Below are 55,736 nucleotides of genomic sequence, written 5' to 3'. Positions count from 1 at the left end.
TTCGGTGGAAACCGACAAGGCGGCGGACGTGCGTACCGTTGGTGAGTTTTACAACCACGTCAGCAAGGGCATGCAGGTCAACAACATTCGTGACCTGAACATGCGCGACGCTCTGCAGGTCAAGGTGGAGAACAATGAGTTTCTGGTCCACCTCAAATATGAAAAACGCGAGCCACTGATCGAGAACCTCGACCTGGTGGTGAATTTCGACAAAGAATTTCGTGTACGGATGCCGTGACTGCCAATCTGTCCCGCCTCGAGCGCAAGCTCGGCTATAGCTTCAAGGACCAGGATCTGATGGTCCTGGCTCTGACCCATCGCAGTTTCGCCGGCCGCAACAATGAGCGGCTGGAATTTCTCGGTGATGCCATCCTCAACTTCGTAGCCGGTGAGGCGCTGTTCGAGCGCTTCCCGCAGGCCCGTGAAGGCCAGTTGTCGCGCCTGCGCGCACGCCTGGTCAAGGGCGAGACGCTGGCCGTTCTGGCGCGCGGTTTCGAGCTGGGCGAATACCTGCGCCTGGGCTCCGGTGAACTGAAAAGCGGCGGTTTTCGTCGCGAGTCGATCCTGGCCGATGCGCTCGAAGCGCTGATCGGCGCCATCTATCTGGATGCCGGTATGGATGCCGCGCGCGAGCGTGTGCTGGACTGGTTGACCGGCGAGCTGAATGGCCTGACCCTGGTCGACACCAACAAGGATCCGAAAACGCGTCTGCAGGAGTTTCTCCAGTCGCGTGCCTGCGAGCTGCCTCGTTACGAGGTGGTGGACGTTCAGGGCGACCCGCACTGCCGAACCTTCATGGTCGAGTGCCAGGTGTCCCTGCTCAATGAAAAGACCCTGGGCCAGGGCGGCAGCCGGCGTATCGCCGAGCAGGTCGCTGCGGCTGCGGCACTGATCGCCCTTGGGGTGGAGAATGGCAATGACTGATGCACCTGTGACCCGTTGCGGCTACGTCGCCATCGTCGGCCGGCCCAACGTGGGCAAGTCGACGCTGCTCAACCACATCCTCGGGCAGAAGCTGGCGATTACCTCGCGCAAGCCACAGACCACCCGCCACAACATGCTTGGGATCAAGACCGAGGGCGAGATCCAGGCCGTCTACGTCGATACGCCCGGTCTGCACAAGCACAATGACAAGGCGCTCAACCGCTACATGAACCGCAGCGCCACCACGGCGCTGAAGGACGTCGATGTCGTGGTGTTCGTGGTCGACCGCATGCGCTGGACCGATGAGGATCAGCTGGTGCTGGAGAAGGTGCAGCACGTCAAGTGCCCGATTCTGCTGGCGGTGAACAAGGCGGATCGCCTGGAAGACAAGAGCGAGCTGCTGCCGCACCTGAACTGGCTGGCCGAGCAACTGCCGCAGGCCGAGATCGTGCCGATCTCCGCGTTGCAGGGGCAGAACCTCGATACCCTGGAGAAACTGGTGGGTGAGCACCTGCCGGAGTCCGAGCATTTCTATCCGGAAGATCAGATCACCGACCGCTCCAGCCGCTTCCTGGCTGCCGAGCTGATTCGCGAAAAGATCATGCGCCAGCTCGGTGCCGAGTTGCCGTACCAGATCACCGTGGAGATCGAGGAATTCAAGCAGGAAGGTCGCATCCTGCACATCCACGGCCTGATCCTGGTGGAGCGCGACGGGCAGAAGAAGATCATCATCGGCGACAAGGGCGAGCGCATCAAACGCATCGGCCAGGACGCGCGCAAGGACATGGAGACCATGTTCGACTCCAAGGTGATGCTCAACCTCTGGGTCAAGGTCAAAGGCGGCTGGTCCGATGACGAGCGCGCCCTGCGTTCACTGGGTTATCTGGATCTGTAGGGTTCGCTTCGCGCACCTTCTCATGACCTTATCCAGGCGGTTGCCATCTTCATGACTCACGCCGCCTACGTACTGCATAGCCGCCCCTACAAGGAAAGCAGCGCCCTGGTGGACTTCTTCACCACGCAGGGGCGTTTGCGCGCGGTGCTGCGCGCCGCGCGCGGCAAGGTCGGCAGTATTGCCCGGCCATTCGCGCCGCTTGAACTGGAACTGCGCGGGCGTGGTGAACTGAAGACCGTCGGCCGTCTGGAAAGCGCCGGTATCCCGCTACTGCTGAGTGGTGAGGCGCTGTTTTCCGGACTCTATCTCAATGAACTGCTGATCCGCCTGCTGCCGGTCGAGGATCCCCATCCGCTGATGCTCGAGCACTATGGCCTGACCTTGCAGGCGCTGGCCGCTGGTCGGCCACTGGAGCCATTGCTGCGTGCATTCGAATGGCGCCTGCTGGGCGAGCTGGGCTATGGTTTCGCCCTGGATCGTGACCAGCATGATCAGCCCATCGACCCAACGGCACTGTATCGCTGGCAGCAGGACATCGGCCTGGTGCCGGTGATACAACTGCAGCCCGGAGTTTTCCAAGGCCGGGAACTGCTGGCCATGGCCGAAGCCGACTGGCAGACGCCGGGCGCGCTGGCTGCGGCCAAGCGCCTGATGCGTCAGGCACTGGCACCCCATCTCGGCGGCAGACCCTTGGTCAGCCGCGAACTTTTCATGACGCTCAAGGAGTCCAAGCGTGACTGAGGCCAATCGTATTCTGCTCGGCGTGAACATCGACCACGTCGCCACCCTGCGCCAGGCTCGCGGCACGCGCTACCCGGACCCGGTCAAGGCTGCGCTGGACGCCGAAGAGGCCGGCGCAGATGGCATCACCGTGCACCTGCGCGAAGACCGCCGGCACATTCAGGATCGCGATGTGCGCGTGCTGGCCGACGTACTGCAGACGCGTATGAACTTCGAGATGGGCGTGACCGATTTCATGCTCGGTTTCGCCGAGCAGATTCGTCCTGCGCATGTCTGCCTGGTGCCGGAAACCCGCCAGGAGCTGACCACCGAAGGTGGCCTGGACGTGGCCGGGCAGGAGGCGCGCATTGCCGCGGCGGTGGAGCGTCTGTCACTGGCCGGTTGCGAAGTTTCCCTGTTCATCGACGCCGAGGAGCGCCAGATCGAGGCGGCCATGCGTGTCGGCGCCCCTGCCATCGAACTGCACACCGGGCGCTACGCCGATGCTCATACGGCAGAGGAGGCGGCGCAGGAGCTGGCGCGCATTCGTGATGGCGTCATCTGCGGTCTGAACCATGGCCTGATCGTCAATGCCGGCCATGGCCTGCACTACCACAATGTCGAGGCAGTGGCGGCGATCATGGGGATCAACGAGCTGAACATTGGTCATGCGCTGGTTTCCCACGCCTTGTTCGTTGGCTTCAAGCAGGCGGTGGCGGAGATGAAGGCGCTGATCGTCGCAGCGGCCGAACGCGGCTAATGGCAGGCGCGCACTGCCTCGCATAACGTATGTCGCCGATCAACTCTCGCTCGGACGCTGACTTCTCGTAGGGCGTGCTGCGCGCACCAAGCAGGCACCGCGGTATTCCCGGTGCGCACGGCGCACCCACTTAGTCTTGCGCGAAGGCCTGGATCATCTGCGTGGCGAGCGCCGTGATGGCATCGTTGCTCGAGTGACCGCGAATCAGCTTGATATGGTAATTGCCCAGTGGCGGCAGGCCGTGCTCAGCACTCAGGCGGCGTAGCGGTGGTTTGACCAGGCTACGCGGGAAGGGGGCGATGGCCAGGTCTGCGGTCATCGCCGCTTCCTGGCCGGCACACTGTTCGCAGGAATAGGCGATACGGTAGTTCATGCCTTGCCGATCCAGTGCATCGAGTGCCGTTCGCCGCCAGGGGCAACCAGGGCTGGCCAGGGCCAGTGGCAAGGGCGAACGCTGTATGGCCAGGCCTCCTTCACGTCCAGCCCAGACCAGTTCCTCGGTATAGATGATTTCGCCGCGCGAGTCGTCCAGACCATCGTTGCCGGCGTTGATCAAGGTCAGATCCAGCTCGCCGGCATCCAGCTTGGCCACCAGCTCCACGCTGCGTCCGACGTTAACCTCGACCTCCACGGCCGGATGGCTGCGGGCGAACAGGGTCAATACGCCGGGCAGCACGCGGTCGCCGATATCGTTCGGTGTACCAAAGCGCACGCGGCCGGTCAGTGCCGGGGTCAGAAAGCGGGATACCGCTTCTTCGTTGAGCTTGAGCAGGCGCCTGGCGTAACCCAGCAGCATCTCGCCCTCTGAGGTCAGTTGCACACGCCTGGCTTCACGGGTGAACAGGCGCTGGCCGAGGGTTTCCTCCAGGCGCTTGATCTGCAGGCTGATGGCCGCCGTGCTGCGAAACACCTGTGCAGCCGTGCGAGTAAAGCTGCCGCTGTCGGCGATGGCGACGAAGGTGCGCAGTACATCGCTTTCGAGAAGCGGCAAGACGGAGGGAGCTGGCGCGTTCATAATCGTTAAATATTTCTTAACTCATTGTTTGGTATTTGTCGTTTGATTGAACGATAGGCGCGTTTCATTCTGAGCGCAAGCCCGGTACGGACCGGCAGTGCAGAGGGAGGAAAAGCCATGAAAAGTTCGAATCATCACGACAAGACGCGTCCAGTCATGCCCGCGTTCTACATGCCGGCCATGTGGCCGCTGGATCTGCAGAACGCCATCGTCGACTGGATCGGCGCCTGGTTCTGGCGCCGCCGCATGCGCCGCCTGCTGGCACAGGACATCGAGGGCCGAATTCGCCTGGGCGGCGCCCGTGGCGTGGTCGCGCAGGGGGCGGGTGAACCGCTGCGCTCGATCGCGCAGCGGCGGGCACGTTGGCTGCGACCGCAGGGCGGGTGCAACCGGCCGCAATGAAGGTTACGGCTTGCGCGCCACCAGCACGGCGCGGGTCGGTGCCGGCAGGCCTTCGATGGTGCGGCTATGGTCCGCCGGATCGAGGAACTCCGGCAGCGACTGGAAGCGCATCCACTCGGTGGCGCGTTGCTCCTCCACCGAGGTGGCGCTGACGTCGACGCAGCGCACGTCCTCGAAACCGGCGCGGCGCAGCCAGCGCTCCAGCGCCGGTACCGAGGGCAGGAACCAGACGTTGCGCATCTGCGCGTAACGGTCTTCCGGCACCAGCACCTGTTCGGCATCGCCTTCGACCACCAGGGTTTCCAGCACCAGTTCGCCACCCTTGACCAGGGCATCCTTGAGGTCGAGCAGGTGGTCGATGGGTGAGCGACGGTGGTACAGCACGCCCATGGAAAACACCGTGTCGAAGCCCTGCAACTTGGCTGGCAGTTCCTCGAAGGCCAGTGGCAGGTGCCACACCGGTTGCTCCGGCAGGTAGCGCTTCATGGCCAGGAACTGGCAGAGGAACAGCCAGTTGGGGTCGATGCCGACCACGCTATCTGCGCCTGCGCCAAGCATGCGCCACATGTAGTAGCCGTTGCCGCAACCGACATCGAGAATGCGCTTGCCGGTCAGGTCCAGGTGCGGGGCGACGCGTTGCCATTTCCAGTCCGAGCGCCATTCGGTGTCGATGTGCACGCCGAACAGCTCGAACGGGCCCTTGCGCCAGGGGATCAGGCCTTGCAGGGCGGTTTTCACCTGGGCGCGAGTAGCCTCGTCGCAGGCGCCGCCAAAGGCGAAGCGCTGAGCCAGTTGCACCTCGCTCACCGGCAGCTCTGGCAGTGCCTGGACGGCGCCGTACCAGCGCGCCAGATCGCCGTGACCGATGGCCAGCTTGGCATCGAGTTGTCCGGGCAGCTCGCATGTCCAGTCCTGCAGCGGGGTACCGGCCAGTTGCGCCTGCAGGGCGTCGAGGTCCAGATCGCGCATCATGGCAGGGCCACCAGCGAGGCGAAGTTCAGGCACTGGAACCAGGGCAGCACTTTGCTGAAGCCGGCCGCCAGCAGGCGCTCGCGGTGCTGCTGGAGGCTGTCGGGCAGCATCACTTTCTCGATGGCACTGCGTTTCTGCGCGATTTCCAGTTCGCTGTAGCCATTGGCGCGCTTGAAGGCGACATGCAACTCGGTGAGCAATTCGTGCTCGGCGGCGTCCTCGAAGCGCAGCTTCTCCGAGAGAATCAGCGCGCCACCGGGCAGCAGAGCCTGGCGAATGCGCGTGAGCAGCTCCAGGCGCCGCTCCGGCGGAATGAATTGCAGGGTGAAGTTGAGGGTCACCAGTGAGGTGGGCTGCAGGTCGAGGGTGAGAATGTCGGCCTCGATCACCTGCACCGGCAGCAGCTCCTGGAACATGGCGTCCTGGGCATGCAGGTATTCGCTGCAGCGGGCGACCATGGCCGGCGAGTTGTCCACGGCGATCACCTTGCAGCCATCGACGCGTACGTGGCGGCGCAGCGCCTGGGTCACTGCACCGAGCGAGGCGCCGAGATCGTACAGGGTGGTCTGCGGCTGGGCGAACTGGCCGGCGAGCACGCCGATGTTCTCGACGATGGTCGGGTAGCCGGGCACCGAGCGCTTGATCATGTCGGGGAACACCCGTACCACGTCCTCGTTGAAGACGAAGTCGGGCACCTCGGGCAGAGGCTGGGCGAATAGGCGATCGGGTTCTTGGCTCACGGCGTTCGCAACAGGTAGCGGAAAAGGCCGGCATTTTAGCCAAGTGCGACGCAACAGTCAGGCGCTGTTGCTACGTTCGAAGGCCGAGGCAGCGATGCCCCACTGGCCGAGCCAGTAGGTGAGGATGATGGCGTAGGGCGCGGCGTCGAAGCTGGCGACGAAGCGGTCGATGCCAATCAGGCTGTCGGAGAGCACGAACAGTGCCGCGCCAACAGCGGCGAGCCAGGTGGATCGGGGCTGCAGATGCGGGTGGCCGATGCGGGCCAGGGCGCGCCAGAGCATCAGGCAGATCGCCGTCGCGTAGCAGGCCACCGGAATCAGCAGCTCGCCCAGGCCACTGCTGGCCAGTATGGCGAACATCGCGCCGCCGGCGATCAGCGCCAGCAGCAGGGCGGGCAGGGCTGGTTGCCGGCTGTCGGAGATGTAGGCGCGCAGGTAGGCCAGATGGCCGAGCAGGAAGGCGCCGAGGCCAAACACGAACAGGTCTTGCGGCCAGTCCAGCAGAATGTCGCCGGCCAGGGAAAACACCAGGCCGATGCCGATCCAGTGACGGTAGGTGCCGGCCGGTGCCTGGCGCAGCCAGAGCAAGAGGGCGATCACCGGGATGCCCTTGGTCAGCAGGCTGAGCTGCGCATCGCCGGTGATCCGGCCGTAGAGAAATAGCGCAGCACCCGCCAGGCCGAGCAGCAACCAACGCATGACAAGATTCCCTTCGTTATTGGAATGGCGCGACTATGCCCAGTGAGTGCACGGCTGCCAATGCGAGGGGTGCCAAATCGAGTGACGGATTGTGCCGCCACTCGACGCCTTCGGTCGTATTGGGCAACTTAGGCGTTCGTCGAGGAGAAGCGCATGTCGATATCGCCACCTGTCACCGATCTGATCGAGCGGCTGTACCGCGAAGAGTCGCGCCGGGTGCTGGCCACCCTGATTCGCCTGCTCGGCGATTTCGACCTGGCCGAGGAGGCACTGCACGAGGCGTTTCGCAGCGCGGTCGAGCAGTGGCCGCGCGAGGGCGTGCCGGACAACCCGCGTGCCTGGCTGGTGTCTGCCGGGCGTTTTCGCGCCATCGACAGTCTGCGCCGGCAGCGTCGCCTGCAGCCGCTGGATGAGCTGGCCGAGTGGCCGGACGAGCGCAGCATCGAAGACGGCGAGCTGCTCGAGGACGACCGTCTGCGCCTGATTTTCACCTGCTGTCACCCGGCGCTGGCCAGCGATGCTCAGGTGGCGTTGACCTTGCGTGAGGTCTGCGACCTGACCACCGAGGAGATCGCCCGGGCCTTCCTCTCCAGTCCCTCGACCCTGGCCCAGCGTATCGTGCGCGCCAAGGCGAAGATTCGCGATGCGCGCATTCCTTACGAGGTGCCAGGGCGCAGCGAGCTGCCGGAGCGCCTGGAGGCGGTGTTGCGGGTTGTGTATCTGGTGTTCAACGAAGGCTATTTCGCCAGCTCCGGCGATTCACTGACGCGCAGTCAGCTGTCCGATGAAGCCATTCGTCTCGGCCGCTTGTTGCTGGAGTTGCTGCCCGAGCCGGAGGTGCAGGGGCTATTGGCGCTGATGCTGCTGCACGAGTCGCGTCGTGCGGCGCGCAGCGCAGCCGATGGCGAAGTGATTTTGCTGGAGGCTCAGGATCGCCGCCTGTGGAGCCGTGAGCTGATCGCCGAGGGCGAGGCCCTGGTATTGCAGGCGCTGCATTCGCGGCGTTTTGGCCCCTACAGCCTGCAGGCAGCGATTGCCGCCGTGCATGCCGAAGCCGCCAGTCTGGAACAAACCGATTGGGCGCAGATCGTCGGCCTGTATGACGAACTGCTGCGTCTGAATCCATCACCTGTGATCGAACTCAACCGCGCCGTGGCCCTGGCCATGCACGAGGGCGAGGAGGTCGGGCTGAGGGAGATCGAGCGCCTGCTGGCCAGCGGCGAGCTGGACGCTTACCACCTGCTGCATGCTGCACGGGCCGACCTGTTGCGGCGGCTGGGGCGCAACGATCAGGCGATTGCAGCCTATCGCCAGGCCCTGGCATTGGCGCAGCAGGGAGCAGATCGGCAGTTTCTGCAGCGGCGACTGGAGGAGTTGGGTAGCCCGTAGCAGGCACCGCGCTGTGCACCAAGGGTGCGCAGCGCGGTGCGCCTTACGAACGCTGAGGCTATGTCAGCCCGCCACCAGGATGCGGATCGCTTCCAGGCGCAGAGCGGCCTTGTCGAACATCGCCAGGCTCTGCTCGCGTTGCTCGCGCAGGGCCTCGATCTCGCTGTCACGCACGCTCGGGTTGACCGCGCGCAAGGCGACCAGGCGCGCCAGTTCCTCGTCCAGTTCGGCGATCAGGCGGCGCTTGGCCTGACTCACGCGCTCGACATGGCGCGGCAGGATCTTGGTTTCGGCATCGTTGATCTGCTTGGCCAGCACGTCGCGCTGGGCCTGGACGAACTTGTTGGCGCTGGCGCGCGGCACGCTTTCGAGCTGGTCGTTGAGCGTCTCGAAGCCGACCTTCGCCGCCAGGTCGTTGCCGTTGGCATCGAGCAGGCAGCGCAGCGCCGCCGGCGGCAGGAAGCGGCCCAGCTGCAGCTTGCGCGGGCCGACCACTTCACTGACGTAGAGCAGTTCGAGCAGCACGGTGCCGGGCTTGAGCGCCTTGTTCTTGATCAGCGCCACGGCGGTGTTGCCCATCGAGCCGGACAGCACCAGATCCATGCCGCCCTGCACCATGGGGTGCTCCCAGGTGAGGAACTGCATGTCCTCGCGGGCCAGGGCCTGGTCGCGGTCGTAGGTGACGGTGACCGCCTCGTCGTCGCCCAGGGGGAAGCTGGCGTCCAGCATCTTCTCGCTGGGGCGCAGGATCAGGGCGTTGTCGGAGTGGTCTTCGCTGTCGATGCCGAAGGCGTTGAACAGCTCTTCCATGTAGATCGGCAGGGTGAACTGGTCGTCCTGTTCGAGGATCGCCTCGACCAGCGCCTCGCCTTCGCCGGCGCCGCCAGAGTTCAGTTCCAGCAGACGGTCACGGCCGCTGTGCAGCTCGCCTTCCAGGCGGATGCGCTCGGCGGTGGCCTCGTCGACCAGTTGCTGCCACTCGCCGTCGTCGGCGTTCTCCAGCATCGGCAACAGGCGCGGGCCAAACTGGTGCTGCAGGGCGTTGCCGGTCGGGCAGGTGGCGAGGAAGGCATTCAGCGCCTGGTGGTACCACTGGAACAGGCGCTCTTGCGGGCTGTTCTCCAGGTACGGCACGTGCAGCTGGATGCGGTGTTTCTGGCCGATACGGTCGAGACGACCGATGCGCTGCTCGAGCAGGTCCGGGTGGGCCGGCAGGTCGAACAGCACCAGATGATGGGCGAACTGGAAGTTGCGACCTTCGGAACCGATCTCGGAGCAGATCAACACCTGCGCGCCGAATTCCTCGTCGGCGAAGTAGGCCGCGGCGCGATCACGCTCGAGGATGCTCATGCCCTCGTGGAACACCGTGGCCGGGATGCCGGAGCGCACGCGCAGGGCATCTTCCAGGTCCAGCGCGGTCTCGGCGTGGGCGCAGATCACCAGCACCTTGAACTTCTTGAGCATCTTCAGGGTGTCGATCAGCCATTCGACGCGCGGGTCGATGCGCCACCAGCGTTGTTCGTCGTCGATGTCTTCCTGCGCCTGATAGCTGACTTCCGGGTACAGCTCGGCGTGTTCGCCCAGCGGTAGCTCCAGGTATTCATCGGGGCTCGGCAGCGGGTAGGGGTGCAGCTCGCGCTCGGGGAAGCCCTGCACCGCAGCGCGGGTGTTGCGGAACAGCAGGCGGCCGGTGCCGTGGCGGTCGAGCAGTTCGCGCACCAGGCGCGCGCGCGCGTCTTCGTCACCGCCATCGATGGCATCGAGCAGTTCGCGACCTTCATCACCGAGGAAACCACCTATGGCATCGCGCGCCTGGGCGCTGAGCTTGCCCTGGTCGAGCAGCTCCTGCACCGCTTCGGCGACCGGACGGTACTGGCTGCTTTCGGCGCGGAAGGCTTGCAGGTCGTGGAAACGGTTGGGGTCGAGCAGGCGCAGACGGGCGAAGTGGCTGTCCTGGCCGAGCTGTTCGGGGGTGGCGGTGAGCAGCAGTACGCCGGGGATGACTTCGGCCAGTTGCTCGACCAGGCGGTACTCGCGGCTGGCCTGTTCCGGGTGCCACACCAGGTGGTGCGCTTCGTCGACCACCAGCAGGTCCCAGCCGGCGGCGAACAGTGCGTCCTGGGCCTTCTCGTCGTCCTTCAGCCACTCCAGGGCGACCAGCGCCAGCTGGCAGTCCTCGAAGGGGTTGCTGGCGTCGCTTTCCATGAAGCGTTCGGCGTCGAACAGGGCCACGTCGAGGTTGAAGCGCCGGCGCATTTCCACCAGCCACTGGTGCTGCAGGTTTTCCGGTACCAGGATCAGCACGCGGCTGGCGCGACCGGAGAGCAGCTGGCGATGGATCACCAGGCCGGCTTCGATGGTCTTTCCCAGGCCCACTTCGTCGGCCAGCAGTACGCGCGGGGCGATGCGGTCAGCCACTTCGCGGGCGATATGCAACTGGTGGGCGATCGGTTGGGCACGTACACCGCCAAGGCCCCAGAGCGAGGACTGCAGCAGGCGACTGTTGTGTTCCAGGCTGTGGTAGCGCAGGGCGAACCAAGCCAGCGGATCGATCTGGCCGGCGAACAGGCGGTCGCTGGCCAGGCGGAACTGGATGAAGTTCGACAGCTGGGTTTCCGGCATGGTCACCGGCTGATGCTGGGCATTGAGGCCGTGGTAGACCATCAGGCCGTCGATGTCCTCGACCTCCTGCACGGTGAGCTTCCAGCCCTCGAAATGGGTGATCTCGTCACCCGGGGCGAAGCGCACGCGGGTCAGGGGGGCATTGCGCGTGGCGTACTGACGGGTTTCGCCGGTGGCCGGGTAGAGCACGGTGAGCAGGCGGCCATCCTCGGCGAGGATAGTTCCCAGACCCAATTCCGCTTCGCTGTCACTGATCCAGCGTTGCCCCGGTTGATACTGCGCCATGCCTGTCTCCCGCGTGAAAAAGCCGGCTATGGTAACGGATGCCGAGCCGCCACCAAAGCGCTCGTGGCACTATCGGTGTGTCCGTCAGTCGAAAGTGTAGCGAGCGCGCCCTCAAGTCGCGTTTCGCGGGGCCGACAGCCTGACCAAAGGAGGTGCTGTTCATGCTGCCACCGATCCCCCATAGCCTGGTGCCGGTCACGGCCACGCAGGACGTGGTCAAGCCCAAGCCCGAGATTCCGCCGGTGACGCCTGCCGAGGGCAGTGCCAAGGAAAGTGCGCTGAGCCTGGACAAACGTCACCCGCAGGAAACCGAGGAGCTGCTGCGCGAAGAACAGCGCCGCCGCCAGCGGCGCGGCTATACCCCCGAGCAACTGGCCGAGGCCGAGCCGGAGGAGATGCAGGAAGCGCTGGGTGACCTGCCGAGACAGGGGCTTTGGGTGGATGTGGAAGTCTGAGACACTCCTTTCATTCTCTTTCTCGTAGATCGTCATGCTGTTCGCCGACCCCTTGCCCACACTCGCCGATGCCGAGCTGGATTACCTGCCCAGCTGGGTCGAGCCCGCGTGCGCCGACAGCTGGCTGCAGGCGCTGGTCGAGCAGACGCCCTGGCAGCAGCCGCAGCTGTTCATCCATGGCCGCTATCACCGAACCCCTCGGCTGACCGCCTGGTACGGCGATGCAGAGGCCCGCTATCGCTATTCGGGCAAGGTGCATCAGCCGCTGCCGTGGACGCCGCTGCTCGACGAGATTCGTCAGCGGGTCATCGCCGAGGTGGGGCAGCCGCTCAACGCCGTGCTGCTCAACTATTACCGCGACGGTCAGGACTCCATGGGCTGGCACAGCGATGCCGAGCCGGAGTTGGGGCCTGATCCGCTGATCGCCTCGCTCAACCTGGGCGGCAGCCGGCGTTTCGATTTGCGCCGCGTGGGCAGCACGCGCATCGGGCACTCGCTGACGCTCGAGCATGGCTCGCTACTGGTCATGCGCGGGCCGACCCAGCATCATTGGCAACATCAAGTGGCGAAGACGCGCCAAGCCTGCGCGCCGCGCCTGAATCTGACCTTTCGCCTGATCCGGTTTCCGCTATGAGCAATGACGACAAGCTGATCGACTTCGCCGCCGAGCGCGACAAGCGCATCCACGACCTCAACGACAAGCGCCTCAACGAGATGCGCCAGGTCTTCGAGCAGGTGTTGCCGCTGGGCAAGGCCAAGAAGAAGTCCAAGAGCAAGCCCAAGAAGCGCTGAGCGCGCCTGCATTCCCCCGCTGCAGCGGTCGTTCGGCCGCGCCTCCAGCTTCGTACCCCCTCGATTTCTTGACCTGGATCAGTATTGCTCCTGACCCGGTCGCGCCTGCTCGCCGACCATTGATCCAGATCAATTTTCCCGCCGCCCGCGCTGATAACGTGAAGCCATCCCAGACAGACAGGCACAACAGGAGGCAGCCATGTTCGTCGATACAGTGGTTCTCGCCGGAGTCGGCACCGTTCTTCTGATGGTCGCGTTCTTCGGGGGCGTTGGTTACTTCATCTGGAAGGATGCTCACAAGCGCAAGCAGAGCTGACCCTTCCAGTTAACTGGGCACGCAAGGCAATTCGGGCGACTTCGGTCGCCCTTTTTTTGCCCGAAATCGATGACGGCAACCCGTTGGGCCGTCGCGTGTAGCTGATCTGGGCGGATCGACCCTCTGGACATATATAGTTAGCTAGCTAATAATTCGTTTTCCGCATGGAGGCGGAACCCAATCGCTAAAGCTATGTTCAGAGCTGAGATTCTTTCAGGTAGCCACCGTGCGTGATTCCTTGCTGGCGTTTCTCGCGCCGAGCTCGCAAGCCGTTCAATTCGCGATCAAGACCCTGCTCGGCGGTGGTCTGGCGCTGTGGTGCGCGCTGCGTTTCGGCCTGGAGCAGCCGCAGTGGGCGCTGATGACCGCTTTTATCGTCGCCCAGCCGCTGTCCGGCATGGTCGTGCAGAAGGGCCTGGCGCGGTTGCTCGGTACCCTGGTCGGCACCTTCATGGCGGTAGTGATGATGGGGCTGTTCGCCCAGGCGCCGCTACTGTTCCTGCTGGCCTTCGCCCTGTGGCTGGCACTGTGCACGGCTTCCTCGACCATGCTGCGCAGCGCCTGGTCGTACTCCTTTGTGCTGGCTGGTTACACCGTGGCGATTATTGCCTTGCCGGCCATCGGCAAGCCACATGTGGTGTTCGACGAAGCGATCGCCCGCTGCACGGAAATCAGCCTGGGCATCATCTGCGCGACCCTGAGCAGCGCCTTGCTCTGGCCGCAGCGGGTCGAGCGACAACTGGCGCAGCAGGCGCGCGATGCCTGGCAGGCCGGCGTCGCGGCTTCGCGCCAGGCGCTGGCGGGTGAGGCCGACTCGCGGCAGGGGTTGTTGGAAGTGCTGGCGCGCATCGTTGCCGTGGATGCGCAGCGCGAGCATGCCTGGTTCGAGGGCGCGCGCGGTCGTCAGCGTGCGGTGGCGTTGCGCGTGCTGAGTCGAGATCTGCTCGGCATGTTGCGTCTGGCCCGTGGCGTGGCGCGGCAGTGGCGGCAGCTGAGCAGCGATGAGGCGCAGGCTGTCGCGCCCTGGTTGCAGGTGGTCGATGAGCGTCTGCAGCAGGCGCAACCGCAGGGCCTGCTGGAGCTGGTCGAACAACTGCGCAGTGCGGCGCAGGACGATGAGTTGAGCAGTGGCCAGCAGTTGTGCCTGGAGCGGCTGATGGTGCTGTTGTTGCGCGTCGAGGATGCCAGTCGCGCCCTGCTCGCGGTCGAGGAGGGCAGGGCCCCGGCCGATGCACCGCGCCCTTTGTCCTGGCACCACGACTGGCAGACGGCCCTGGTCTATGGCTCGCGCAGCGCGCTGACGTTCCTCACCCTGGCCGGGTTCTGGCTGGCCACTGGCTGGACGCATGCCATCGGCGCGCTGCTCCTGGCCTGTGTGGTCTGCAGTCTGTTCGCCCGGCTCGAAGCCGCACCGCAGATCGGCATGATGTTCCTGCGCGGTATCTTCTATGCGCTACCCGTGGCGTTCTTCGTCGGACAGATTCTGATGCCGCAGATCGATGGTTTCGTGATGCTCTGCATGGTGCTCGGCGTGCCGCTGTTCTTCGGTGTGCTGGGCATGGCCAAACCGGCCATGGCCGCTACCTCGACCTCGTTCTGCCTGCATTTCATCGTGCTCTGTCTGCCTGCGCCGGGTGTCGGTTACAACGTCGAGTTCTTCCTCAATGAAGCCCCCAGCATGCTGATGGGCGTGGGTTGTGCGGTGATGGCCTTCAAACTGGTGGTGCTGCGCAATCCCGTGTGGCACGGCCGGCGCCTGATGCAGGCGATCCTGACCGACCTCGGGCGGCTGACTCGTCGCGATCTGGGGCGCGCGGAAAACTGGTTCGGCGGGCGTATGGCTGATCGCCTGATCCAGCTTGCGCGGCATTATCCGGCGCGTCCGGATCAAGCGCGCAGTCGCTGGGACGACGGTGTGGCCGGTCTCGACCTGGGCGATGAGCTGCTGCATCTGCGCAAGTGTCTGGTCAATGCCGATGCCGGCCTGGCGCGGTCGCAGCGGCGGTTTCTGGAACGTCTCGATGAGGCATTGGAGCATGGCCCCGCGCCAGGCCGTGAAGACGACCTGAACCGGCCTGTGGCCGAGCTGCAGGAGGCCCTGCGCGCCTGCACACCGAGTATCGACAAGCGTCTGGCCGAGGCGGCGCTGTTGCAGCTGCAGAGTGGCTGGCGCCAATGGTGCCAACTAAGAGGAGGGGCACATGGGCTTACATGAATGGTCGCTGGGCGGCGTGTTGCTCAGCCCGATGGCGGCCTACGCGGTATTGGCGCTGTTGCTGACCGGCGTGTTGCGCCTGAGCTTGCAGCGTGTCGGGCTGTCGCGCTGGATCTGGCACGAAGCCCTGTTCGATTGTGCCTTGTATGTCTGCGTGCTGGCGGCGGTAATCGCCGTCCTGGCGCATTAAGGAGAGAAAGCATGCGTTCGACCATTCGAGTCGGCATCACCCTGGCCATGGTGGCGGCGGCGATCTTCGCCGGCTCCTGGATCTGGCAGCACTACATGTACTCGCCCTGGACGCGAGATGCCCGCGTGCGCGCCGACGTGGTGACCATCGCCCCGGACGTGTCCGGCTGGGTGGTCGAGCTCAAGGTGCGCGACAACCAGCAGGTCAAGGCGGGCGATCTGCTAATGAGCATCGACCGCGAGCGTTACCAGGCCGCGGTAGAGAAGGCCAAGGCGGTGGTGGACATTCGCCGCCAGCAACTGAGCCTGCGCGAACACGAGGCCTCGCGGCGCTCGCGCCTGGGCGCCCAGGCGATCAGCGCCGAACTGTTGGAGAACGCACAGATCAATGCCGAGATGGCGCGCAGCGAATACCACGAAGCGCAGGCCGACCTGCGTATGGCCGAGCTGAATCTGGCGCGCAGCGAAGTGCATGCCCCGCGCGATGGACAAGTCACCAACCTGGTGCTGGCGCAGGGCAACTACGTCAAGGCCGGGCAGGCCGTGATGGCGCTGGTCGATACCCAGTCGTTCTACGTGCAGGCGTATTTCGAGGAGACCAAGCTGCCGCGCATTCAGGTCGGTGCGCCCGTGCAGGTATGGCTGATGGGTGGGGATCAGCAGCTTCGTGGCGAGGTGGCGAGCATCAGTCGCGGTATCACCGACCGCAACGCCAGCCCGGACGGGCAACTGCTGGCCGATGTCGAACCGACCTTCAACTGGGTGCGCCTGGCGCAGCGCATTCCGGTGCGTATCAAGCTCGATGAGGTGCCCGAAAGCCTGGTGCTGAGCGCTGGCATGACCGCCAGCGTGCGGGTGGAGTAGGGCGCTTTCGCAGTTGTAGGAGCGGTCAAGGGTAATCGCGGCTGAAGCCGCTCCCACGGCCGCTGTTCGCATGAGGATTATCGTGTTTGCTCTTCTGCCGTTTGTGGGGGATCAAACTGGGCGATGTGCCCAAGGGATGGCTTGAGCGACGCATGGCCCCAGCATGCGGAAGAAGTAGGGTGTGTAGGAGTGGCTTTAGCCGCGCCCTTGACAGGTTATCGCGGCTGAAGCCCCTCCCACATTTGAGCGTCAGGCGCGCTCGATCTGCGCCGGTGTGCGGCGCATCAGTACCTTGCCGTGGCGCACCGATACCAGCGCATGGCCCTGGCTGCGTACCATCTCGTAGTCGTCCGGCGCCGAGAGGATCAGCAGGTTGGCCGGGCGACCCACTTCCAGACCGTACCTTTCACCCAGGTTCAGCGCGCGCGCCGAGTTGTCGGTGATCAGGTCCAGGCTGCGCTTGAGGTCTTCGTAGCCGAGCATGTGGCAGATGTGCAAACCCGCCTCGAGGATGCGCAGGATGTTGCCGTTGCCCAGCGGATACCAGGGGTCGACGATGGAGTCCTGGCCGAAGCAGACGTTCATCCCGGCGCGGTCGATCTCCGCCACGCGGGTCAGGCCACGGCGTTTCGGGTAGGTGTCGAAGCGGCCCTGCAGGTGGATGCTTTCGGTGGGGCAGGAGATGAAGCTGATGCCGCTCATCTTCAGCAGGCGGAACAGCTTGGAGCAGTAAGCGTTGTCATAGGAGCCCATGGCCGTGGTGTGGCTGGCGGTAACCCGCGCGCCCATGCCGCGTGCGCGGGCTTCTTCTGCCAGCACTTCGAGAAAGCGCGACTGCGGGTCGTCGGTCTCGTCGCAATGCACGTCCACCAGGCAGCCTGTGCGCTCGGCCAGGTCCATGAGGAACTTGATCGACGACACGCCCTGGTCACGGGTGTTCTCGAAGTGCGGGATGCCGCCGACCACGTCGGCGCCCAGCTCGATGGCTTGTTCCATCAACACGCGACCGTTGGCGTAGGACTCGATGCCCTCCTGCGGGAAGGCGACGATCTGCAGGTCGATCAGATGACGAGTTTCCTCGCGCACTTCGAGCATGGCCTTGAGGGCGGCCAGGGTCGGGTCGGTGACGTCGACGTGGGTGCGCACGTGCTGGATGCCGTGGTCGACCAGCATGTCGATGGTCTTCCTGGCGCGGGTCTTGGTGTCTTCATGGGTGACCAGCGCCTTGCGCTCGGCCCAGCGTTCGATGCCCTCGAACAACGTGCCACTCATGTTCCAGGCCGGCTCACCGGCGGTAAGGGTGGCGTCGAGGTGGATATGCGGCTCGACGAAGGGCGGCACGACGAGATTGCCAGCGGCGTCGAGATCGTCCGCGGCTGGGGTAGCACTGGCGGTCTGGGCGTCGATTGCAGCGATCTGGTCGCCGTTCAGGGTGATGCGATAAAGGCCGTCGCGGCCACGCAGGCGGGCATTGTGGATGATCATCGGGGTTCCTCTCAGGCAGGCGACGACAGGCGCCGGATCAACAGCGCAACGCTGATGTTCAGGCGGTCGTGCGGATCGTCGAACGAGCAACCGGTCAGCGCTTCGATGCGCTGTAGACGGTAGCTCAGGGTATTGCGGTGAACGTTCAGGCGTTGCGCGGCGAGGGCCAAGTTGCCGTTCTCGGCGAACCAGGCTTCCAGTGTCGGCATCAGCACCGGCTGGTGGCGCGAGTCGTCGCCGATCAGTGGGCCGACCACGCGCTCGACGAAGCGGTCGAGCAAACTGCGATCGCGGATCGCGCCGAGCAGTTCCAACACGCCCAATTCGTTGAAACTGCACAGGCCCAGGCGCTCGGGAAAGCGCTGCGCCACGGCCAGCGCCTGGCGCGCCTCACCCAGGCCCTGGGCGAAGCGCGGCGCCTCGCAACCGGCGCTGCCCAGACCGAGAAACAGCCGTAGCGGGCCAAGCTGTGGGCGTAGCTCGTCGAGCAGTGCGGTCATGGCCTGGCGGTTGCGCGCTTCAGTGTGGGCATCGGGGCAGGGCAGCAGGGCGATCCAGTGGCGGCCCTGGCTGACCAGCGGCAGCGCGTCACCAAGCTCGCCGAGGCTCTGCTCCAGGCGCCGTTGCAGCAGTTGCTGGCGGCTCTGCAGCTGGCGCTCGGCGTCTTCGCCGGGCAGGTCGCCGAACAGTTGCTCGCTGCCGTCGAGACGCAGCAGCGCCACCTGGCGCGGCAGGTGCAGCGCCAGGCCAAGGCTGTCGCCGCGCTGCAACAACACATCGAGTGATTGGTAATCGCCGTCGAGCACCTGTTCCAGCACGTGCTGGCGCGAGCGGCCGAGCTGCTGCGCATGGACCAGCGCGGTGCCGATGGCCTGGGTCACCACCACCATCTTCAGCGCGTAGGGCTGCTCGATCAGCGGCAGATTCAGGCGCTCGGCTTCGGCGATGACGCTGGGCGGTATGGCCTGGATGAATTCGGCGCCGGTGAGGATGACCATACCGGCGACCACACGCTCATGGCCCTCACGCACCAGGCGCAGCAGGTTGGCCTCGTCGCGTGGGTGGTTGATGCCAGTGACGAAAATCAGCTCGCCACCCATCACCCAGTCGGCGATACCCTCGTTCTCGGCCACGTACGGCCAGCGCACGGCATTGTCGCGCCCGACCTGGCCAGCACGCAGTTGCATGCTGGCCAGATCGGGCAGGGCGAGTACATCGGCGACGGTCAGGCTCACGCGCCAGCGACCTGCTGGCGGCCGGCCAGCGCCTTGTTCGCCTCGAACAGCACGACGTAGGCCACAGCCGCCACGGCGATGCCCACCAGCGGCGCGACCCAGGGCGAGAAGTAGGCGCTCAGCGCACCAATCAGGTAGGCACCCAGGCCGACCCAGTTGAACGCTGGCAGGCGCACATCGGCCAGTTTCGGGTAGCGTGCACGGTGGCCGTAGAAGAAGTCGGCCATGATCACGCCGCCAATCGGCGGGATGATCGAGCCGAGCAGGATCAGGAAGGGAATCAGCATCTCGTACATGCCGCCAATGGCCAGCAGCGTGCCGATGCCGGCGCCGACCAGGGTCACGGTCTTGCGCTTGCCGGTGCGCAGCAGGTTGCAGCCGGCCGCGGCGAAGTTGTAGATGGTGTTGTCCTGAGTGGTCCACAGGTTGAGAAAAAGCATGACCACGGCAGCCATGGACAGCCCCTGCAGCACCAGCACTTCGACCACGTCCGGTTGCTGGTAGACGATGGCGCCGTAGGCGCCGGCAATGATCATCAGGCCGTTGCCGATAAAGAAGCCGAACAGGCTGGCCAGCACCGCGATGCGGCCGCTCTTGGCGAAACGGGTCCAGTTGGTGGCCTGGGTGGCGCCACTGACGAAGGTGCCGAACACCAGGGTGATGGCCACGCTCAGGCTCATGCTCTCATTGGGTTCGACCGCCAGCAGGCCGGTCAGGCCGCCGACATCACGGGTGGCGATCCACAGTGAGGCCACCAACAGCACCAGCATGGCCGGCACAGCGACGCGCGAGAGCAGGTCCAGGCCCTTGTAGCCGACGAAGGCGGTCAGGCAGAAACCGAAGCCGAACAGCACCATCAGCGGGATGGTCAGGCCTTCGGGCAGGCCAAGGATCTTCACCAGCACGATGGCGATGGTCGCCGTGCCCCAGGCGTACCAGCCGATCTGGGTGAAGCCGAGCAGCATGTCGGACAGCTTGCTGCCCACTTCGCCGAAGCAGAAGCGCCCCATCAGCACAGAGTTCAGGCCGCTGCGGCAGGCGATGAAACCCAGTACCGCGGCGTACAGGCCGAGCAGCAGGTTACCGATCACCGCTGCCCAGAGCAGGGTGGTGAAGTCGAAGGCCATGCCGATCTTGCCACCCGCGAACATGGTGGCAGTGAAGAAGGTGAAACCGAACAGCAGGATGGCGGTGGAGAACAGCCCCTTGCGCGCGCCGTTGGGCACCTCGCTCAGGGGGTAATCGCTATCGGGGGTGGCGTTGCTCATGGACCTGGCTCCGAGAAGGGGGTGAAGCCTTGGCGATAGCAGGGGGCGTGCCAGAAATCAGCGCAGCGGCTGGCTTGGCAAGGTGGTCAAAGAGGTTTGTGCGAAGTGCACAAAGAAACGCACTTATGTAGCGCCAGGTCGCTCAAGGTTTGTGAGTGTAGAACAAAAGTGGTGCGCGACGCTGCGGTCGCGCACCAGCTTGCAGCGGATTTTGGTTGGCTGTAGGCGCTGCACCAACTTGAACGCTGTGCCGGCCTAACCTGACACCTTGAACCGAAAAAGTCTGAACACCCTGCTGGTGAAATTGATACACCTAGGGCTGCACTTGAAAATCAAAAAGCAACTCTAGACATATATCTCAGCAAGATCCGCCAGTAAGACGTTAGGGTGATTTCTAAACTACGCCGAGGACTTTCTGGAATGATAGAGCCATCATCAAGTTGTTGTGGACATTACATTACCCGGCATGGCTCCACAGCTCAGGGCAAGCTATGGAGCTGAATCGAAATATTTAATCCATGCATTCAGAAGGGGCGCTAACAAGCTCAATAATTGTTGCAGCAATCAAGTCTTCACGAGTGGACACTTCAAACTCTTCAGACTGCATGTTCGATATCGCCGCACAGGAATACCTTTTTTTCACCCAACTAAACAGAAGTGCGTCCGCATCAGACTTCGAAACATCTACCACTTTGGCTGGTTGGTTTTGATCTTCATATACGGCAGACCAGCTCGACTTTACATCACTTCTTTTGGTTAGCCATAATTTGCCAGGGTCAACAAGTAAACATATCGATGTAGTACCGCCATCGGAAAGCGCTTGAATATCGCACACTTCAAAAGCACCTTTTTTCTCCGTGAGCGCATCAACTTGATCGGAAACATCAAGACCTCCAGCAAAGCAAAACGGGGCTATCAGTGTAGGAAATAAGTACTTAATAATTCTCATAGCTACCTCTTCGGTTCAAAGTTATTCATTACACCTGGAGAACTTGGTCGCCCTAACCAGTCGACATTTCTAGGTCCGACCGAGCCGTCCAAGTTGAAATAATAGAATGTACTTGGCGCAGAAACTGTTCCGCCTAATATGTTTGCCAAATCTTGCGCTATGGGGGCTAACCCTGCACCTGTATTACAGGATCTTAGCTCAATAGGCATATTAGGACTGTACTGCCCACTTAATCTAATTCTCTCTGCAAGCTGCTCTGCACTAAGAGAGTTTCTGCTGCCGTTACTATCATCATGAACCTGCAATTCATTACCGTGGGCGTAAACGATCAACGTGCCTGACTTATCGGCATCATTTCTATATGCATTATTGATAACGTAGTCTTTTTTGGGATTTGCAAGGTTTAGCTTTTCAAGCCCATAAAAATCTATATTCGCAACCGGGTTACCCTCAACGTATCCAAAAGTGTTTAACCCCACTGCCAACCCAATTGGATCGCTTTCGACGTACCGCCCCGTCTCGGGGTCGTAATCGCGGAAGTAGTTGTAGTGCAGAGCGCTGTGGGCGTCGTACAACTGGCCAGGGAAGCGCAGCGGGATGTCGGTTTGCACACCGTCGCCGTCCACGTCCTGGTTCGGAGCGCCGACGCCGAAGGCGTCGCTGTTCCAGCTCCACAGCAGTTGCTGGTTCTGGTTGGAGGCCAGGCGTGGAGTGTTGAGGTGGTCGGCGTGCAGGTAGATGACTTGGGTGCTGGCGATGCCGGTGCCGTCGTTGGCGTAGGTCACTTGGATCTGCGCCAGCGGTGTTTGCTCCAGCCACACCCAGTAATAGCCGAGCTTGGCTTTGCCCGTATGGGTGTATTGCAGTTGCCCGAGCAGGCGCCCGTCCGGGCTGTAGAGGTAGGTGTAGGGGTAGATCACACCGACGCCCTGTACGTCTTTGACCGTGCGTTGGCCGAGGGCGTTGTAGCGGTAGCTGGCCTTGAGTACGCCAGCGGCGTCGCTGACGCTGCTCAGGCGGCCTTGTTCGTCGTAGTTGTAACGACGATTCTGGCTGTATCGGGTGTAGTTGCCGGTGGCATCGACTTCGACGTCGTAGGTGCTGTGGCGTTTGCTCAGGCGGTTGCTGTTGGCTTGGTAGATCAGGGTCTGTTTGGCGGTCTGCGTTTCCTGGCCGTCGTTCAGGCTGTAGCTGATACGCGCGGTGCGATTGCCGACGGTGTCGTAGTCGTAGGTCTTCTTTTCGGTCGCCTGTTGTTCGAGGGTCAGACGGTCGAGGGCGTCGTAGTCGTATTGCAGCGAGCCCCAAAGGCTGTGGGCCAGTTCGATGATATTGCCGTTGGCATCATGATCGTAATCGCTCTGCCAGGCGCCTACCTGCTGTTGCCGCAGGCGGTAGTCCTTGTCGTACTGGCGGTTGAGGTTGATGCCATTGCCCCAGGTCAGGCTGTTTAGCGGGCCGAACGGTAAATACCTGATCTGGCTGGCCAAGGCGATGGGGACGTTGCCGCCGATTTGCAGAGCGATATCGCTGACCTGGCCGGCGGCGTTGCGTGTGTAGCTGACGCGCAAGCTGGCCGGATAGTCGATACGGGTCAGTTGGTTGGCGCCGTCATAGGCATAACCGACACGGTCGTACTGATCCTGTCCCAGCACGACCACTGAGCGGATCTGTTCGACCAGATTTCCGCGCGCATCGTAGTGATAACCCAGTATTCCGCTGGCATCCTGCACGGCGGTCAGACGGCCGATACCGTGATTGCCGTCGGCGGTCATGTCGTAGTGGTACTGCACGTTAAGTGCTGGGTTGGCCGGGTATTGCCGGCCGGTCAGGCGGTTCAGGGCGTCGTAGCTGTAGGTGGTGACCACACCACGGGCATCGGTTTTGCGGATGACGTTACCGGCAGCGTCGTGGGCGTAGGTGGTGGTGCCGCTGTCCGGGCTGATCTGTTTGATCAGGTTACCAAGGCCGTCGTATTGGTACTGGGTGGTTACACCACGCGGGTCCTGCACCTGGGTGAGGTTGTCTTGGGCGTCGTAGGCCAGGGCAGTGACGCCATTGAGCGGGTCGGTATTGGAGACCAGGCGGTCCAACGCATCGTAGGCCTGGGTGTGGCTGTGTTGCTTGGGGTTGGTACTTTGCGTTGGGTTGTCGTTGAGGTCATAGCCGTACTGGCTGGTCTGGCCGGCGGCACCGATGGAGCGCAACAGGCGGCCGAGTTCGTCATACACCCAGGTTTGCTGCTGGGTCAGGTTGCTGGAGGCATCCTTGAGTCGCTGGGCGGTGCGGTTGCCCATCGGGTCGTAGTCGTACTCGACCGACTCGCCCAGGTTGTTGGTGATCTTGGTCAGGCGCCGGGCACCGCTCCACGTGTACTGCAGCCAGCTTCCGTCACCACGGGTGACTTTGGTGATCTGGCCAATGGCGTCGTGCTCGAAGCTGGTGGTGCTGCCGGCCGTTGTGACCGAGGCCAGCCAGCCCTGCGGGGTGTAGGTGAGGCTGGTGGTGACGCCATTGGCGTCGCTCAGGCCCAGCGGGTTGCCATAACTGTCGAAGTTAGACAGCTGAGTGATATGGCCGAGGGCATTAGTGACCGTTGTCAAGTTGCCATGGGCGTCATATCTGTAAGCGGTGACATCCTGCACATCTGTGCGTGGGCCATCTGCTGTTTCAATCAGGCCAAGGCTGTTGTAGGTGTAGCTCCAGTTGCGTTCAGTTGCCTGAACTGACTGCAGCCCCAGAGCAGCAGCCAACGCAAGGCTGAGCAGGCTTGCGCGATGCATTGTATTCATGGGTCAGTTCCTTCTGATTCAGAGCCCAGTAATAGTCTTGCTAAGTTGATTTCCTTGGCTGTCGTACTCGATACTCACAATACGATCTGGCTCTGTGACTGTGATTGGCAGGTAAAGCGTAGGGTGCCACTCAGTCGTAACGGTGCGTGCTTGGGGCGTACCGCTTGCCTCAGTACGCGAAATTTCTAAACCGCGATCGTTGTAGTCGTACGTTGTGATGTGGCCCTTGTTATCGGTCCGGGTCTTGATCTGGCCACGATTGTCGTAGGTAAACGTAGAGTTGCTGTTGGGACAGTTGGCCGAGGCCTCGCCTTCCAAAGTAGTAATACGTTTGGCGCCAGAAACCGATTGGAAGGTGTAGGTCGCCTTTTTGCCCAGGGGATTAGTAACGGTCGTTTTGCCGTTACTGTTGTAAGTGAACAGGTACTTCTCTACGCCACCGTTTAGCTCATTGCTGATTACGCGGCCGCGGGTGTCATAGGCCCACGTAACGTAGCGAACACCGCGTTCGTCCGTGATGCCGGTCAGCCATCCTCCTTCACGGGTGTTCTCGTAGTGATAGATCCGCGTCAGGCTCTGCCCATTTTGAGTGCGGGTCATACCGGTCACACGACCCGAAGTGTTGTAGGCGTAGGTCACTTGTAGTGCATTGGCTGTAAGCGAGGTGATGCGTTTTGCCGTGTTGAGAGTCAGCGTAATGGAGCGCCCTAGGTTGTCGGTGATGAGCGTTTGGTCAGGGCTGTACGTGAGCGTCTCATAGGTGCCGTTTGAGTGGTCAATGCGTTTGAGCTGGCCTGCCGGGTTGAAGAGCAGGCGCTCATTGTGAGGGCTGTGATAAAGCCAGCCAGTTGCGGTCTCTTCTAGATACCCCAGCTCTAAAGGAGAGGCCGTGACGGTTTGCCCTGAGCGCGTAAACATGCTCTCGCTGCCGTCGGCTTTAACAAGCAGTGCTTTAGATGGCGAAAGTTTTAGGTGAGCCGAATACGTATGGCTCCAACTGGCAATTTGGCTGTTGTAGTAACGAGCAAACTGCAACTGGCTGCCCGGCAAGCCAAGGTAGTCGAGTTCTACTTGATAACTGTTGCCATTAGAAATATTGACAGGATCACCTTGCAAAAAGCCGGGCGCACCAGGGGAAGTGTTTGATTGAGCTGAACAGGCTGCTGGAGTATCTGGATTGCCTAGGTCCGGGACTTCAGGGCACATGAGTTCGATAGGGGCGTCGAAGAATATGGGTTCTTCAAAAACGTTGTAATGTGTTTGGTTGAAACCACGGTAGTCGTTAGCCGCTACGCCACCAACAATGCCTTTGTAGTTATCATGTAAAATGATTAAATGGGTAATGCATTTGTTCGTGAAAAACCGCCTCATGTTCGGGTTTGCCGTTTTCGATGAGGCCAGCAAGTCTTCTGGTTTAAACCAGCCACTGGTTCCATTCCACTTGATTACTTTACCGCCCGAGCATTGTAAAAGTGCTATGTCATAGAGGTAATCTCCAGAGCCGTTGGGCGGGGATACAGCAAGGTATTCCGTACCGAAATAGCTAGTACCTGTTGTGGTACAGGATGCTGCAGCATGCGAGGATTGTTGGAAGAGAACAGAAGTGGCAATAGCTAGGGCGAGGCTCGCCCCAGAAAAATAACGATCCATGTTAGGAGTCCTGCTGGTGAGGTGACCCGTATGCTAAAGCCTTACCCAGCTTCGGCGTTGTCAAAGGTCACACTTTGAGCAGGGATATCGAAGAATAGGCATTGTCGAGTTGTTTTTGAGCGCACCTGTCCTAGCCGCTTGTAGGGCTGACGGTAGTCGCTCTAGGCTTTGTACGAAAAGTACTGTCGTAGGCACAGCAGCGTGCAAGCCAGAGTGACCATGGCGGCAAAACTTCTTGCCAGCTTGTCGTAGCGAGTGCCAATTCTGCGATTCTCCTTCAGCCAGCCGAACATTCGCTCGATGATGTTCCGTTGCCGGTATTTCGGGCGATCGAACAATCGAGGCAGCCCCGGCTTGGGCTTACGCTTCATGGTTCGCTGCGGAATCACAGGCTGCGTCCGGTAACGATCACAGTACTGGCGCAAGTGCTCGACATCGTAGCCTTTGTCTGCAAGCAATCAGTGGCAGCGCTTGCGAGGCCGACCTTGTTTGCCGGGGATGCGAATCTGATCCAAGAGTGCTTGAGCATTCGAGATGTCGCTGGCCTGACCCGGCGCCAGAAGAGGCTCCGGTTGCTCGTACCACCGTGGAGTCGATCATTCCAGGTATCCAGATCGATCAGCCCTTCCTGATTCACGCGAATGTGCAAACGCTCAAGCACCTGGTCGAACGTGCCGTCGTCTCCAGTCACGAAAGCGTTGATATGGGCCGAAGCGCTCCGACAGATCGCGCCAGGCAGCACCGGAGCACAAGATCCAGAAGATGCCGTTGAGCATCAGTCGATCATCACTGCGAGGTCGCCCCATTTTCTGTTCGGGGGAAACCAAATCGGCGATCAGCTCCCAAGCGGCATCTGGGAGTTCCTAGCGCTTTGCTATACGGGCCTCCGGCCTGTCATGGCGCCGATTTTAACCGTTCGGGATTTTCGTACAGAATCCAGGGTAGCAATTTTTTGCTTTATTCGACTTGATTGCTTTGCACACTGTGTGCAGTCCTTAGCGTTGACTTCGTCCATGAGCGGGAATATGGCATGCAATGCATGCCATATGATTTTGGTATGTTTCATGTCGAAATCATATGTAACCAGCTCTTATGTGTTGACGGTGACTTGCGGCATCGGCGGCATGGTCACGGTCTGCTCGGCGCTCGGGGCGAGTACTTCGGCTTCGCCGTCGACCACTTGCTTGCCGTCCTGGTTGAACACGCGGGTGGCGATGCGCACGCGGTTCTTCGGCAGCTTTTCCAGCACTTCCAGCTTCACGGTCAGGGTGTCGCCGAGCTTCACCGGGCGGGTGAACTTGAGCTGTTGGCCGAGGTAGATGGTGCCCGGGCCAGGCAGGCGGCAGGCGATGGCGGCGCTGATCAGGGCGCCGGTGAACATGCCGTGGGCGATACGCTCCTTGAACATGGTCTCGGCAGCGAAGGCCGCGTCCAGATGCACCGGGTTGTTGTCGCCGGATACGGCGGCGAACAGCTGTACATCGCGCTCTTCAACGGTCTTCTCGAAGGCCGCTTGCTGGCCGACGCTGAGAGCGTCGTAAGGGATATTGGTGACCTGACTCATGAGGGCTCCTTGATGGGGTGTCGACTGTGGCGCAGTGCCTGTTGCAACCACTCGATCAGTTGGGCGGTGACCTCGTCGCGATTGCTCTCGTTGAGCAGCTCGTGGCGGGCCTCGGGATAAAGCTTCAGTTGCACGTCGTTTACGCCGGCCTCACGCAGAGTGCCAGCCAGATGCTTCAGGCGTTTGCCTTGACTGATGGGATCACTCTCGCCGCCGATCACCAGCAGCGGCAGGTCGGCATCGATCTGCGCCAGGTTCTCCACCGGCGTGATCTGCTGCAGGCCTTCGAACAGGTCGCACCACAACTGTGTGGTGCAGACGAAGCCGCACAGGGGATCGGTCACGTACTTGTCCACTTCCGCCGGGTCGCGGCTGAGCCAGTCGAAGGCCGTGCGGTTGGGCTTGAAGGCCTTGTTGAACGAGCCGAAGGAGAGGTAGTCGATGACCTTGCTGCGACCCTTCGGTCCCAGGCGCCAGCGCTCGAATCCGGCAATCAGCCTGGCGGCCTTGTACAGCGCCACCGGCTGGTAGTTGGAGCCGGAGAGCACGGCGCCCTGCAGGCTGCAGCTGTGACCCAGCAGATAGGCCATGCCGATGTAGCTGCCCATGCTGTGGCCGAGCAGGAAGATCGGCGTTTGCGGGTGCTGCTGGCGAATGTGATGGTTGAGAGTCGATAGATCGCCCACCACTTTGTTCCAGCCATCTTCGTCAGCGTAGTGCCCCAGGGTGCCACGTTCGGCGGTGAGCCCATGGCCGCGCTGGTCCAGTGCGTAGAGTGCGAAACCCGCTGCTACCAGAGCTTCGCCCAGGCGTGCGTAGCGCAGGCTGTGCTCGGCCATGCCGTGGGAGAGCATGACCATGGCCCGTGGCGGCGCTTCGCCGTACCAGTGGTTGACGTGCAGCGGCAGGCCGTCGCTGGCATTGAGAACGAAGGTGTCGTGGCGCATGGCGAATCCTTGTGCCGGAGATTGCAACATTGTGCACCTTGGTCGCCAGCAGGCATAGCACCCCCGGTTTCCCCGAAGTGGTAAAGATCGGTTACGAATCACTGCATTTAATGCGAAATTCAGCCCATCAATGACGCCTTCGAGCTATTTGCGGCTCGGCTCTAAGCTGCTACTTTCCGGGCAGTCAGATCACTTCAGGGGAAGAGGACAAGAACAATGCAACCTGATTTCTGGAACGACAAACGCGCCCCTGGCGTGCCCAACGATATTGACTTGTCCAGCTACAAGTCGGTGATCGAAGTCTTCGAGCGCTCGTGCAAGCGTTTTGCCGATCGCCCGGCCTTCAGCAATCTCGGCGTCACGCTGACCTATGCCGAACTGGACCGCCTCTCCGCGGCTTTCGCCGCCTACCTGCAGAAGCACACCGACCTGAAACCGGGCGACCGTATCGCGGTACAGATGCCCAACGTGCTGCAGTATCCGGTCGCGGTATTCGGTGCCATGCGTGCCGGGCTGATCGTGGTCAACACCAACCCGCTGTACACCGCCCGGGAGATGCGCCACCAGTTCAAGGATGCCGGCGTGCGTGCGCTGGTGTACCTGAACATGTTCGGCAAGCTGGTGCAGGAAGTGCTGCCGGATACCGAGATCGACTACCTGATCGAAGCCAAGATGGGTGACCTGCTGCCGAGCCTCAAGGGCTGGCTGGTCAACACCGTGGTGAAGAAGGTCAAGAAGATGGTGCCCGACTACCATCTGCCTCAGGCCCTTGCCTTCAAGCAGGTACTCAAGCAGGGCCAGGGCCAGGCGCTGGCACCAGTCAAGGCCAGCCATGATGACATCGCCGTGCTGCAGTACACCGGCGGCACCACCGGTGTGGCCAAGGGCGCCATGCTCACCCACGGCAACCTGGTGGCCAACATGCTGCAGGTCGATGCCTGCCTGTCGCAGCTCGGCCCGGATGGCACGCCGCTGATGAAGCCGAGCCAGGAGATCATGATCGCGCCGCTGCCGCTGTACCACATCTATGCCTTCACCGCGAACTGCATGTGCATGATGGTCAACGGCAACCACAACGTGCTGATCACCAATCCGCGCGACATCCCCGGTTTCGTCAAGGAACTGGGCAAGTGGCAGTTCACTGCACTGCTGGGCCTGAACACCCTGTTCGTCGCGCTGATGGACCACCCCGAGTTCAAGAACCTGGACTTCTCCCACCTCAAGGTCACCAACTCCGGCGGTACCGCATTGGTCAAGGCCACCGCCGAGCGCTGGCAGCAGATGACCGGCTGCACCGTGGTGGAAGGCTATGGCCTGACCGAGACCTCGCCGGTGGCCAGTACCAACCCCTACGGCGACAAGGCGCGCCTGGGCACTGTCGGCATACCCGTGCCGGGCACGGCCTTCAAGGTGATCGATGACGACGGCAACGAGCTGCCGACCGGCGAGCGCGGCGAGCTGTGCATCAAGGGGCCGCAGGTAATGAAAGGCTACTGGCAGCGCGAGGAAGCGACCGCCGAAGTGCTCGACGCCGACGGTTGGTTCAAGACCGGTGACATCGCCGTGATCGACCCGGACGGTTACGTGCGTATCGTCGACCGCAAGAAGGACATGATCATCGTCTCCGGCTTCAACGTGTATCCCAACGAGATCGAGGACGTGGTCATGGCCCATCCCAAGGTGGCCAGTTGCGCGGCCATCGGCGTGCCAGACGAGAAGTCCGGAGAAGTGGTCAAGCTGTTCGTGGTGCCGCGCGACGGCGGTGTGACCGTGGAAGAGCTCAAGGCTTACTGCAAGGAAAACTTCACCGGCTACAAGGTGCCCAAGCACATCGTGTTCAAGGAGTCACTGCCGATGACGCCGGTCGGCAAGATCCTGCGTCGCGAGCTGCGCGACATCGCCTGACCCAAAGCCCCTCCCCATTGCCGGGGGGAGGGGCTTTCCCGCCTCAACTGCCATCGCGCAGTCCAATTGTTGTGATTTCGTAACCACCTCTGCCTGTTTCGGGCATTCCAGCACTGCAGCCGTCATCGATTCACGCTAGGCTCCCTGGGTTGTAATGTTCGAGCTAGAGGCTTTTCGATTCATCGCGAAAGAAAATCAGGGTCGTGACTTTTATTCTGTTTATAGTCATTTTTGCGACTCTGCTGGCCATGTTTGGTGCTGGTGAGCATCTGGCAAAGCTGCTACTCTCGGCGCGCTTCCAGGCCGTGGGCCAGCGGGAAAGCGAGCTATACACACAACAAACAACCGCCAACGCGCGGTGAAGATCAGCTGTTGCTTAGGAGTGGGCTTCCATGACCGAAAACTTCTGGAAGGACAAGTATCCCGTTGGGGTTGCTGCCGAAATCAATCCCGATCAGTACCCGAACATCCTCGCGGTACTGAAAGAGTCCTGCCAACGCTTCGCCGACAAGCCTGCTTTCAGCAACCTGGGCAAGACGCTCACCTACGGCGAGATGTACAAGCTCTCCGGGGACTTCGCCGCCTACCTGCAAAAGCACACCGATCTCAAGCCCGGCGACCGCATCGCCGTGCAACTGCCCAACGTGTTGCAATACCCCATCGTGGTCTTCGGTGCCATGCGCGCCGGCCTGGTGGTGGTCAACACCAACCCGCTGTACACCGCGCGGGAAATGGAGCACCAGTTCAACGATTCCGGCGCCAGGGCGCTGATCTGCCTGGCCAACATGGCTCATCTGGCCGAGCAGGTGATTCCCAAGACCGGCGTGAAGACGGTGATCGTCACCGAAGTCGGCGACATGCTGCCGACCTTCAAGCGCCTGCTGGTCAACTTCGTGATCAAGCACGTGAAGAAAATGGTGCCGGCCTATCACCTGCCGCAGGCGGTGAAGCTCAACGATGCCCTGGCCAAGGGCCGTGGCCAGAGTTTCACCGAGGCCAATCCGAGCAATGGCGATGTCGCCGTGCTGCAGTACACCGGCGGTACTACCGGCGTGGCCAAGGGCGCCATGCTCACCCATCGCAACCTGGTGGCCAACATGCTGCAGGTCCGGGAGCTGATGGGCGCCAACCTCGATGAAGGATGCGAGGTGCTGATCGCACCGCTGCCGCTGTATCACATCTATGCCTTCACCTTTCACTGCATGGCGATGATGCTGATTGGCGGGCACAACATCCTGTTGACCAACCCGCGTGACTTGCCTTCGGTGGTCAAGGACCTGGCCAAGTACCGCTTCACCGGTTTCGTCGGTCTCAACACCCTGTTCGTCGCCCTGTGCAACAACGAGGACTTCCGCAAGCTGGACTTCTCCAGCCTGAAGCTCACCGTCTCCGGCGGTATGGCCCTGCAACTGGCCACCGCCGAGCGCTGGAAGGACGTCACCGGATGCGCCATCTGCGAAGGCTTCGGCATGACCGAGACCAGCCCGGTGGCCACGGTCAACCCGTTCAGCGCCATCCAGCTCGGCACCATCGGCATTCCGGTGCCCTCGACCCTGTGCCGCGTCATCAACGACGACGGCCAGCAACTGGCCATTGGCGAGATCGGCGAGCTATGCGTGAAGGGGCCGCAGGTGATGAAGGGCTACTGGCAGCGCCAGGAAGCCACCGATGAAATCCTCGATGCCGACGGCTGGCTGAAGACCGGTGACATCGGCCTGATTCAGGAAGACGGCTACCTGCGTATCGTCGACCGCAAGAAGGACATGATTCTGGTGTCCGGCTTCAACGTCTACCCGAACGAACTGGAAGACGTGCTGGCGACCCTGCCGGGCGTGCTGCAGTGCGCCGCCATCGGTGTGCCGGACGAGAAGTCCGGCGAGGCGATCAAGGTCTTCATCGTGGTCAAACCGGGCGAAAGCCTGACCAAGGAGCAGGTGATGGAGCACATGCGCGCCAACCTCACCGGCTACAAGGTGCCCAAGGCCGTCGAGTTCCGCGACGTGCTGCCGACCACCAACGTCGGCAAGATCCTGCGCCGCGAACTGCGCGACGAAGAGCTGAAGAAGCTGGGCAAGAAGTGATTCGCGCTCGCTGATACGAAGAACCCGCCACGGCGGGTTTTTTGTTGCCTGGCTGCCCGGGTGCCGGCTTTTCATGACTTCAAAGATCGCCTAGTTACCGCCATTGATCATGAACAGTTGTCATGTGAGTAGATGGTGGGTATTCATTTCTCTGATAAATGAAACTGGTCATACCAGTTTTTGCTTGCCTCTGTTCTTTTGACGTCACCATCTTGGCAAGATACTCGCTCAATAACATCAAAACGCCGGTAAAGGTGTACTGCCAATGATCTTCTCTCTGCGTCTGCGCTCCAAAGTGCTGTTGCTGGCTTTGGGGCCTATCTGCCTGTTGACCCTGTTGCTCAGCACCATCGCATTCGTCGTTCTCGGTAATCTCGCCGATCACCAGGAGCAGCAGACCCGCGCCAAGCTGGTGGCGGACCGCAAGGCGGAGATCAAGCAATACGTGGAGCTGGCGGCTAACGCGATTGCCCCGATCTACCAGGCCTCAGGCGACGGCGACATGGACGCGCGGGCCCAGGCCGTCGCGGTGCTCAAGCGCCTGGCCTACGGTGCGGATGGCTATTTCTGGGGTTATGACAGCAACATTCGTCGAGTCCTGCAGGGCAATACCAACGACCGTATCGGCGAGGACTTCAGCAGCTTCCGCGACCCCAATGGTGTCTATGCCATTCGTGAGTTGGTGCGGGCAGGCATGGATAGCAGCCATTACGTCGACTACAGCTTCGTGCTGGGCGATGGCAAGGTGCTGGTGCCCAAGGTTGGCTACTCGCAGTACCTGCCCAAGTGGAAGATGGTCTTCGGTACCTCGGTCAATCTCGACGGGGTGGAGCGTGACGTACAGGCTGCGCGTGCGCAGTTCCAGCACAGCGTCGACCGCCTGCTGATGGTCATGGCCGGCTCCGCGATTGGCCTGCTGCTGGTGCTGGCCCTGTTGTCCCTGCCGCTGGCGGCATCGATCACCAAGCCGGTGCAGTTGATCAAGAGCAAGCTCGATGACATGGCCGCCGGAGAGGGTGATCTGACCCAGCGCCTGCCGGTCACCAGTCAGGACGAACTGGGCGAGCTGGCGACCTCCTTCAACGCCTTCGTCGCCAAGATTCATGCACTGGTGCAGCAGGTGTCGGTGACCACCGACCAGCTCTTCGGTCTGGTCGGCGGCGTATCCAGCCAGGCCCAGCGCTCGGAACAGGCCATGGCCGGGCAACGCCACGAGACTGACCAGGTCGCCACCGCCATCAACGAAATGTCTGCCGCCGCTCATGAAGTGGCGCAGAGCGCCCAGCGCGCCGCCGAGGCTGCACGCGAGACCGATCAGCAGGGGCAGGATGCCAAGCGGGTGGTCGATGGCAGCATCGCGCACATTCACGATCTGGTTGGTGAGGTGCGTAGCAGCAGTGAATCGCTGGACAGTCTGCGCCGCGACGTACAGGGCATCGTCAGCGTGCTGGAGGTGATTCGTGCGATTGCCGACCAGACCAATCTGCTGGCCCTCAACGCCGCCATCGAGGCCGCGCGGGCGGGCGAGGCAGGGCGTGGTTTTGCCGTGGTCGCCGATGAGGTGCGCGCCCTGGCCAGTCGTACCCAGCAGAGCACGGGCGAGATCCAGAGCATGATCGACCGCCTGCAGAATGCGACGGGCGAGGCGGTGGCGGCGATGCAGCGCGCCAGCCAGATGGGCGACAGCACCCGCGAACAGGCCAGCCACGCGGGCGAGGCGCTGGACAGCATCGCGGTACTGATCGGCACCATCAACTCGATGAACGCGCAGATCGCCAGTGCCGCCGAGGAGCAGACGGCAGTGGCCGAAGAGATCAACCGCAGCGTGCACCAGATCGCCGTCGCGGTGGACGAAGTCGCCAGTGACGCCACGCAGGGCGCGCAGGCCGCTCGCGATCTCGACGGCCTGGGCGGGCGCCTGCAGGGCCTGGTCGGCCAGTTCCGCGTCTGAGTTTCGGGCGCTTCAGTCCGGCGCCACGCCACGAGTGCGGTGTTCATGGCCAGGGCTGAAGCGCACGGCCATGACCATCAGCAGCACGCTTGCCAGCGCCATCAACTGCCAGCTCAGGCTGAGGTCCGTGCTGTAGCGCCGCAACACGCCTGCCAGCAAGGGCGCGCATGCGGCGATGAGGTAACCGCCACCCTGGACGAACGCCAGCAGATCGCCGGTCTGCTGGGGATCTTCCAGGTGATCCTGCGCCACCACCAGCGACAGCGGAAACAGGCCGCCGATGCCAATACCAAGCAGCAGGGCGACGAGCACCACCAGCGTCTGCGGTGCCAACTGCAGGACCAGCAAACCGGCAAAAAGCGATAACAGCACCAGCGCCAGCAGTGGGCGTCGATCAGGGAAGCGAGGCAGCAGGCTGGAGAGCAGCAGGCCGGCTGCTACCTCGCACAGCGTCAGTGCGGCCAGCAGCAAGCCGCTGCTCTGGGCGCTCCAGCCCAGGGCCGTGTAGTAGGGCGGTAGCCAGGCCAGCACCAGTGTGTAGCCGGCCGTGCCAATACCGAAGAAGCTCATCAACAGCCAAGCCCTGGGCCAGCGCCACGGCGCCAAAGGCGGGGCGGCCATGGCGATGGTTGCCGCCCTGGCTGGCGCCGCCCGCCGCCATATCGCGGCAGCGAGCACGGCCGGCAATGCCCAGCTCGCCAGCGCCCAGGACCACCCGAGTGATTGCGCCAGCCAGGGTGTGACTGCCGCGCCGAAAGCGGCGCCGGCCATGATCGCGCAACTGTAGAAACCGATCAGGCGACCGCTGTCTGCGGCGAATCGCGACTTGATCAGGCCTGGCAGCAGCGCCTGCACGAAGGCGATACCGGCGCCGGCCAGCAAGGCGCTGGCGATCAACGGAGTGGCGCTTGGCAGTAGTCCGCGCAACAGGCAGGCCAGGGCGATCAACACAGCGCCGAGAAAAATTCCACCGCTGTCGCCAAGGCGCCGTCGCAGCGGGCCGGCGGCCAGCGCGCCCAGCCCCATGATCACCACCGGCAGGCTGGTCAGCAGGCTGGCGCCGACATGATCCAGGCCGCTATCGAGCTGGATGCGGTCGAGCAACGGGCCGATGGCCGCCAGCGCCGGGCGCAGGTTCAGGCCAAGCAAGATGATGGCGATCAGCAGCAGGCCCTGGCGCTTCATGCCTGCGCCTCCCTGGCACCGCGCCAGGCCACCAGCAGCACGCCGCCGACGATGCACAGCGCGGCCAGCAGCATGCTCAGGCTGCCCTGTTCACCGAACAGGCCGATGGCCATGGCGGCGCCGGTGATGGCCGCCACCGAGCCGATCTGGCTGAGAAACACCGTGCCGGCCAGATTCTGCAGGATGAAGAACAGCGCATAGACCGCCGCGAACAGCAGCATCTGCGCCACCAGCAGGGCGACCACCAGTGTGCTGTCCAGACGCGGGGTAAAGTCGACGCCGAGCGCGGCTGTGGCGCCCAGCAGCACGGCGCCACCGAGCAACATGCCGGGCGCCAGCGACAGCGGCGTGGCACCGCTCGGCCAGTAGCGCGCGCGGTAGATATTGCCCAGTGCCAGGAACACCGGCACGCTCAGCGCAGCCAGCACCCACAAGGTCGGACTATCGCCTCCGTGCAGTTTGCCCAGGGCCAGCAGCAGGCTGCCGGACAGGCCGATGCAGATGCCCAGCAGGCGGATGCGACTGAGCCCCTCCATGCGCAGTGCCAGCGCCAGCAGGTAGGTGAACAAGGGCGGAAAGGCCAGGCACATCGAGGCGAAACCGGCGCCGACATGGCCGATGGAGCTGAACAGCAGGGCGTTCGGCACCGCGATGCTGAGCAAGCCGGAGGCGAGGTAGTAGCGCTGCTGCGGCAGGCCCATGCCGGGCCGCTCGCCACGCCACCAGGCGAACAGCAACAGCATCAGGCCACCGCCGAACAGGCTCCAGAGCAGGTAGGCCATCGGCTGCCAGCCGACGTTGCCGGCCAGCTTGACCAGATTGCTGGTCAGCCCCATGAGCGTGCCGATCACCAGCAGCAGCGAGAGTGCCAGAAGTGGGCGGGAATTGGAGCCTGGCATGCGGATGCCTCCTTGGCGTGAATACGTTACGATGGCGACATTCTTTTGGAAAAGTATCTTGATAGCAAGATAAATTGAGGGCGACATGCAAGACCGTGCACAACTGGCTGCCGAACAATGGCGGCAACAGCGGCCTGATCTGGATGGTTCCGCCATGGCCGTGATCGGGCGCCTGGGCGAACTTTCACAGGTGATCAGCCGCGACCACCTGCTGCCGTTCTTCGCCGAACATGGCCTGCAGGCCGGCGAGTTCGACCTGCTCGCCACCCTGCGTCGCTCGGGCGAACCCCATGCGCTGATGCCCACCGCCTTGTACGAGAGCGCGATGATCTCCTCGGGCGGCATGACCAGCCGCATCGACCGTCTGGAAAAGGCCGGCTTGATCGAGCGGCGCAAACACCCCAGCGACCGTCGTGGCGTGCTGGTGGCGCTGACCCCGGCCGGATTCGAATTGATCGACGGCATGCTCGCTGCCCACGTGGCCAACTTGCAGCGCGTGCTATCAGGATTGACCGCCGAGGAGCAGCGCACGTTGCATGAGCTGAATGGCAAACTGTTGGCAGGCTTGGCGCAGCAGGGCGCTGAGTGATTGAACCGATCTCCCCCACGCTTTTTGAGCGCGTCATGGCGCTCTCCTAAATGCTCAGTACGTGGATGCTTGAGCGTACACAGCGCTTGGCCGTGATCAGGATGGGGTCAAGCGCCGCGCATACTTCCGAGTTGACGCTTCAGCGTTTTGAGCCACGATCTTCTGGCGGTATAGCGAAAAGGCGCACATATGGAATCGGTCTGGATCGCAGCGGGTGTCTTCGTATGTCTGCTGTCGGCATCGCTGCTCATGATGCATTGGTACCCCAAACTCTCGGCTCGTCACCGGGATGAAGAAACCAACACGGTGGTTCGCCTGGTCGCCAATATCTTTGTGGTCATGACCTCATTGGTGTTCGGCCTCATGATCAACTCAGCCAAGAACACCTTCGAAGCAATCGATACCAACATGCACGCCTATGCGACCAGCCTGATCATCTTCGATCGAACACTGAAGACCTACGGTGAGAAGGCGCAGGACACGCGCGAGCACCTGGCCGCCTATGTGGAGCACGCTATTGCCAATCCCTACCGGGGCGACGAAGCGCTTCAGCATCGGGTGAGCCCCGCTACTCAGTTTCTGGATGAGATTGGAGTGGTTCTGGCCGCCATCGGGCCCGAAACCCGTTACCAAGAAACCATGCTCAGCGACCTTCGCCAGCAGTACCACTCGCTCATAGAGCAACGCTGGCGCATCGTGGAGCAGTCAGAAGGGGCGATACCGATGCCGCTGATCGGCATGCTTGTCGCCTGGATGACGCTGATCTACGCCAGCTTTGGCTATCGCGCGCCGAATAACCCAATGGTGATTGGCATGTTCGTCTTGTCTGCACTGCTGATTGCCGCCTCCGTGTACCTGGTTCTGGACATGGACATTCCTTTCCACGGGCCGATACAGATATCAGACGCACCATTGCGCAGAGCCTTGGCGGAAATGCAGATGTAGTCCGGGTTTACTAGGGTTTGTACGAAAAGTCGTCGAGCGAAGGTCAGGCGAGGCAAAAACGGGTGAGGAAGCGGAGTTTACGAGCTGTAAATGAGCATTCCGAACCTGTTTTTAACGAAGCATCACCGAGCGCAGGCACTTTTCGTACAGAGCCTAGAGAGCGCAGCCAACCGTGAGGTGAGGGCCAAGCGCAGTGGTCCGGTGCCAAGCACTCGTTCCGCTCACATCCGGTGATGCTCCAGCAGAAAATCCACGAACACCCGCACCCTTGCCGGCATTGCCGAGCCGCCGACGAACACTGCATGGATCGGCTCGCGGTCGCCGGGGTTGAAGGCTTGCAGCAGTGGCACCAGATCGCCGCGCTGGATGTCCTCGGCCACGGTGAATTCGCCGATGCGCGCGATGCCTGCGCCGACCCGGGCGAGTTGCGCCAGCGCCTCGCCGCTGCTGCATTCGATATTGCCGCAGACCTTGAGGGAGAACGCCTGGCCGTCATGCACGAAAGGCCAGTTGGGTTCGGCGCGGCGGAAGTTGAAGCGCAGGCAGTTGTGTTGCAGCAGGTCGTGCGGCTGCTGCGGTGTGCCATGGCGCTCTAGGTAATCGGGGGAGGCCACCACCACCTGACCGGTTTCGCCGACCTTGCGGGCGGTCAACGGGCTGTCCGGCAGATGGCCGAAGCGCACGGCGACGTCAGCCTGGCCGCCGAGGATGTCGACCACCTCGTCGCCCAGGCTGAGGTCGACGGTGATGTTCGGGTAGCGTGCGCTGAATTCCGCCACCAGCGGCACGATGGTCATCCGCCCATGGCCGAGCGCGGCACTGACACGCAAGCGGCCCCGAGGCACGCCCTGGTCGGTGATGGCTTCTTCGACTTCCGCCATGTCGGCGAGGATGCGCCGGGCGCCGCGCAGGTACGCCTCACCCTCGGCGGTAAAGGTGATCGCGCGGGTGGTGCGCAGCAACAGGCGGGCGCCAAGGCGCTGCTCGGTACGGGCAATGATGCGGCTGACCGCCGAGGGCGTCAGCCCCAGTGCGCGGGCGGCGGCCGACAGGCTGCCTTCTTCCGCCACGCTGGCGAACACCACCATCTCACCTGATCGGCCGTTGAAGTCCATTTGTGCTCCGTAAGCAAAGGTGTTTGCCAGAAATGCCATCTACCGCCGTCGAGGTTTGGATCCTAGCATTCGCGGCATAGATGAGGAGATATTCCATGCGTATCAATCCACCACTTGTTGCACTCGCCATCGGCGCCTTCGGCATCGGTGTTACCGAGTTCGCCCCCATGGGCATGTTGCCGGGTATCGCCAGTGATCTCGGCGTTTCCATTCCGGCTGCCGGCCTGCTGGTCAGCGCTTATGCGCTGGGCGTGCTGCTCGGCGCGCCACTGATGACCCTGACCACCGGACGGATTCCCCGGCGCTATTTGCTGATCGGCCTGATGGCCATCTTCACCCTGGGCAACCTGATGTCGGCCCTGGCCACCGACTACACCAGCTTGCTGATTGCCCGCGTGGTGACCTCGCTGAACCACGGCGCCTTCTTCGGCGTGGGCTCCATCGTCGCTGCCAGCGTGGTCGCACCGGACAAGCGCGCCGGGGCGGTGGCGGCGATGTTCATGGGCCTGACCCTGGCGACCATCGGCGGTGTGCCGCTGGCGGCCTGGTTCGGTGAAGTATTGGGCTGGCGCACGGCCTTTGCGGGCATTACCGGCCTGGGCGTATTGGCCATGCTCGCGCTGTGGTTCGCCTTGCCCAACGTGCCGCTACCGAAGAGCGACGGCGTGCTGGCGGAAATCCGCGTGCTGGGCCGTGGCCCGGTGCTGGCAGCACTGGCGCTGACCGTGGTCGGTTCGAGTGCGATGTTCACCGTGTTCACCTACATCGCGCCAATCCTCAGTAGCGAGACGCATGCCTCGACTGCCTTCATCACCGCGATGCTGGTGCTGTATGGCGTGGGCCTGACCCTGGGCAACATGTGGGGCGGCAAGGCGGCGGATCGCTCCGTCGATCGCACCCTGATCGTCTCGCTGAGTGCGCTGATTCTGGTCTTGCTGGCCTTTACCGTACTGATGCGCTGGCCGCTGCCGGCCGCCGTGGCCATCCTGATCTGGGGCATCGCCAGCTTCGCCATCGTGCCGCCGCTGCAGATGCGTGTGATGGAAGCGGCCAAGGCGGCGCCCAACCTGGCCTCGGCGGTGAATATCGGTGCCTTCAACCTCGGTAATGCGATTGGTGCGGCGCTGGGCGGGGCGGTGATCAATGCCGGTCTGGGCTATCCGGCGATTTCCCTGGCCGGCGCAGCGATGGCGGGGGTGGGGTTGCTGATGGTGCTGGGGTTTGCCTGGCGTTCCAGGGCGGTGGCTGCCGCGGTGGTGTAGTAGGAGCAAGGCTTACTGACGGCCAAGTGCGTAGAGCGTACGGGGGCGATCCGATCCACCCGGTGCGCTACGCACGGCCAGTATTTGCTTTCGATGCCTGCCTCACTGCGCGGCATCGATGGCCTTGGCCCAGGCCTGTAAGGCGTCTCGAGCGGCCAAGGCGATCTCCTTGTCGCTACGGCCGGCGAATTCACGCTCCAGCGCATCCGCCGCGATCAACCCGGCGATGGTTGGCTTACCGACTGCGTCGGTCAGATCCAGCCATTCAATCCAGCTCGCAGGCGTGTCGTACCAGCGCAAGTAGCCGGTCGGCGAGCGGGGCCACCAGCGCTGCTCGAACTGCAGCACGACCTTTTCCAGCTTACCCATGCCCAGGTGGGCCAGCGCATCGCGTTGGGCCGGCGGCAGTTCGGGGAGAAAGCGCAGGGTCTTGAGTACGCCGAGTGGCACGGTGCAGATGCAGAAGTCGCCACGCTCATCGTTGATGCGCAGCTCGCCGTCACGCCAGTCGATCTGGCTGACGGGCTGGCCCAAGCGGATGTCGAGCCCGCTGGCCAAATGCTCGATGATCTGGCTATAGCCGCCGGGCAGAAAGCGATCTTCGTTACCGACGCCTTCCTCGTCGAGGGATTCCACCGAAAGCTGGGTAAGCGGCAGGCAGGCCTCGATAATCAGGTTGCCGTCGATCGCATAACGCGCTGCCCGAGCCTGGGCGGGCTCCAGACCTGCCAGATAGCGCTCGATGCCTTCGGCCAGGGGCAGGCTGCGGTCGACACCCTGGCGCAGTGCCTGCCAGGCTTCATTGATACCCTGAACCGCGCCATCGCTGGCGGCAGACAGCGGTTGACTGAAATCGGTCGCCACCATGGTTAACCCGAGGTGCTCCGCTTCGCGAGCCAAGGCGTTGTCCGCGAACTGCTGCAGCCAGGCCGCGCCGACGTCCACGGTCACTTCGCCCAGTTGCAGGCTATGGGTGCGTCCGCCAATGCGCTCACGCGCCTCGATCACCACGCAGTCGACGCCATTGGCGCGCAGGTGATGGGCAGCCCCCAAGCCAGCGCAGCCCGCACCTATCACGATCACTCGTCGGGCTCCGGCCTGGACGGCGAGGCTGGCCGCGCGAGTCCCGTCGTCCCAGGCGCCGTGGGTCATGGCGGGCGCCTCGGGATTGCAGGCTTCGCCAGCGATGACGAGGCGCCCATCCAGGCACTCGCCCAGCACATGTCGATGTTGCGGCCGGCCGCCAGGCAGCAGGGTGCTGTATGCCCCCAGGCTGTAAGCATCGTCACGCCAGTGGGTGACGTGCCAGGCGGTGGGCTGATACATGGAAAACTCCCTTTCAATGCGGTGCCTGTCATGGCGTCAGGCGAGCGGCGGAATATCTCAGTTGCCGTGAACGATGGCCAGTTCTTGGGCGCAATCAGCACAGGCCGCAACGGTGAATGCCTGCAAGATGCTGTAGGCAAGCCTGGGGTGAGCATGGCGATACCACGCAAACGCCCGTTGCGGACGCTGGAGTGTCGAGGGCTGCGTTCCCGAGCGATCATCTTCTACCCGGTTGCTGGACTATTCGCTGGCGCTGCTATCCCAAGCGCTGAGTTGTTTCGAGTATCGACGGTGCTTGACGCAAAGGTGGACAAGCTTCGCGTTGTCCACCCTGCATCGCGCTTCAGCGTAGGGTGGATGACGCTTTTCTCATCCACCGTTGTGGCTAGAAAGGGACGGATTAAATAGATCTGTCCCATTTCGTTGACCAGAGTGGCAGCGGGAAGGCCGGCATCAAGTTCTAGAACTGGGTCACCACCGTAACGCCGGTGCCCTCGAAGCGATCCATATTCACCAGCGCATCGATTGACTGCTCCAGGCTGATGGTTTTACCAACCAGCTTCTCGGGCGCCAACTTGCCGGACGTAATCATCTCGATCATGGCGTCATAGCGGTGTGCTTGCATGCCATGGCTGCCGTAAATTTCCAGCTCGTGAGCGATCACCTTGCTCATCGGGATCGCCGGCTTGGCGTGGTCGGCGAGCATCAGGCCGACCTGGACGTGCCTGCCGCGACGGCGCAGGTTGTTGATGGAGTTGAAGCAGGTTGTTGGGTGCCCCAATGCATCGAGCGATACGTGGGCGCCCCCGCGGGTGATCTCCATGACCGCCTCGGTTACGTCCGCCACCTGAGCCGCATTCACCGTCGCCACGGCGCCCAGGGAGCGAGCCAACGCCAGCTTGTCGTCGGCGATATCGATTGCGATGACATTGGCGCCAATGGCCTGGGCGATCATCACGGCCGATAGGCCCACACCGCCGCAGCCGTGCACGGCTACCCACTCGCCGGCGCTGACCTTGCCTTGATCGACAATCGCCCGAAACGAGGTGACGAAGCGGCAACCCAGGCTGGCGGCCGTTGCGTAGTCCATGTGCTCAGGTAGTGCGACCAGATTCAGGTCGGCCTGGTGGATGCCCACATATTCTGCGAACGAGCCCCAATGGGTAAAACCTGGCTGAAACTGAGTGTGGCAGACCTGCTGGTTGCCGCTGTTGCACTCGGGGCAGGCGCCGCAACCACCGACGAAAGGCACGGTTACGCGGTCACCCACTTTCCACTTGGTCACTTCACGGCCAACCTCCGCCACGACGCCGGCCAGCTCGTGCCCCGGTACGTGCGGCAACTGGATGTCCGGATCATGGCCTTTCCAGCCATGCCAGTCGCTGCGGCATACACCCGTGCCCTTGACCTGAATGACCACGCCGTGGCGTTCCGCGCTGGGGTCGGCGACCGTCATCAGGCGTGGCGGCTGGGAAAATGCTTCGTAGACTACGGCTTTCATGGAGCACCTCTGATTGAGCAATCACTACGGCGTCAGCTCGGCACCTCTGTATACGCAATCGCGAGGTAAGGGCACCGGCGTATTTATATGTGCAACCGCGTTGCATTGTTGGGTGATGGAACCTTGTATTCATTATGAATAAACGCCCTGAAATTACCTTTCAGAATAAGATTGACAATGCATGGAGTGCGAAATGATCCTTCAGTAATGCTTTTAATATGAAGGGATCTTTTATGCCGATTGCCATTGATAAAGTAGATATTGCAATCTGTGATCGACTGCAGCGTGACGGCAGGTTGTCGAACGTGAAGCTCGCGCAGGAAGTTGCCCTTAGCGAAGCCTCCTGTTGGCGCAGGCAGAAGCGCCTCGAAGAATGTGGCGTTATCGAGGGATACCAGGCCGTTCTCAACCGCAAGAAATTGGGGCTTGGGGTCATGGCCTTCGTACAGATTTCCTGTACCGATCACAGCGAAGAGGCGACCGCCAGATTCGAAAGCATCATCGCGTCCGCGCCTCAGGTGCTCAGTTGCCACAACACTACTGGCGAGGCCGACTTCCTGCTGCAGGTGGTGGCACGCGATCTGGATAGTTACAGCCGGTTCGTCGAGAAAGTGCTGAGGGCGTTGCCGGGTGTCTCCAGCATTCGGTCCAACCTTTCACTGCGGGAAATGAAGACCACCAACCGGCTCCCTGCTAGCGAGATCCTGAGCACCTGAGACATTGCGATGGCGATTCTGAAACGCCCTCTGCACAGAAGCGAGGCAGCAGTATTGGCGGATCGTAGGTGGTAGGTACATCCGGGGGGCGCCATCTTAAAAGGTGGACAAGCTTCGCGTTGTCCACCCTACGTCTCGGTCTCACCGTTGCGAGGCGCTATCAGCCCTGCCATCGCCTCAGATCCATATATCGTTCGCCGCCGTCAGGTCGCCACCCTCGTGGCCTGTGTTCACAATGCCGCGCGGCTCGATCATCATGAGCTTTGCTTCGCCTTGCGCTGCCGTGCGGTGTTCCACGCCCCGTGGAACGACGTAGAGCTCCCCTGGATTCACATAGACGCATCCCTCCGGTAAGTCGATGCGCAAGACACCCTCGAGCACCAGAAATGCCTCGTCAGTTTCCGGGTGCGAATGCCAGATGAATTCACCTTCAATTCGTACAACCTTGAACTGGTAGTCGTTCATCTCGGCAACGACTCTAGGACTCCACTGCTGGTCGATCAGCGAGGCCTTGTATTTCAGGTCGATGGCGAGGGGGGCTTGTTGATGATGGGAGTCAGGCATGACGGATCCTCTTGATTGGGAGTCATCAGCCTATCGAGGCGAAAAACGCCATTCTTGTACGATCCTGCACGTTAATGTGTGGAGCGCAGGCGTTCCAACCAGCGCCATGGCGGCACGCCATAGCAGCGGGTGAAGTGCCGGGTCATGTGGCTTTGGTCGTGAAAACCGGCAGCCAGGGCGGCATCCACTAACGAGAAGCCGTCCAAGGCAAGCCGCCGAAAGCAGTCCAGGCGACGTAGCGTGACAAAACGATAGGGGCTGGTGCCGTAGAGCACGCGGAAGTCCCGTGACAGGCTCCAGCGTTCGCGCCCGCTTACCTGTTCGAGCATTTCCAGAGTAATGCTGGAGTGCAGGTGCGCCATGATGAATTCGCGGGCACGCTCGGCTGCACGGTAATCCAGATGCTTGCGGCCGCGCGGCTTACCTGCGACAGCATGCAAGGCCATCGCCAGGTCATAGAGCGCGTCCTGCTCTTCCAGCCTTTCCAGCGGATGATCCAGCGCTTGTACGAATGCTTCACTGGCACGGTACAGACGCGGATCGCTCGAGAGGCCGCCTGCTATGAAAGGCAGGGGCTTGCCGCCCAGCACGTTCTGGATCAAAGCCGGGTCGACGTATGCCATGCGGTAACGGAAACCTGCATCCGTGCCGGCCATGCCGTCATGTAACTCATCTGGGTGTAGTACGAGCGTGTTGCCAGGGATACCGTGACGCAGTGAGCCCTTGTAGTTGAAGCTCTGCACACCTGCGAGCGTCCGTCCAATCGAATAGGTGTCGTGCCGATGCGGCTCGTAGCCATGGCCACCGAACCACGCCTCGATACGCTCCACTCCACTGGGTAGAGTGCTTCGTATGACCCAATCAGACGGGGTCGTTTCGCTATCCATGAGGCATGCTCTCGATCATGCAGGGGGTATGCATCTGCGGCTATTCAATATAGAGAGCTTGCCTATTCATGTCTGCTCTTTGCCTGCGGAGGTATCGATACCGTGCAGCAGGGTGCAAGCTTCGCGTTGTCCACCCTACATCGCGCTTCAGCGTAGGGCGGATGACGCTCTTCTCATCCACCGTTGCTGCGGATGTCCGGGTTACTTGTTGGCGGGCATTCCCGCCAGGTTCCCGCTAAACCGTCGGCACCGTTCCTCCATCGATGATGAACTCAGTGCCCGTGATGGACGCGGCACGGGGGGAGGCGAGGAAGGCGATGAGATCCGCCACTTCGTCCGGCCTGGATGGGCGACCGAGAGGTATGCCGCCCAGGGCCTGCATGATGAGTCGCTTGCCGCCTTCATAGTCAGTGCCAGCCTCCTGCGCGAGCCGCTCGGCCAGGGCGACCGAGGCTTCGGTTTCGACCCAGCCCGGCGATACCCGCACCACCCGGACACCCTGGGGCGAGACTTCTTTCGACAGGCTCTTGCTGTAAGTGGCGAGTGCTGCCTTGGCTGCAGCGTAAGCGGTGGTGGCTTGCGCCAGGGGCAGTCGGCTCTGGATCGAGGTCACGTGGACGATGACGCCCGCCTGGCGTTCCAGCATCGCCGGGAGCAGGGCGCGATCAATGCGCACGGCCGGTAACAGGTTGAGATCGAATTCGCGCTGCCACTGGTCGTCGTCCAGTACCGCGAAGCCGCCTGCGGGGGCCGATGAGCCACCCAGCACATGGATCATGATGTCCACCTTGCCCAGGCGCTTGCGTGCTCCCTCGACCAGGGCGTCGCAGCCTTCACGTGTCGACAGATCGGCCTGGACGAACAGTTCATCCGGCAGATCCTGGCTCACTTGGCGCGCAGAAGTCAGCACCTTGGCGCCTTCCGCGATGAAGCGGTTCACTACCGCACGGCCGACGCCCTTGGTACCACCAGTGACCAGTACGTGCTTGTCGTTCAGGTCGAGTTTCATCACGGTGCGATCTCCAGCGAGCGGATCTGGCCATCCATGAGTGCGAACAGGTGTTTGAGCAGCACCGGGCTGCCGGGGAAGTCGCCCGCTACGCGTGCGGTGACGGTCAATGCATCGTCTCGTTGTGAGGCCTCCACGGGCTCGACGCGGTAGTTGAAGGCCTGCCGAGCCTCCCGTTGCCAGGCCACGATGGCGTCGATGCCCTGGTGCGTGCGTTTCTCGTCGATCACCCTGGCGTCCGCGTGGAAGCAGGTGGCAAGGCGTGCCGGGTCGTCGCCATTGCTGATGGCGAAGTAGGTGTTCACGGCTTCGGGCAGTTGCAGCTTCATGGCCTGATTTCCTCTCGTAGTGGGTGGGGCGCTACGGGAGTGATCTTGCTGCTCGATGGATAATTTGCTCAACTGGGACAGAGTTAATGACCTGTCCCGAATATCAGGATAATCCAATGGCTGACCCGCGCCTGGGCCTCAACGAATTGGAAGCGGTGCTGGCCGTGGCGCGCCGGGCCTCGTTCCGCCAGGCCGCCATCGATCTCGACGTGTCCACCACCGCCTTGAGCAACACCATCGCCAAGCTGGAGGCCAGCCTGGAAACCCGCCTGTTCAATCGCACCACGCGCAGTGTGTCGTTGACCGAGGCGGGGGCGCTGTACCTGGAGCAGGTCGGGCCGGCGTTGCAGGACGTTCGTACGGCGCTTGAAGCAGTGCGTTCGCATAATGCCGGGCCGGCGGGGACGCTGCGCATCAATGCGTTTGCCAGTGCCGCCCGCGCAACCCTGATGCCGTTGGTGCTGGAGTTTCTGCAGCGTTATCCGCACGTACACATCGACATGGTGACCGAAGGGCGTCTGGTGGATATCGTCGCGGGTGGGTTCGATCTCGGGGTGCGCTCGGCGAACCTGGTGCCCAGCGACATGATCGTGATCCCCCTCGGGGCACCGCAACGTTACGCCGTGGTCGGCACGCCGGAATACTTCGAACAGCACGGGCGACCGCGTACTCCGGCGGATCTGCTGCGCCATGCCTGTATTCGTATCCGCCTGCCAAACGGTGCGATCTATCCCTGGCAATTCGAGCGGGCAGGGGAGGTGACGAGGCTCGATGTCGCCGGGCCGCTCACGCTCGACGAGCCCGGTGTTGCCAAGGCGGCGGTGCTGGCGGGGGCGGGGCTTGGCTTCTTCATGGAGCAGGACGTGAGAGCTGAAATCGAGGCCCGGCAGTTCGAGCGGGTGCTGGAGGGCTGGACACCGCCTCTGGAAAGACTGTGTCTGTACTACCCAAACCGCCGCAATCTGTCTGCAGCACTCAAGGCCTTCACCGCTCTGGCGCGGGCGAACTTGGCCGGCAAGGGCGAATCGGGTTGAGTGCCTGGCGTGGGGCGGTTTTACCAAGAACCGTTTGCCAGGTTCTCACGCGTCTTGCGGCTTACGCCTTCGCAGCAGGGCTCAAGCGAAAGCTGACACCCATGCGGTTGAACGCGTTCATGGCTGCGATAGCCGCCGTAAGGTCGACCAGGTCTTTCGGAGTGAATGCGGACGATGCCGCGTCATAAGCCTCGTCGGAAACATGCGTTTCACCAACCAGCGTCACTTCTTCCGTCCAGGCCAGGGCGGAACGTTCCTGCTTGGAAAACAGATGCGCGGCCTCATGCCAGACCGGCACCAGAACGAGCTTTTCTACTGACATACCTCCCTTGATCAAGTCTCGCGAATGGATATCGATGCAGTGCGCGCATCCATTGATCTGCGACGCCCGCAAGAACATGAGATGGACGAGTTGAGGCGGCAGGTTCGTTCCGGTGGTGACGTAATGGTGCAGCCCGCCCAGTGCTTTAGCTGCACCGGGTGAAGCCTCAAACCAATTAAGACGAGTCATAGAGCAGTACCCTTTGTGAATGGGGGAGTCGGTAAGGTCTGCTCAATTAAGGCAATTAAGAGGATCAAGGTATTGATCCAATTAAAGGCTTAGTGAATGGTCCACTTTGCGGCGTGGCTGTTGGTGCTTTTGATGCGCTAGAGCGTGGGAACGATCATGAAGAGGCGAGGGCATGCCCTCGCCTGATTCGTTACAGCCGCAATTCCGTGCGCAATGCCTGATGCCCACCGCCTAGCGGCGAACACAAGCGTTGGTGGATGCGGCTGAGAAAACCCAGCTCGAAGGCATGGCGCTGTGCGCCCGGCGGGTAGAGCTGGCGCTCCAGCAACAGATTGGCCCACAGCCAGCCGCTGTTGGCGTCGTCCAGCCAGGCCTGCGCGGTTTGCACGCCGTGGCCGAAGCTCGCTTGGCAATCTGCATTCCAGCCAAATTCGGCAGGCGGCTGCCCGTCATGGTCTGGCAGGTGGGTGAGATAGCGTTGCAATTCAATCATGCTCGGCCCTCCCGGCTGCCTGGGCGATGGCCCGACGGTAGAGCACGACCAACTCGCTCAGCAGCGCGCTGGTGGTGCTTGCCAGCTCCGGCTCCGGCATTCGCCGCAACAGCTTGGTCAGCAACGCTGCCCGGTACTCGGCCGCTGCCTGCAATGGACACTCGTCGGCCACATGGCTGTGCAACGGATTGTGTGGCATGGGGAAGGGGATAACGACGGATTCAGACCTGGCCATGCAGCACCTCCAACACGGAAGTCGACACGACAGCCAGCAGCCCAGGGCGGAGCCCTTGGGTAAAAGGGGGATAGTGCATTTTCCTTATGCTCCTCGGACGATTTAAGGAGCCGCCATCCAGCCTTCCTACGGGCGTGGGTGGCGGACCGTGCAAGGGTAGGAAACCGGCGTCCGAGGGAACCGGCCAGGCCGAAGCCTGCCTCACACGGCCCGCCATAAATGCACGAGAAAACAGCAGGCACAAAAAAAGCGCCTGCTCTCGACTATGGCGCTACCGCGCCCGGACAAAACGGGTTCCTACACCCGGTCACGGGATTGACCGTGACGGGGCGGACTGTAGCGCGGGGTGAAGGGAGAGGGCAAGGCGTGGAGGGGCAGCTGTCGGCCAGTAGCAGTCATTGACCGCCTACAAAATTAGGGGGGCGATTCAGTCTACCTGCATCGGTATGGCATGATCGGGATAGTTAGAGCGGCACACACTCTGTAGGAGAAAGGGGGAGATTCGTTTCTCTTACTCTAAGCCTCCGCTTCTGGCTAGCAATTAATATAACTGCGTTAATTCTCATAATAGAAGCGGCAGGGGTATCAAAAAATATCCCCTGCCTGGTGGGTTAAGGCACCGAATTACTCGGCGCTCATTTTCTCAAGTTTCTTCTTCAAAGCGTCCTTCGCAATAGGACCCAGTGCGTCTGCTACAGCCTTAATTTCTGCTTTGCTCTTTGCATCTAAGCCAGAAAAAGAGCCAGTTTCTACGATTGAGAATTTCATATACACATCAGCGATGTCCGAATACGCAAGTGGCTTAGAGAAATTAAACGGCGGCTTCCCAACTGGCATAACAATAACTTTCGGGTTTCCTGTTGGCTCGCCGACCAACACTCCCCCAATGCTTACTGCGTCTACAGAGTTCTCTTTAAGTTCTCCCTCCTTAAACGCAGAAGCAACTGTAGCGACCGAAAGACCAACGCTGCCTTTTCCCCCACCTTCATCTGCAGTCAGTGCCAAACTGGTTTTTGACGCTACGAGAATCGGTGTCACCTGGAAAGCGGAGACCCCTGTTTTACCCGTGTCAAAACTCTTCAGTCCAAGCAGAATGACCATTTGAGGGGCTGGATTGTCTTTACCCCTAATTCTAGCCAAGGCGACACAGTTCGTTTCCTGCCACTTCGAAGGAGTACCACTCCATGTTGCACTCCATGTCTTACTGGACCTGTCTTGGATTTCACTAACCTTTGTATTTGCCGCATCAACAGCTAGATCCCACGCAACCCCTCCTAAAGCTGTTAAAGCAGCCGCAGCGACGGGGGCTAAATTGGTTGGCGTGCACAGGTCTTTGTAAGTTTTAACTTCCGGCCCATCGCCAAAAAGAGTTGTCCATAAAGATTTCACAGGCTTATTGTCCCCATCTCGGTCTGAGAGGACAGCGCCAGTAATAGGAATAGCTGCAGTCCATTCTTGATCACCACTAGAAGGCTCAAGTTTGGACGCCGACATAATTACCAATGACTGACAACCACTTAACCACAACACTGAGAAGAAGATAATTATCTGGTTTCGCATCTGATCACACTCCTTGTTTGTGCATAAGAGAGTGGCGAAGCGCCACTGCCAGATTAGGTATAGACGATCGGGATATCTATGGCGAGCGGCATGCACCTGTATGAATCGACTCGGGTTTCGTAGTCAGGTCCGAAGGTCTGCTTCTGGCCGGTTAGCGACGGTCTAGACTAGACCGTCGCTATGCATGGTCAGACCTCGGTCTGCTCCGCCATTTCCAACGCGTCATCGACCTCAATTCCCAGGTATCGGATGGTGCTTTCAAGCTTCGTGTGGCCGAGAAGGAGTTGGACTGCCCTTAGGTTCTTCGTTCTGCGATAGATCAGGGACGCCTTCGTACGTCGTAGCGTGTGCGTGCTGTACATAGCCGGATCAAGGCCAATAGCGGTCACCCACGCCTTGACGATTCGAGCGTATTGCCTAGTAGATAGATGATCTGAGCCACGCAACCGGCTTGGAAACAGGCAATCGTCACTGCGGAGCTGAGCCAGAAGTATCCAGGCGGCCAACGCTGCCCGGGTTTGCTCTGTGATCTCAAATTGCACTGGTCGTTGGGTTTTCTGCTGCATCACGATAGCTCGCGGTGACACGTGTTCACCATGGGCTATGTCTCGCACCCGAAGCTTGGTTAAGTCGCAGGCCCGCAGCTTGCTGTCGATGGCTAGATCGAAGAGAGCTAGATCACGGGTACTCTCGGCAATCTGAAGCCTGACCCTGATGGCCCATATATCGCTGAGTCTGAGCGGGGCTTTCTGCCCGACTAGCTTTCCCTTGTTCCAAGGCTGGTGGTTGATGGTGGCAGTGGTGTTCATGGCTTGTCCTCCACGTGAGGAAAGACAGGGATGGACCAGCAACAGCAATGGTCGCTAACCGGCCAAAAGCGGTCGGTCAGCAACATCAATATCGTAGTCTGTCCCCGACTAGGGTTGACCAATAAGGGCATTGCGGCGCAAGCATCAATTTCTAGGCACGTCGAGGAATGGGGAGTCCCGACTTGGTTAGCTTGGGTTCGGTTTGGAATGGGCCGTGAATGGCATAGATAGGGTGGCTTCGGCGCTCTTTCTGTTCTTGGGCGCTGGAAACCTGAGATGATTATTTGATATTCGTTGCTGGATGGATATACAGTTCTTGCTGTAGTGTCGCTATGACACTATATGGAAGACCATCCAGAGAAGGATCTCCAAATGTTTCTCCTGAAGCACGCCATCATCCACAGCTTCACCAAAGAAGCTCACACCGACGTGATTGGCAAGGTCGTCAAAAAAGACATCGTTCTAGATACCGAGAACCGGGCGCTAATCGCGCTGGCGCAAGGCATTAATGGTCTGATTGGCACCACTGGCAATAGCGTTGTTTACGGCCAGTTTTCCAATGACGAGCGACAAGGGCCTTTCCCTGCTGCCTTTGATGCGTACACCGGCAACCTGCCTGACGCTACGGCATTTCTTTCGCTCTCACATCTCGTGATGGATCAACTGGTCGAGCAGGCAGCAAAGCGCGTGCTATCGACCGGCGGTCATATCCTGTGCGCCCTATACGAGTCCCAAGGTTCCCAGTTCTTCCTAGTCGCCAGCATGAAGCAGAGGGGAGGCATCCAGCTCGATGAGAACTATGTACCCAAAGAGATTCAGGAAATTGATCTGAATAAGGTCCAGCAGGCTGCCCGCATCAACGTCAATGACTTCACATACATCACGCACCAGCTTGCTCAGGAAACGACTGAAATTGAGGATGACGCGGAGGCTAAAGAAGCCCTGGAAGAGCGTATTGATACGACATACCTGTGCTTCGTAAGCCGCGGGAGAGACAGCCAAGCGTCTGACTATTTCATCTACGCGCTTGGGTGTGCGAAAGGCGTTGCATCTGGCAGAGCTACGAAAGGAGCAATCGATGCTGTCGTCGCGTTCTTTCAGTCCAAGCCAGCGCTAAAGGGGTTTAGCTACAAAGCCAAAGAGGCGGTAATTAAGTACCTCGAAAAACAACTGGAAGATAAAAAGCCAGCTCGACTGGATGGTGTTTGCCACGCGGCTGTAAAGAATGTGCCTGAGGACCTCGCTGAGCATATTGAAGGCATTAAGGATTTTCTTAATGATGAGAGATATAAGGTTCCGGTAGAGTTCTCTGTTAACGCAAAAGGCCTTAAAGAGAAGACCCGGATTAAATCTGAGGCTGCAAGTTGGTCTATTCAGTTCGAGCGCGGCGCCTTAGGTAAAGAGGAAGTTGCAGATGTGTTTTATGATGAGGAATCTAAAAAGTTAATCTTGACCAACTTGCCTGATTCTCTAATATCTCTGATTGAAGAAGAGATAGCAAGCAGGGATAAATAATGTTCGCCAAGGTCGTTGATTTATACAGATCAACAGGTCGTAAGCCAATTGTAGATGGCGCCTTTTCCTATGAGGGTGGATACGATAAAGGCCTTGCGGATAAGCTTGAAGCTCTGAAAAATTTACCTCAGCACTTTGGCCGTTTTTTGGAAGTGGAGACCTCACCTGAGAAAGGGTGCTCATTTACGTTTAAGCTACCATCTAATGAGCACGGTAAGTTCTTTCCAGATATAAAGACGCTCCTGGCTGGTAGCACCTCTATTAATAAGGGCGTGTTTCCTGAAAACATCTACATAGTAGATGTGGACTGGATGTTTTCAGACAAGAATGCACCTGAGCCGATAGCAAACCTCAAGAAGATCTGTAGGCTGGTGCATCTGCTCTCGGAGCTGGCGATAGGGGTTGATCGGGAGACGAATCGGGCCTTTTTCAATTTGTTTTTCGCCCTGCCTCAAGATGGAGTGAAACCTCCGCGCACGTTCCTGATTGCTACTAAGGTTACTCCTGAGATGGCAGAGGTACGGCTGCATCATTTAGACCTGCTGGAGCAGATTCTCCACCCTAAAAACTCCAGCAAGCCTAACCTACTTGAGCGCGTGATGATGTTCAGGTTGTCCATAGCTGATGTTTTAGACACGGCTGGGGACTGTGGCAACCCATTCATGGTTGTAGTTCAAGAGTGGAGTAAGATTCTTTCTCAATATCGAATAAATCTTCAGTCCTATGTTCATGGTTTTTCATTCGAGAAAGTTCGGCAGGAGGTCGCTCGCGCGGAACTGGAGTATGCGAAGAGCTTAAGCGAAATTCTTGGTGATATTGCAGGTAAGCTACTTGCGTTGCCTGTATCTGTCGCCGGGATTTTATTGGTATACAAGAGCAACGACCCCTTGGAAATCTGGGTGCTATCAGTTGGTCTAGTGGTTGTTTCATTCATTCTGTTGTCAACGATTAAGAATCAGAAGCTTCAGGTGAAGAGGCTTCAGCACAGTTTTACCATGGCTTTTGAAGGTTTTGAGTCTAGGATGAATACATACCCTAGAAGAATTCAGGAGTTACTTGCAGAAACCGCAATCCAGCTAGAGGTGCAAGTAAAATCGTTAAATAATACTTTCGAAATATTGGGCAAGGTGTCATGGTTGCCCATATGGGGCGTTGCGGTAATTCTTGCATCCAAGGTAGTACTCTTTCTCATTGGGTGACTGCTATTGCCTGATAGCGTGCGGAACATCGCAAGGCCTCCATCCCGCAAAAAAAGAACAATCGGGGAAACAATCGGGGACAGACCACGGTATTGGTTTTGAAGGGGCGGCTTCTGGCCGGTAGCGGCCGATCACCAAGGGTTGCTACCGGCCGAAGCGGTCATTTGACGTCTACAAAAGCAGGGCCGATTCAAATCACCTGACTGCCATGACTCCTTCAGTTACCGTGGGCAATTCTTCTCTGACGCACATGCATTGACTCAAGGAATGACATCATGATTACTAGCGGCCACTTCATCGGCGAGATTCTGGACGAGCTCGCGGGCATCATGACGCAGGTAGAGTTAAGAGCCGCGCTTCATTTCTATGATTTACCGGCCTATGCAGAAAATTTTTGCCGCGATGTGATGACTTCAATCCTTGGAGGGGATTTTGTAAATCTTAACGCGACGAAGGCTAATACCCCGGGCTTGGACCTCGGGTCTAAATCGCTAAAAGTTGCAGTCCAGGTGACAGCGACAAACACGTCAAAAAAGGTCAATGACACGCTCTCAGCGATCACGGATGTTCAGCGCTCTGACTACGACCGTTTTATCGTGCTGATGTTGGTGAAGAAGCAAAATTCGTACACCCTTCTACCCGATCTTGTTGCTAAAAATCATTTCGACCCAAAGGACATTTGGGACCTTAGAGATCTCGCTAAATTGGCTGTGGATCTACCCCTCTCGCAGCTTAGAGAGCTCCACACTGTGATCAGAGAGCAGACGGCTCGCCTAAAGGTTGATCTTGAGTTGCGACCGGTCGGTGGGGCTTTCTCTACGACTAGTTATACCCAATGGGAGGCTCGACCTACCCCAAAAGTTGGCAGTGGGGAATCCTTCATCCAGCATTTAGAGTCACAAGGCGAATCTCTTAGCGACCGACAACGTGCTCTGGTAAAGCCCGCGCTTGATTTGGTCGCGGCTAACCTTGCTGAACTTCCTAGGCAGACCCGGGAGTTTTTAGTGATGCTATTCGAACGCGCATCAAAGAGCGGTACCGGCCATTTCAAGCAAGACCAGGGCTGGGAAAGCATCTTGCTTTCCAATCTTGAGCGGGTGTACCAGGGGCAGGATCTTAAAGGCGAACTGGACATCCTTATAGATGCAGGATTTGCCCAAATTGAGTTTGAGGACAGAAGCGATGACCGCGGTCCTACAGCCGTTGGCTTCAAAATCGCCTTAAAACAGTTGAGATCCCTTGATATTTATTTTAGGGAGTTCCTTGAAGCCAACGATATCGGGCTCAGAACGGCGCTCGGTGACATCGATCTGTCATCGTTCTGATTGGAAATACGTCTCCCGGGAAGCTCCAATTTTCTTGGAGAGTGTGCCCGGCCAAGTTCAGCCGGGCACCAGCGTTAACTACACCACACCGTATATTTCAAGCCAGAGGACAGCATGCAGATGACCGCCATTGGGCGTTTCGCTGGAGGCGTCTCCTGTTCGAACACCTTCTGGGGTTTTGGCAGCTTCGATTTGTTTGTTTTACTTTTCATGTTGATTCGTAAGCGTCCAGCCAAGTCACCTTCCGAACTCCAGCATTAAGGGCGATGGTGTCCGCGTATTTTTAAGCGGACGCGATAGCCCTTATCGCCGGGATTCCCATGCGCCAACGAAGCTCTTACCCCAAACCATTCAAGGCCCAGGTTGTTCAGGAGTGCCTGCAACCCGGCGCGACCGTCTCCAGCGTTGCCATCCGCCACGGCATCAACGCCAACGTCATTCGCAAGTGGCTACCGCTTTATCGAGATCAACTGCCAGCTGCGTTGCCGGCATTCGTTCCAGTGAGGGCTGCGCCTAAACGGTCGACTGAAGCATCGGTGATGATCGAGCTACCGCTTGGCGAGCAAGCGATCACCGTCAAATGGCCAGCCTCCGACCCTGAAGGCTGCGCCCGCTTTGTCCGTGGGCTCACCCAGTGATCCGCATCG

At 60.9% G+C, this 55,736-nt stretch carries 54 protein-coding genes and 2 pseudogenes (1 of these 56 running past the window's edge); 28 read left to right on the top strand and 28 right to left on the bottom strand.

The window, feature by feature from the left end; genetic code table 11:
- The 5 genes in view from ACN8M7_RS17460 to pdxJ are tightly spaced (at most 51 nt apart) and all read left to right on the top strand, a layout consistent with a single transcriptional unit that may run on beyond the window.
- A protein-coding gene (locus ACN8M7_RS17460; protein WP_490261602.1) for a DUF4845 domain-containing protein crosses the window boundary here: on the top strand, positions 1–238 show its 3' portion. It extends 140 nt beyond the left edge of the window; the window shows 238 of its 378 coding nt (coding positions 141–378); its start codon lies off the left edge, out of view; the stop codon is at positions 236–238.
- Complete coding sequence (rnc, locus tag ACN8M7_RS17455; RefSeq protein ID WP_061243149.1) at positions 235–924, top strand: ribonuclease III; 690 nt, start codon at positions 235–237, stop codon at positions 922–924. The genes ACN8M7_RS17460 and rnc overlap by 4 nt, the downstream gene beginning before the upstream one ends.
- The gene (gene era / locus ACN8M7_RS17450; protein ID WP_061243152.1) at positions 917–1,819 is read left to right on the top strand and encodes a GTPase Era; all 903 of its coding nucleotides are present in this window, start codon (positions 917–919) and stop codon (positions 1,817–1,819) included. The genes rnc and era overlap by 8 nt, the downstream gene beginning before the upstream one ends.
- Before the next feature lie 51 nt (positions 1,820–1,870).
- The gene (gene recO / locus ACN8M7_RS17445; protein WP_490261601.1) at positions 1,871–2,560 is read left to right on the top strand and encodes a DNA repair protein RecO; all 690 of its coding nucleotides are present in this window, start codon (positions 1,871–1,873) and stop codon (positions 2,558–2,560) included.
- Positions 2,553–3,299 (top strand): pyridoxine 5'-phosphate synthase, encoded by a 747-nt coding sequence (gene pdxJ, locus ACN8M7_RS17440; protein WP_061243158.1) that lies wholly within the window; start codon positions 2,553–2,555, stop codon positions 3,297–3,299. Before recO ends, pdxJ begins: the two co-directional genes overlap by 8 nt.
- Positions 3,300–3,429: 130 nt before the next feature.
- Here pdxJ and ACN8M7_RS17435 read toward each other — a convergent pair whose 3' ends face one another.
- A complete protein-coding gene (locus ACN8M7_RS17435) occupies positions 3,430–4,314 on the bottom strand; it encodes a LysR substrate-binding domain-containing protein (RefSeq protein ID WP_490261600.1) in 885 nt (294 codons plus the stop codon).
- Between the two features lie 117 nt (positions 4,315–4,431).
- Here ACN8M7_RS17435 and ACN8M7_RS17430 point away from each other — a divergent pair, with 117 nt between their 5' ends.
- Positions 4,432–4,716 carry a hypothetical protein gene (locus ACN8M7_RS17430; protein ID WP_490261599.1) on the top strand — a complete coding sequence of 95 codons (285 nt, stop codon included), beginning with the start codon at positions 4,432–4,434 and terminating at the stop codon, positions 4,714–4,716.
- Positions 4,717–4,719: 3 nt separating this feature from the next.
- Here ACN8M7_RS17430 and cmoB read toward each other — a convergent pair whose 3' ends face one another.
- Genes cmoB through ACN8M7_RS17415 form a run of 3 tightly spaced genes read right to left on the bottom strand, consistent with a single transcriptional unit; the run spans position 4,720 to position 7,127 of the window.
- Positions 4,720–5,688 (bottom strand): tRNA 5-methoxyuridine(34)/uridine 5-oxyacetic acid(34) synthase CmoB, encoded by a 969-nt coding sequence (gene cmoB / locus ACN8M7_RS17425; protein ID WP_490261598.1) that lies wholly within the window; start codon positions 5,686–5,688, stop codon positions 4,720–4,722.
- Positions 5,685–6,428 (bottom strand): carboxy-S-adenosyl-L-methionine synthase CmoA, encoded by a 744-nt coding sequence (gene cmoA, locus ACN8M7_RS17420; protein ID WP_490261597.1) that lies wholly within the window; start codon positions 6,426–6,428, stop codon positions 5,685–5,687. Before cmoA ends, cmoB begins: the two co-directional genes overlap by 4 nt.
- Positions 6,429–6,485: 57 nt before the next feature.
- Entirely contained in the window at positions 6,486–7,127 is a 642-nt protein-coding gene (locus tag ACN8M7_RS17415; RefSeq protein ID WP_490261596.1) for a lysoplasmalogenase, read from the bottom strand.
- Between the two features lie 153 nt (positions 7,128–7,280).
- Here ACN8M7_RS17415 and ACN8M7_RS17410 point away from each other — a divergent pair, with 153 nt between their 5' ends.
- Positions 7,281–8,516, top strand: coding sequence for an RNA polymerase sigma factor (locus ACN8M7_RS17410; RefSeq protein WP_061243174.1), 1,236 nt, complete (start codon positions 7,281–7,283; stop codon positions 8,514–8,516).
- Between the two features lie 63 nt (positions 8,517–8,579).
- Here the strand turns inward: ACN8M7_RS17410 and rapA are convergent, their stop codons facing one another.
- Entirely contained in the window at positions 8,580–11,423 is a 2,844-nt protein-coding gene (rapA, locus tag ACN8M7_RS17405; RefSeq protein WP_490261595.1) for an RNA polymerase-associated protein RapA, read from the bottom strand.
- Between the two features lie 161 nt (positions 11,424–11,584).
- Here rapA and ACN8M7_RS17400 point away from each other — a divergent pair, with 161 nt between their 5' ends.
- The 7 genes from ACN8M7_RS17400 to ACN8M7_RS17370 all read left to right on the top strand — a co-directional run bounded on the left by ACN8M7_RS17400 (position 11,585) and on the right by ACN8M7_RS17370 (position 16,254).
- Entirely contained in the window at positions 11,585–11,878 is a 294-nt protein-coding gene (locus ACN8M7_RS17400; RefSeq protein ID WP_061243180.1) for a hypothetical protein, read from the top strand.
- Between the two features lie 34 nt (positions 11,879–11,912).
- A complete protein-coding gene (locus ACN8M7_RS17395) occupies positions 11,913–12,512 on the top strand; it encodes an alpha-ketoglutarate-dependent dioxygenase AlkB family protein (RefSeq protein ID WP_490261594.1) in 600 nt (199 codons plus the stop codon).
- A complete protein-coding gene (locus ACN8M7_RS17390; RefSeq protein WP_177323694.1) occupies positions 12,509–12,670 on the top strand; it encodes a hypothetical protein in 162 nt (53 codons plus the stop codon). The genes ACN8M7_RS17395 and ACN8M7_RS17390 overlap by 4 nt, the downstream gene beginning before the upstream one ends.
- Positions 12,671–12,869: 199 nt before the next feature.
- The gene (gene ccoM / locus ACN8M7_RS17385) at positions 12,870–12,986 is read left to right on the top strand and encodes a cytochrome c oxidase subunit CcoM (RefSeq protein WP_017361612.1); all 117 of its coding nucleotides are present in this window, start codon (positions 12,870–12,872) and stop codon (positions 12,984–12,986) included.
- 226 nt (positions 12,987–13,212) lie between these two features.
- Entirely contained in the window at positions 13,213–15,201 is a 1,989-nt protein-coding gene (locus tag ACN8M7_RS17380) for an FUSC family protein (RefSeq protein ID WP_490261593.1), read from the top strand.
- Positions 15,188–15,391, top strand: coding sequence for a DUF1656 domain-containing protein (locus tag ACN8M7_RS17375; protein WP_490261592.1), 204 nt, complete (start codon positions 15,188–15,190; stop codon positions 15,389–15,391). The genes ACN8M7_RS17380 and ACN8M7_RS17375 overlap by 14 nt, the downstream gene beginning before the upstream one ends.
- An 11-nt stretch (positions 15,392–15,402) precedes the next feature.
- A complete protein-coding gene (locus tag ACN8M7_RS17370; protein WP_490261591.1) occupies positions 15,403–16,254 on the top strand; it encodes an efflux RND transporter periplasmic adaptor subunit in 852 nt (283 codons plus the stop codon).
- 249 nt (positions 16,255–16,503) lie between these two features.
- On the opposite strand, the gene codA is transcribed toward ACN8M7_RS17370, so the two are convergent.
- The 9 genes and pseudogenes from codA to ACN8M7_RS17325 form a co-directional block, all read right to left on the bottom strand.
- Positions 16,504–17,739 carry a cytosine deaminase gene (gene codA / locus ACN8M7_RS17365; RefSeq protein ID WP_490261590.1) on the bottom strand — a complete coding sequence of 412 codons (1,236 nt, stop codon included), beginning with the start codon at positions 17,737–17,739 and terminating at the stop codon, positions 16,504–16,506.
- 11 nt (positions 17,740–17,750) lie between these two features.
- A complete protein-coding gene (locus ACN8M7_RS17360) occupies positions 17,751–18,974 on the bottom strand; it encodes a PucR family transcriptional regulator (RefSeq protein WP_490261589.1) in 1,224 nt (407 codons plus the stop codon).
- Positions 18,971–20,242 carry a cytosine permease gene (codB, locus tag ACN8M7_RS17355; RefSeq protein WP_490261588.1) on the bottom strand — a complete coding sequence of 424 codons (1,272 nt, stop codon included), beginning with the start codon at positions 20,240–20,242 and terminating at the stop codon, positions 18,971–18,973. The genes ACN8M7_RS17360 and codB overlap by 4 nt, the downstream gene beginning before the upstream one ends.
- A 511-nt stretch (positions 20,243–20,753) precedes the next feature.
- A complete protein-coding gene (locus ACN8M7_RS17350; RefSeq protein WP_490261587.1) occupies positions 20,754–21,191 on the bottom strand; it encodes a hypothetical protein in 438 nt (145 codons plus the stop codon).
- A 2-nt stretch (positions 21,192–21,193) separates the two neighbouring features.
- Positions 21,194–23,983 (bottom strand): DUF8616 domain-containing protein, encoded by a 2,790-nt coding sequence (locus tag ACN8M7_RS17345; protein ID WP_490261586.1) that lies wholly within the window; start codon positions 23,981–23,983, stop codon positions 21,194–21,196.
- A gap of 18 nt (positions 23,984–24,001) precedes the next feature.
- A complete protein-coding gene (locus ACN8M7_RS17340) occupies positions 24,002–25,633 on the bottom strand; it encodes a DUF6531 domain-containing protein (protein ID WP_490261585.1) in 1,632 nt (543 codons plus the stop codon).
- A gap of 161 nt (positions 25,634–25,794) precedes the next feature.
- Positions 25,795–26,496, bottom strand: a pseudogene (locus ACN8M7_RS17335) (IS5 family transposase); the annotation flags it as partial.
- A 227-nt stretch (positions 26,497–26,723) separates the two neighbouring features.
- The gene (locus ACN8M7_RS17330) at positions 26,724–27,197 is read right to left on the bottom strand and encodes a MaoC family dehydratase (RefSeq protein ID WP_490261584.1); all 474 of its coding nucleotides are present in this window, start codon (positions 27,195–27,197) and stop codon (positions 26,724–26,726) included.
- Entirely contained in the window at positions 27,194–28,144 is a 951-nt protein-coding gene (locus tag ACN8M7_RS17325; protein WP_490261583.1) for an alpha/beta hydrolase, read from the bottom strand. Before ACN8M7_RS17325 ends, ACN8M7_RS17330 begins: the two co-directional genes overlap by 4 nt.
- Positions 28,145–28,360: 216 nt before the next feature.
- On the opposite strand from ACN8M7_RS17325, the gene fadD2 reads away from it, so the two are divergent.
- The 5 genes and pseudogenes from fadD2 (at position 28,361) to ACN8M7_RS17300 (ending at position 34,081) form a co-directional block, all read left to right on the top strand.
- The gene (fadD2, locus tag ACN8M7_RS17320; protein ID WP_490261582.1) at positions 28,361–30,049 is read left to right on the top strand and encodes a long-chain-fatty-acid--CoA ligase FadD2; all 1,689 of its coding nucleotides are present in this window, start codon (positions 28,361–28,363) and stop codon (positions 30,047–30,049) included.
- Between the two features lie 203 nt (positions 30,050–30,252).
- On the top strand, positions 30,253–30,411 hold the full coding sequence (locus ACN8M7_RS17315; protein WP_490261581.1) for a hypothetical protein: 159 nt from the start codon (positions 30,253–30,255) through the stop codon (positions 30,409–30,411).
- 30 nt (positions 30,412–30,441) lie between these two features.
- On the top strand, positions 30,442–32,130 hold the full coding sequence (fadD1, locus tag ACN8M7_RS17310; protein WP_061243208.1) for a long-chain-fatty-acid--CoA ligase FadD1: 1,689 nt from the start codon (positions 30,442–30,444) through the stop codon (positions 32,128–32,130).
- Positions 32,131–32,395: 265 nt separating this feature from the next.
- A pseudogene (locus ACN8M7_RS17305) lies at positions 32,396–32,917 on the top strand (cache domain-containing protein); the annotation flags it as partial.
- A 6-nt stretch (positions 32,918–32,923) separates the two neighbouring features.
- The gene (locus tag ACN8M7_RS17300) at positions 32,924–34,081 is read left to right on the top strand and encodes a methyl-accepting chemotaxis protein (protein ID WP_490261736.1); all 1,158 of its coding nucleotides are present in this window, start codon (positions 32,924–32,926) and stop codon (positions 34,079–34,081) included.
- Positions 34,082–34,093: 12 nt separating this feature from the next.
- On the opposite strand, the gene ACN8M7_RS17295 is transcribed toward ACN8M7_RS17300, so the two are convergent.
- A complete protein-coding gene (locus ACN8M7_RS17295; RefSeq protein ID WP_490261580.1) occupies positions 34,094–35,266 on the bottom strand; it encodes a cyanate transporter in 1,173 nt (390 codons plus the stop codon).
- The gene (locus tag ACN8M7_RS17290; protein ID WP_490261579.1) at positions 35,263–36,165 is read right to left on the bottom strand and encodes a DMT family transporter; all 903 of its coding nucleotides are present in this window, start codon (positions 36,163–36,165) and stop codon (positions 35,263–35,265) included. Before ACN8M7_RS17290 ends, ACN8M7_RS17295 begins: the two co-directional genes overlap by 4 nt.
- A gap of 85 nt (positions 36,166–36,250) precedes the next feature.
- On the opposite strand from ACN8M7_RS17290, the gene ACN8M7_RS17285 reads away from it, so the two are divergent.
- Together ACN8M7_RS17285 and ACN8M7_RS17280 are read left to right on the top strand one after the other, a co-directional pair.
- Complete coding sequence (locus ACN8M7_RS17285) at positions 36,251–36,754, top strand: MarR family winged helix-turn-helix transcriptional regulator (protein ID WP_061243217.1); 504 nt, start codon at positions 36,251–36,253, stop codon at positions 36,752–36,754.
- Between the two features lie 189 nt (positions 36,755–36,943).
- Positions 36,944–37,699 carry a bestrophin-like domain gene (locus ACN8M7_RS17280; RefSeq protein WP_490261578.1) on the top strand — a complete coding sequence of 252 codons (756 nt, stop codon included), beginning with the start codon at positions 36,944–36,946 and terminating at the stop codon, positions 37,697–37,699.
- 221 nt (positions 37,700–37,920) lie between these two features.
- Here ACN8M7_RS17280 and ACN8M7_RS17275 read toward each other — a convergent pair whose 3' ends face one another.
- The gene (locus tag ACN8M7_RS17275) at positions 37,921–38,814 is read right to left on the bottom strand and encodes a LysR family transcriptional regulator (protein WP_490261577.1); all 894 of its coding nucleotides are present in this window, start codon (positions 38,812–38,814) and stop codon (positions 37,921–37,923) included.
- A 95-nt stretch (positions 38,815–38,909) separates the two neighbouring features.
- Here ACN8M7_RS17275 and ACN8M7_RS17270 point away from each other — a divergent pair, with 95 nt between their 5' ends.
- Positions 38,910–40,076: an MFS transporter gene (locus ACN8M7_RS17270; protein ID WP_490261576.1), complete on the top strand. Its 1,167-nt coding sequence runs from the start codon at positions 38,910–38,912 to the stop codon at positions 40,074–40,076.
- Positions 40,077–40,178: 102 nt separating this feature from the next.
- Here the strand turns inward: ACN8M7_RS17270 and ACN8M7_RS17265 are convergent, their stop codons facing one another.
- Positions 40,179–41,402: a flavin monoamine oxidase family protein gene (locus ACN8M7_RS17265; protein ID WP_490261575.1), complete on the bottom strand. Its 1,224-nt coding sequence runs from the start codon at positions 41,400–41,402 to the stop codon at positions 40,179–40,181.
- Positions 41,403–41,862: 460 nt separating this feature from the next.
- Complete coding sequence (locus ACN8M7_RS17260; protein WP_490261574.1) at positions 41,863–42,903, bottom strand: zinc-dependent alcohol dehydrogenase family protein; 1,041 nt, start codon at positions 42,901–42,903, stop codon at positions 41,863–41,865.
- Positions 42,904–43,136: 233 nt separating this feature from the next.
- Here ACN8M7_RS17260 and ACN8M7_RS17255 point away from each other — a divergent pair, with 233 nt between their 5' ends.
- The gene (locus ACN8M7_RS17255) at positions 43,137–43,619 is read left to right on the top strand and encodes an Lrp/AsnC family transcriptional regulator (protein ID WP_490261573.1); all 483 of its coding nucleotides are present in this window, start codon (positions 43,137–43,139) and stop codon (positions 43,617–43,619) included.
- A gap of 177 nt (positions 43,620–43,796) precedes the next feature.
- On the opposite strand, the gene ACN8M7_RS17250 is transcribed toward ACN8M7_RS17255, so the two are convergent.
- The 4 genes from ACN8M7_RS17250 to ACN8M7_RS17235 form a co-directional block, all read right to left on the bottom strand.
- Complete coding sequence (locus tag ACN8M7_RS17250; protein ID WP_061243237.1) at positions 43,797–44,183, bottom strand: cupin domain-containing protein; 387 nt, start codon at positions 44,181–44,183, stop codon at positions 43,797–43,799.
- Positions 44,184–44,254: 71 nt separating this feature from the next.
- Positions 44,255–45,070, bottom strand: a complete 816-nt coding sequence (locus ACN8M7_RS17245; protein WP_490261572.1) for an AraC family transcriptional regulator — start codon at positions 45,068–45,070, stop codon at positions 44,255–44,257.
- A 235-nt stretch (positions 45,071–45,305) separates the two neighbouring features.
- Positions 45,306–46,079 (bottom strand): SDR family oxidoreductase, encoded by a 774-nt coding sequence (locus ACN8M7_RS17240; RefSeq protein WP_490261735.1) that lies wholly within the window; start codon positions 46,077–46,079, stop codon positions 45,306–45,308.
- On the bottom strand, positions 46,079–46,408 hold the full coding sequence (locus ACN8M7_RS17235) for a nuclear transport factor 2 family protein (protein ID WP_490261571.1): 330 nt from the start codon (positions 46,406–46,408) through the stop codon (positions 46,079–46,081). The genes ACN8M7_RS17240 and ACN8M7_RS17235 overlap by 1 nt, the downstream gene beginning before the upstream one ends.
- A 116-nt stretch (positions 46,409–46,524) precedes the next feature.
- On the opposite strand from ACN8M7_RS17235, the gene ACN8M7_RS17230 reads away from it, so the two are divergent.
- Positions 46,525–47,442: a LysR family transcriptional regulator gene (locus tag ACN8M7_RS17230; protein ID WP_490261570.1), complete on the top strand. Its 918-nt coding sequence runs from the start codon at positions 46,525–46,527 to the stop codon at positions 47,440–47,442.
- 61 nt (positions 47,443–47,503) lie between these two features.
- Here the strand turns inward: ACN8M7_RS17230 and ACN8M7_RS17225 are convergent, their stop codons facing one another.
- The 5 genes from ACN8M7_RS17225 to ACN8M7_RS17205 form a co-directional block, all read right to left on the bottom strand.
- On the bottom strand, positions 47,504–47,953 hold the full coding sequence (locus tag ACN8M7_RS17225; RefSeq protein WP_490261569.1) for a carboxymuconolactone decarboxylase family protein: 450 nt from the start codon (positions 47,951–47,953) through the stop codon (positions 47,504–47,506).
- Positions 47,954–48,143: 190 nt separating this feature from the next.
- Positions 48,144–48,446: a LasR-specific antiactivator QslA gene (locus ACN8M7_RS17220; protein ID WP_179545372.1), complete on the bottom strand. Its 303-nt coding sequence runs from the start codon at positions 48,444–48,446 to the stop codon at positions 48,144–48,146.
- Positions 48,439–48,681 carry a hypothetical protein gene (locus ACN8M7_RS17215; RefSeq protein WP_490261568.1) on the bottom strand — a complete coding sequence of 81 codons (243 nt, stop codon included), beginning with the start codon at positions 48,679–48,681 and terminating at the stop codon, positions 48,439–48,441. The genes ACN8M7_RS17220 and ACN8M7_RS17215 overlap by 8 nt, the downstream gene beginning before the upstream one ends.
- Before the next feature lie 624 nt (positions 48,682–49,305).
- Positions 49,306–50,241: a hypothetical protein gene (locus ACN8M7_RS17210; protein WP_490261567.1), complete on the bottom strand. Its 936-nt coding sequence runs from the start codon at positions 50,239–50,241 to the stop codon at positions 49,306–49,308.
- Positions 50,242–50,429: 188 nt separating this feature from the next.
- The gene (locus ACN8M7_RS17205; RefSeq protein WP_490261566.1) at positions 50,430–51,050 is read right to left on the bottom strand and encodes a tyrosine-type recombinase/integrase; all 621 of its coding nucleotides are present in this window, start codon (positions 51,048–51,050) and stop codon (positions 50,430–50,432) included.
- Between the two features lie 372 nt (positions 51,051–51,422).
- Between ACN8M7_RS17205 and ACN8M7_RS17200 the strand changes: the two genes are divergently transcribed.
- From ACN8M7_RS17200 to tnpA, 4 genes are all read left to right on the top strand, one after another.
- Entirely contained in the window at positions 51,423–52,565 is a 1,143-nt protein-coding gene (locus ACN8M7_RS17200; RefSeq protein ID WP_490261565.1) for a nucleoid-associated protein, read from the top strand.
- Positions 52,565–53,764 (top strand): RNA-binding protein, encoded by a 1,200-nt coding sequence (locus tag ACN8M7_RS17195; protein WP_490261564.1) that lies wholly within the window; start codon positions 52,565–52,567, stop codon positions 53,762–53,764. The genes ACN8M7_RS17200 and ACN8M7_RS17195 overlap by 1 nt, the downstream gene beginning before the upstream one ends.
- A 275-nt stretch (positions 53,765–54,039) precedes the next feature.
- Positions 54,040–55,089 (top strand): SMEK domain-containing protein, encoded by a 1,050-nt coding sequence (locus ACN8M7_RS17190; RefSeq protein ID WP_490261563.1) that lies wholly within the window; start codon positions 54,040–54,042, stop codon positions 55,087–55,089.
- 320 nt (positions 55,090–55,409) lie between these two features.
- Positions 55,410–55,727 carry an IS66-like element accessory protein TnpA gene (gene tnpA / locus ACN8M7_RS17185; protein WP_071542627.1) on the top strand — a complete coding sequence of 106 codons (318 nt, stop codon included), beginning with the start codon at positions 55,410–55,412 and terminating at the stop codon, positions 55,725–55,727.
- Positions 55,728–55,736 lie beyond the last annotated feature (9 nt).

The organism is Pseudomonas spartinae (assembly GCF_965197125.1).
GTDB classification, from domain to species: Bacteria; Pseudomonadota; Gammaproteobacteria; order Pseudomonadales; family Pseudomonadaceae; genus Aquipseudomonas; species Aquipseudomonas composti_A.
The sequence above is the reverse complement of the archived record's forward strand: the minus strand, read 5'-3'. Positions and strand labels throughout refer to the sequence as shown.

Coding starts and splice junctions, on each gene's coding strand:
- era (WP_061243152.1), top strand. CDS start 917: ATGACTGATGCACCTGTGACCCGTTGCGGCTACGTCGCCATCGTCGGC.
- recO (WP_490261601.1), top strand. CDS start 1,871: ATGACTCACGCCGCCTACGTACTGCATAGCCGCCCCTACAAGGAAAGC.
- ACN8M7_RS17435 (WP_490261600.1), bottom strand. CDS start 4,314: ATGAACGCGCCAGCTCCCTCCGTCTTGCCGCTTCTCGAAAGCGATGTA.
- ACN8M7_RS17430 (WP_490261599.1), top strand. CDS start 4,432: ATGAAAAGTTCGAATCATCACGACAAGACGCGTCCAGTCATGCCCGCG.
- cmoB (WP_490261598.1), bottom strand. CDS start 5,688: ATGATGCGCGATCTGGACCTCGACGCCCTGCAGGCGCAACTGGCCGGT.
- ACN8M7_RS17415 (WP_490261596.1), bottom strand. CDS start 7,127: ATGCGTTGGTTGCTGCTCGGCCTGGCGGGTGCTGCGCTATTTCTCTAC.
- ACN8M7_RS17410 (WP_061243174.1), top strand. CDS start 7,281: ATGTCGATATCGCCACCTGTCACCGATCTGATCGAGCGGCTGTACCGC.
- rapA (WP_490261595.1), bottom strand. CDS start 11,423: ATGGCGCAGTATCAACCGGGGCAACGCTGGATCAGTGACAGCGAAGCG.
- ACN8M7_RS17400 (WP_061243180.1), top strand. CDS start 11,585: ATGCTGCCACCGATCCCCCATAGCCTGGTGCCGGTCACGGCCACGCAG.
- ACN8M7_RS17395 (WP_490261594.1), top strand. CDS start 11,913: ATGCTGTTCGCCGACCCCTTGCCCACACTCGCCGATGCCGAGCTGGAT.
- ACN8M7_RS17390 (WP_177323694.1), top strand. CDS start 12,509: ATGAGCAATGACGACAAGCTGATCGACTTCGCCGCCGAGCGCGACAAG.
- ccoM (WP_017361612.1), top strand. CDS start 12,870: ATGTTCGTCGATACAGTGGTTCTCGCCGGAGTCGGCACCGTTCTTCTG.
- ACN8M7_RS17375 (WP_490261592.1), top strand. CDS start 15,188: ATGGGCTTACATGAATGGTCGCTGGGCGGCGTGTTGCTCAGCCCGATG.
- ACN8M7_RS17370 (WP_490261591.1), top strand. CDS start 15,403: ATGCGTTCGACCATTCGAGTCGGCATCACCCTGGCCATGGTGGCGGCG.
- codA (WP_490261590.1), bottom strand. CDS start 17,739: ATGATCATCCACAATGCCCGCCTGCGTGGCCGCGACGGCCTTTATCGC.
- codB (WP_490261588.1), bottom strand. CDS start 20,242: ATGAGCAACGCCACCCCCGATAGCGATTACCCCCTGAGCGAGGTGCCC.
- ACN8M7_RS17350 (WP_490261587.1), bottom strand. CDS start 21,191: ATGAGAATTATTAAGTACTTATTTCCTACACTGATAGCCCCGTTTTGC.
- ACN8M7_RS17345 (WP_490261586.1), bottom strand. CDS start 23,983: ATGAATACAATGCATCGCGCAAGCCTGCTCAGCCTTGCGTTGGCTGCT.
- ACN8M7_RS17340 (WP_490261585.1), bottom strand. CDS start 25,633: ATGGATCGTTATTTTTCTGGGGCGAGCCTCGCCCTAGCTATTGCCACT.
- ACN8M7_RS17330 (WP_490261584.1), bottom strand. CDS start 27,197: ATGAGTCAGGTCACCAATATCCCTTACGACGCTCTCAGCGTCGGCCAG.
- ACN8M7_RS17325 (WP_490261583.1), bottom strand. CDS start 28,144: ATGCGCCACGACACCTTCGTTCTCAATGCCAGCGACGGCCTGCCGCTG.
- fadD2 (WP_490261582.1), top strand. CDS start 28,361: ATGCAACCTGATTTCTGGAACGACAAACGCGCCCCTGGCGTGCCCAAC.
- fadD1 (WP_061243208.1), top strand. CDS start 30,442: ATGACCGAAAACTTCTGGAAGGACAAGTATCCCGTTGGGGTTGCTGCC.
- ACN8M7_RS17300 (WP_490261736.1), top strand. CDS start 32,924: ATGGTCTTCGGTACCTCGGTCAATCTCGACGGGGTGGAGCGTGACGTA.
- ACN8M7_RS17295 (WP_490261580.1), bottom strand. CDS start 35,266: ATGAAGCGCCAGGGCCTGCTGCTGATCGCCATCATCTTGCTTGGCCTG.
- ACN8M7_RS17290 (WP_490261579.1), bottom strand. CDS start 36,165: ATGCCAGGCTCCAATTCCCGCCCACTTCTGGCACTCTCGCTGCTGCTG.
- ACN8M7_RS17285 (WP_061243217.1), top strand. CDS start 36,251: ATGCAAGACCGTGCACAACTGGCTGCCGAACAATGGCGGCAACAGCGG.
- ACN8M7_RS17280 (WP_490261578.1), top strand. CDS start 36,944: ATGGAATCGGTCTGGATCGCAGCGGGTGTCTTCGTATGTCTGCTGTCG.
- ACN8M7_RS17275 (WP_490261577.1), bottom strand. CDS start 38,814: ATGGACTTCAACGGCCGATCAGGTGAGATGGTGGTGTTCGCCAGCGTG.
- ACN8M7_RS17270 (WP_490261576.1), top strand. CDS start 38,910: ATGCGTATCAATCCACCACTTGTTGCACTCGCCATCGGCGCCTTCGGC.
- ACN8M7_RS17265 (WP_490261575.1), bottom strand. CDS start 41,402: ATGTATCAGCCCACCGCCTGGCACGTCACCCACTGGCGTGACGATGCT.
- ACN8M7_RS17260 (WP_490261574.1), bottom strand. CDS start 42,903: ATGAAAGCCGTAGTCTACGAAGCATTTTCCCAGCCGCCACGCCTGATG.
- ACN8M7_RS17255 (WP_490261573.1), top strand. CDS start 43,137: ATGCCGATTGCCATTGATAAAGTAGATATTGCAATCTGTGATCGACTG.
- ACN8M7_RS17250 (WP_061243237.1), bottom strand. CDS start 44,183: ATGCCTGACTCCCATCATCAACAAGCCCCCCTCGCCATCGACCTGAAA.
- ACN8M7_RS17245 (WP_490261572.1), bottom strand. CDS start 45,070: ATGGATAGCGAAACGACCCCGTCTGATTGGGTCATACGAAGCACTCTA.
- ACN8M7_RS17240 (WP_490261735.1), bottom strand. CDS start 46,079: ATGAAACTCGACCTGAACGACAAGCACGTACTGGTCACTGGTGGTACC.
- ACN8M7_RS17235 (WP_490261571.1), bottom strand. CDS start 46,408: ATGAAGCTGCAACTGCCCGAAGCCGTGAACACCTACTTCGCCATCAGC.
- ACN8M7_RS17230 (WP_490261570.1), top strand. CDS start 46,525: ATGGCTGACCCGCGCCTGGGCCTCAACGAATTGGAAGCGGTGCTGGCC.
- ACN8M7_RS17225 (WP_490261569.1), bottom strand. CDS start 47,953: ATGACTCGTCTTAATTGGTTTGAGGCTTCACCCGGTGCAGCTAAAGCA.
- ACN8M7_RS17220 (WP_179545372.1), bottom strand. CDS start 48,446: ATGATTGAATTGCAACGCTATCTCACCCACCTGCCAGACCATGACGGG.
- ACN8M7_RS17215 (WP_490261568.1), bottom strand. CDS start 48,681: ATGGCCAGGTCTGAATCCGTCGTTATCCCCTTCCCCATGCCACACAAT.
- ACN8M7_RS17210 (WP_490261567.1), bottom strand. CDS start 50,241: ATGCGAAACCAGATAATTATCTTCTTCTCAGTGTTGTGGTTAAGTGGT.
- ACN8M7_RS17205 (WP_490261566.1), bottom strand. CDS start 51,050: ATGAACACCACTGCCACCATCAACCACCAGCCTTGGAACAAGGGAAAG.
- ACN8M7_RS17200 (WP_490261565.1), top strand. CDS start 51,423: ATGTTTCTCCTGAAGCACGCCATCATCCACAGCTTCACCAAAGAAGCT.
- ACN8M7_RS17195 (WP_490261564.1), top strand. CDS start 52,565: ATGTTCGCCAAGGTCGTTGATTTATACAGATCAACAGGTCGTAAGCCA.
- ACN8M7_RS17190 (WP_490261563.1), top strand. CDS start 54,040: ATGATTACTAGCGGCCACTTCATCGGCGAGATTCTGGACGAGCTCGCG.
- tnpA (WP_071542627.1), top strand. CDS start 55,410: ATGCGCCAACGAAGCTCTTACCCCAAACCATTCAAGGCCCAGGTTGTT.